Below are 57671 nucleotides of genomic sequence, written 5' to 3'. Positions count from 1 at the left end.
GACTATTCGCGCCTGGGCGGGCGGCAGCCGCACGGGCTATACCTTCGACAGCCTGGCCTGGAAACCGCGACTTGGCCTGCAACTGGATATCGCCTCGGGCGACCGCAAAGCCGGTGACGGCACCGTCGGCACCTTCAATCCGCTGTTCCCCAACGGTTACTACTTCTCTCTGGCGGGGTACACGGGCTACAGCAACCTTATCCACGTAAAGCCGTCAATCACGGTCAAGCCCATCGACAAGCTAAGCGTGCAAACCGCCGTCGGCCTGCTCTGGCGCCAAACCACCAGCGACGCGGTGTACACCCAGCCGAATGTGCCCGTTGCCGGAACCGCCGGCCAGGGTGATCGCTGGACGGGCGCCTACACCCAACTGCGCACCGACTACAGCTTTACCCCCAACCTCACCGGCGCTGTCGAAGCGGTGCATTACGCGGTGGGCAAGACCCTGCGCGATGCCGGTGGCGATGACAGTAATTACTTGGGTGTGGAGCTGAAGTTCAGTTGGTAAGCCCAACCGAGCACACCCATACAAGCCCTTCGTCCGGTTTACCGCAATAGTGAGGCTGAGCTTTTTTGCCCACCCTCCAAGGAGTTTTCCATGAGCACATTCGTTGCCAAAGACGGTACACAGATCTATTTCAAGGACTGGGGCAGCGGCAAGCCCGTGCTGTTCAGCCATGGCTGGCCGCTGGATGCCGACATGTGGGAATACCAGATGGAATACCTGAGCAGCCGTGGCTTTCGCACCCTCGCGTTTGACCGCCGTGGCTTTGGCCGCTCGGACCAGCCGTGGACCGGCAACGACTACAACACCTTCGCCGACGATATCGCCCAGTTGATCGAACACCTGGACCTCAAAGACGTGACCCTGGTGGGCTTCTCCATGGGTGGCGGCGACGTGACACGCTATATCGCAAATCATGGCAGCGCGCGTGTCGCCGGCCTGGTGCTGCTGGGTGCCGTCACCCCGATCTTCGGCCAGAAACCGGATTACCCGCAGGGCGTGCCGACCGAAGTGTTCGACGGTATCAAGGCCGGGCTGCTGAAGGACCGCGCGCAGTTCATCGCCGACTTCAATGCCCCATTCTTCGGCCTCAACAAGGGCCAGACCGTCTCCGAAGGCGTGCTGACCCAGACCTTGCAAATCGCCCTGCAGGCCTCGCTCAAATCCACCGTGGATTGCGTTACCGCCTTCTCGCAAACCGACTTCCGCCCGGACATGGCCAAGATCGACGTGCCGACCCTGGTCATCCACGGTGATGGCGACCAGATCGTACCGTTCGAGACCACCGGCAAAGTGGCGGCACAGCTGATCAAGGGTGCAGAGCTGAAGGTCTACAAGGATGCACCGCACGGTTTTGCCGTCACACACGCTCAGGCGCTGAATGAAGACCTGCTGGCGTTCCTGAACCGCTGAAACACGCTCTCCTTATTTGGCCGGGCTTGCCCGGCCTTTTTTTGTCAGGAAAAACGCTGGCTGAGGGCCAAACGACCCGGCCCACTGATCAGCAGGCTGGTGAAAATGATCAACAACAACCAGCCGAACTGCCCCTCAAACAAGCTCCACTCTGGATGCACCACCAGCAATGCCACCAGCAATACACACAGGATCGGCAAGCACGCCAGGCGCACCATCACCCCGGCGATGATCAGCAGCGGACACAACACTTCGGCGAAAATCGCCAGCAACAATGTGATGTGGGCACCGAGGTGGAACGGGTCTTCGATCAACGCCAACTGTTCGCTGTAATGCAGCAGTTTGGGTAAGCCGTGCACCCACAGCAAAAACAGCCCTGCGCTGCCCCGTAGAAACAGCAGCCCGAGGTCCTGACTTTTTGATGCGTTCATAAACGACGTCCTAAAAAAATGAGCGACATCGATTGTGTCCGTTGAGGTGTCCTCGGGCTTGCAAGCCTGTGCTGACCTTAATCCCCTGTACCGGCAAACGCCGCGACGATTTCATCGATCACCACCCGAACCCTCGCGGTGTGGCGCAAGTCGGCGTGGGTCACCAGCCATACGTCGTAGGGCAGTGGCCGGGTGCGCTCTGGCCACAGGCGCACCAACCCATCCCGCTCGCCGATATGCAGTGGAATCTCGCCGATACCCAGGCCGGCGGCAATGGAGCGGCGCACCAACAGGCTGGAACTCAGCGCCGCAACAATGCGCCCACGCCCCAAGGGTTCGCAGACCAGGGTCATGTCCTTTTGGCTTTGCAGGTGCGGTTGATAGACCACCAGATCATGGCCTTCAAACAGGCTGCCGGGCTGCGGCACGCCATGACGATCAATATAGGTTTGGGATGCAAACAGGCCCACTGGCCAGCGGGCGATACGGCGGGCGATCAGGTCGGGGTTGTCTGGGCGAGTGTTGCGCACGGCAATATCGGCTTCGCGCTTGGCCAGGCTGAGAATCTGGGTGGAGGCATCCAGTTGCACGCGTACATCTGGGTGTTTGTCGTGCAGGCAGGCAATGGCCGGGATCAGGAAGTCGATGGCCATTGAGTCGGTGGTGCTGACCCGTACAGTACCGGTCAGGCGATCATCCAAGCCTTGAATCTGGCGCTCCAGGTCCAAGGCTGAGCGCTCCATTTTTTCCACCGAGAGCAAGGCGGCTTCACCGACAGCGGTCAGCACATAGCCCTCGGAGGTGCGCAAAAACAATGTCGCACTCAGGGATTTTTCCAGGGCGTTGATACGCCGACCAACGGTGGCCTGGTCCACCCCCAGCACACGCGCAGCGCCACGTAGCGTCGACTCACGACACACCGCCAGGAACACCCGTGCATCATCCCAATTCATCTTCGCCCCTCTTGATGCACATTTGCATCGCAATGCAGTGTAATCGCAGCATTATTGCATCAGCGGTTCTCGGTATGCTGGGCGCCATAGAGAAATACTCAGCACCGCCGACTGCTGGCCACGGTCCCACCCCATACGTTCATCGCTACAGGAATGTTCAAATGCCTCTTCCTCAAGAAATGACCCTGATTGAAATCACCACCCCTGGCGGCCCAGAGGTGTTGAAGCCACGACAGGTACCGCTGCCCTCCCCGTCTACCGGCGAGATCCTGATTCAGGTGCACGCCGCCGGGGTTAACCGCCCCGACGCGTTGCAACGCGCAGGCAAGTACCCGATGAAGCCGGGTATGAGCCTGATTCCAGGGCTGGAAGTGGCCGGTGAGGTGATTGCGCTGGGCGATGGCGTGACGCAATACCGCGTGGGCGACAGGGTCTGCGCCCTGACCAACGGCGGCGGCTACGCGCAATATTGCGTGGTGCCCGCCAGTCAGGCGCTGCCGCTCCCTGATGGAATGGAGTGGATTCAAGCTGCGGCGATTCCGGAAACTTTCTTCACCGTGTGGGCCAACCTGTTCGGCATGGGTGGCGCACACAAAGGCCAGCGCGTGCTGATCCATGGCGGCACCAGCGGTATCGGCACTACCGCTTTGATGCTGTGCCGTGAGTTCGGTATCGAAGCGTTTGCCACCGCCGGCAGCGAAGACAAATGCGCCGCCATCCGCGCCTTGGGCGCTGAAGCGATCAACTACCGCGAGCAGGATTTCGCCGAGGTCATCGCCGAGAAAACCGGCGGCCAGGGTGTGAATGTGATTCTCGACATCATGGGTGGCTCGTACCTCAACAACAATCTCAAGGCCCTGGGCATGGACGGGCGCCTGGTGATGCTGGGCTTCCTCGGCGGCGCCAAGGCCAATGAGGTTGACCTGCTGACCATCATGGCCAAACGCGCGGTCATCACCGGCTCGCTGCTGCGTGCGCGCACCCGGGATGAGAAAGCGGCCATCGCCGACCAACTGCGTGAACATGTGTGGCCGGTGCTGTCGGCGGGGCGTTGCCTGCCGATGATCGACCAGGTGTTTGGCTACACCGAGGCTGATCAGGCTCATGCCCGGATGGAAGGCGGGGATCATATTGGCAAGATTGTGTTGCGGGTGGTGTGATTAGCTGGCGTACACCGGGTAATCGATACGAATCCGGTTTCGTACCGGTAAGCATCGGTCTCTACACATCTTTCTTATGCTTTGGGTTCTAGAGGGTGTGCTGGTTTGCTGAGTACATATCCGTTGTTTGGGTCATGGCGGCTATTGGTTCCGCTCTTACAACGGGTCACTTTTGGAAAAGAGCCCCAAAAGTAAGCAAAGGGCTCTTGCCCCACCACTCGGCACCGAGCCACAGCGAGGTGCCGAGTGGTGGGGCAAGAGCCCTTTGCTTACTTTGGGGCTTTTCCAAAGTGAGTCGCCGTAAGGGCGAAACCAATAGCCGCCGTTACCCAAACAACGGATATGTACTCACAAGCCATAAAAACCAGGTGTAAATACCTATGCCCCCTCAGGCAATGAGCAGGCTGTTAATGCAACGCCGCCCGCGTAATCAAGTAACTCACCAACTGCGGATCATCCTCCAGCTCGATCGTCTGCACCGGGCGCGGCAGGTTATCCAGCACCGAACGCCAGAACGCCTGGGACACTTCATCCTGGTCATAGAAACGCACCAACCAATTGGCCTCACCACTGCACAGCACTTGGGTAGCAATGGCACGGCCTATACCCTTGCGGCGATAACGCTTGAGAATAAACAGGTCAGCCAACTCCAGGGCGTCCATACCCGGTAACTCGCTGCCTTCGATCAACAGGAACCCGGCGATAAAGCCATCGACCAGCAGCAGGTTGGCGCTCCATTGCGGGTCTTGCCAGTAGCGGGCCAAATGTTCGTCATGAATATAGAAACGGCCATCCGCGTCTACATCTTCTTGCTCCCAGTCCGAGGACTCGTAGGCGTAATACTGGTAAAGGTTGCGAATCAGCTCAGCCTCTTCAGGGCCAGTCTGGATCAGTTCGACGGTGGTTTCAGGCATGGGGCTCTCGGTCAAAAAACGCAGGGCGCCATTGTTCACAAAACCCTGGCGCAGGCCAATACATTGCATAACCTTTCTATTTGCTGAACCGGTTGCGGATTTGTCGTGTCCCGCCCAAAATCCTGAAACATTTAGAATAAACTTCGTTAGCTTCCACCTTTTTCTCAAGGACACCTATTTTGACCAACGTCTGTTCCGCCGGCTTGGATGTGGGCTTTGCCTCCCTGGATTACCTGCAGATATTCATCCTGGGCGTGATCCAGGGCATCACCGAGCTACTGCCGGTGTCCTCCACGGCCCACATGCGTGTGGTACCGGCGCTGCTCGGCTGGCAAGACCCTGGCTCGGCGTTTTCAGCAGCCATGCAATTGGCGGCGCTGGCGGCGGTGGTCAGTTACTTCTGGCGCGATGTACGCCAGGTGACCACCGGCAGCATCAGCGCGGTGCGCCGAGGTGACTACAACGACCGCTGGTTCAAGTTGGCGGTGGCAATTGTGTTGGCGACCATCCCGATTGGCATCGCAGGCCTGGCCTTGTCCTCGACCCTGAATACCTGCAACTCGCCGTTGCGCGGCCTGATGGTGATCGGCATTTCCTGTGTGGTCATGGCGGTGTTGCTGGCAGTCGCCGAGCTGCGTGCGCGCCACACCCGTGAAGTGAGTGAAATGCGCCTGCGCGATGCGTTGATTGTGGGCGTTGCGCAGATTGGTGCGTTGATTCCAGGTGTATCGCGTTCGGGCTCCACGCTGACCGCTGCGCTGTTCCTCAACTTCAAGCGTGAAGAAGCTGCGCGTTTTTCCTTCCTGCTGGGCCTGCCCGCCATCGCCCTCGCCGGTTTGAAAGAGCTGTCAGCGCTGCTGCACGCCGACATGCCCGCCCACGCCTGGCCGCACTTGATCTTCGGTCTGGTGGTCGCCAGCGTCTCGGCGTTCTTTGCGATCTGGGGCCTGATGAAGTTCCTGGAGCGGTTCTCCACCTGGCCTTTCGTGATCTACCGCGCGCTGCTCGGAGTCTTTCTGATTGTGGCGGTCAGCACCGGGCTGTTGAGTTAAGCCGTAGCTTCGCGGTCGGCCAGGGCTTCGAGCAGGTCGGCCGAAGGCACGAAAAACAGGCCGCCGGTGACCGCCGTGCTGAAGTCCAGCAAGCGGTCGTAGTTACCGACGGGGCGGCCGACGAACATGTTTTCCAGCATCTGCTCCAGCGGCTCCGGTGAACGCGCGTAGCCGATGAAGTAGGTGCCGAATTCCCCGGCACCTGGGCGGCCAAAGGGCATGTTATCGCGCAAGATCTTCACTTCTTCACCGTCCTGGGTGAGGGTGGTCAGCGCGCTGTGGGAGTTGCTCGGCTTGGTCTCGTCGTCCAATTCGATGTCCGACAGTTTGGTACGCCCGATTACCTTCTCCTGGGCTTCCACGGTCAGGCCGTTCCAGGCAGTCATGTTGTGCAAGTACTTCTGCACCAGCACGTAGCTGCCGCCGCTGAACTCAGGGTCTTCATCGCCGACGATGGTGAAGCCCACCGCCTTGCGCCCCACCGGGTTCTCGGTGCCGTCGACAAAACCGATGATGCTGCGCATATCGAAGTAGCGGAAACCCTGGACTTCATCCACCACCTTCACGCTGTCGCCCAAGGCGGCCATCAATTGGGTCGCCAGTTCAAAGCACAGGTCCATCTGGTCGGCGCGGATATGCAGCAGGATGTCACCCGGGGTCGACGGAGCCTTGCGCCCTTCTACGCCGAACTCCCGAAACGGGTGCAGCGCTGCCGGACGCGGTGCGCCGAATAGGCGGTCCCATGCATCCGAACCAAACCCGCAAACGCAGGTGAGGTTACCCGCCGGCACTCGCTTACCCACCGAACGCACCAGCCCGGCGATGTCGGCGCACCAGGCGCGAACGGCGTCGAGATTGTCGGGGGCTAAGGTCGCAACCATGAAAATCGCGCTGCTGGTGATCGGATTACAAACGGACTGCGGTTCAAGGGACGACTGAACAGGGCATGTCTTCATGATGAAAGTCCACAGGCTAAGGGCGAGATTGAACCCGCGCAGATTAGCAGATCATCTCTGACAGCTCTGCCACACCCCGCGAATCAGCGCCTGCATTTTAAGCGCCTCGGCCCAGCGATCGCTGATTTCACGGCCGTCCGCGCCGGTGATCGCATAGGGTGGCGGGCCCAATTCGCAGGTGAAGGACAGGCTCTGCGGCGTGTCGGGGCGGGCCAACCAGTCTTCGATTCCGTAGCGCCACCAATCGGTAAAGCGGTCGACCCAAGGTTGATGCTGGGGGAAATCCAGGGACACCTGCACCTGTTCGCTGCTCGCCACTCGACCATGAAAACCCCAGCTGTGGCGCAGGATCGTGCGTATCTGCTCGTCGTCCTCGGCCGCGCCAGGTTCGGGCAACTCGCGACCGACGACGTAGTGGGACAAATCCGCCAGTAGTTTCAAATCGGGCATTTGCGCCAGCAGGTCGAGGGTGAACAGCAGGTCGTTGGTGAGACGGTAACGGTGGGTTTCCAGCAGGACCGGAAAGTCGACCTGCTCGGCCAAGCGCTGCCAACCTTCGACCAGCTTGGCTGCTTCAGACTGAGTGCGCGGTCGCACATCGGCTTGCAGGGTCAGGTGGTGACACCCGTAGCGGCTGATCACATCCAGCGCGGCGGCCAGGTCATCCACGCTTTGCGGGAACAGCTGACCTTCGATCTGCAACCCCCTGGCCTTGGCGGCGGCGTGCAGTCGCGCAACATCGGCGGGCTTCCAGTAATGGTCGGTGATGCCGTCAAACCCGGCGGCGGCGATCCGGTCCAACTGCGCTTCGAGGGAGCCCGGCTCGGTTTGCATGGCCCACAGGGATTGGAATACCAGGAATTGGCGCATATCAGCCTCGCAGCAAGTGTTTAAGGGACAGGTCAGGGTCCGCCAAGTTGGCCTCGTTCAACGGGATAGAAGCGGTGATCAGGCGTTCACACAGCTTGATGTCCTTGGCCACGCTGTTGCCGGGTGCCCAGCCGCAGGCGCCTTGCAAACGGTGATCGGCATCAAGGTAGAACAGCAGCAAGCCACCGTTCGACAGTGGGCGGCTGACCATCAGAGGGGTGATCCCCCCAACCGTCTGCAAGCCCCAGTCGTACTGGTCGGACCAGAAACCGGGGATCGCCTCGAACGGCAATTCACGTCCCAACAGATTCAGGGCTGCATGCCGCCCCTGGGCCTCGGCGTTGCGCCAGGTTTCCTGGCGTTGGTACAGGCCATCCAGGCGAAATTCGCAAACGTCGCCTGCCGCGTAGATATTTGGCGCGCTGGTTCGCAACTGCGCGTCGACGCGAATGCCCTGCCCCACTTCCAGCCCCGCCGCGGCGGCCAGTTCGATATTGGGTTGCATGCCGATGCCGACCACCACCAGGTCGCACGCCAGAACCTGCCCGTCCATCAGTTGCACGGCGTCGGCATGGATGGACTCCAGTGCCACGTTCAAGCGTACATCCACACCCTGTTCTCGATGCAAATTCAACAACGCCTCGCAAATAACGGGCGGCAGCACTCTCCCCGCCAGTCGTGGCCCGGCTTCGAGCAGCGTGACCTCGCACCCCAGGCTGCGGGCGGTCGCCGCCACTTCCAGACCGATAAACCCACCGCCGACAATCACCAGCCGTGTGCCGGGGCGTAAGGCCGCGCGCAGGGCCAACGCTTCGTCGTGGGTGCGAAGATAAAGCACATTCGCCTGCTCCTGAGGTAAACGCCGTGCCCTGCCCCCGGTCGCCAACAGCAAACCGGCGTAGGGCAGCCACTGCCCATCGGCCAGTTGCAGGCGGTGTTGCTGCGGCTCCAACCGGCTGACGGGGTTACCTGCGATGTGTTCAACACCCAATTCGGCAAGCCGGGCGCTGTCGCACAGGCTGCAACCCGCCAGGTCCATCGTGCCCTGCAACAGGCCTTTGGACAGCGGCGGCCGCTCGTAGGGCAAATGCGCTTCATCGCCGATCAGGATCAGGCGCCCGGCGTAGCCTTCGTCACGCAAGGTCAGCGCCGCACGGCCACCGGCATGGCCGGCCCCGACGATTATCAGAGGTGCGTTCATCATCAAGCCGTGACGGCGAGCAACACCCGCCCCGCTTCGACCCGTACCGGGTAGGTCTTGAGGTTGACGCACACCGGCGCACCGAGGGCCTTGCCAGAGCGGTAATCAAAGCGCCCGTTGTGCTTGGGGCACTCGATCACGTGGTCCATGACCAGGCCGTCGGCCAGGTGGATTTTTTCGTGAGTGCACAGGCCTGCAGTGGCAAAAAACTCATTGTCGGCGGAGCGGAACACCGCGTAGGTGTGCGGCCCATGGTCGAAGCGCATCACGTCTTCTTCCTCTATTTCGCCCACGGCGCAGACATCGATCCATTGATCGTTCATGGCAGCTTCTCTTGTTGTTGGGTGGGGAATCAGCCAGCAGTGGCTTCGGCATGCACCGGGGTATTCGCGACGGGTTCAGCACGTTGGCCCACAGGGCGCTGCACAAAATAGGTCGCGTCGCTGCGCTGCTTCCAGATCGTCGGAATGATTTCCTTGTAGGCCTCAAACAGATTGGCGTACGGCGGCGGGCAGTCGCTGCGAATCTCTTCGTGGAGTTGCGCCAGGGCGTGGTACGGCACCATCGGATACATGTGGTGTTCGAGGTGGTAGTTCATGTTCATGTAGATAAAGCGCAGCACGCGGTTCATGTAGATGGTGCGGCAATTGCTGCGGTGGTCGAGCACATCTTCGGCCAAGCCCACATGCTGGGTAAGGCCGAACAGGTAGCCGAGCCAGGCACCGTAGACACTCGGCAGGCCCACCAGCATCAACGGCAACCAACTGTGCAGGTACAACGCGGTACCGATGACTAGCGCATAAATCCCGACCCAGATTCGCGCGGTACGGAACACCTTGGGCCACTCGGATTCGGGGATAAAGTCCTGCTCCTGGGCGCTCATCTGACCCATTGCGTGACGCGCCACGCCGCTGAAGGTCTTCCATGCCAGAGGCAGGTTGAACACGCTGAGGAACATCATCAGCAGGCTGGGCGGACGCGGCTCGACAATCTCCGGGTCACGGCCGACGACGATGGTATCGGTGTGGTGCCGGGCGTGGCTCCAACGCCATACATGGGGTTCGAAAATGCACATGAAACTGGCCACCTGGTACAGCACGTCATTCATCCAGCGGGTCTTGAACGCGGTGCCATGACCGGTTTCGTGCCAACGCGGATTGGACGCGGTGCCGTACAGCACGCCATAGGCCAGGAAGAACGGCACGCAGGCCCAGGAGCCCCAGAACCAGTAGCCGCCCAAGCCGGTGGCGAGTAACGCCAGTACCCAAATAGCCGTGTCGAGCAAGGCCGGGCCGTCGCGGCGCTGCATCAGTTCTTTCATGCGTTTGCGGGAAATGGGCGACTGGTACCAACTGGCCGAGACCAGGCCTTTTTCGGCCGCGCGGGCGGCTTCGGGACCCGTGAGGCTGTAGTCGCGCCGGGCGGGATGAGCGGTGTGTTCAGGCATTGTTATTGTTCTCCGCAAGCGTCAGATTCAGGTGCGTTGCGAGAGAAAATATAGAGAGCGGTTAAATCACCCTCAAGGCCTTGAATCCATTCCCTATCAAGCTATCATCCAGGCCCAGCGGGGCTTGATAGTTTTCTATCAAGACGCTTAGGGGCCAGCCATGAACAACAATAAACGCCCAACCATCTCCACCGTTGCCGCTTACGCCGGGCTCAGTGTGGCCACCGTCGACCGGGTCTTGAACGCGCGTGCACCGGTGAATCCGGACACGGCCGAGCAAGTGTTCCAGGCCGCCGAAGCGGTGGGTTACTTTGCCGCGCGACTGATCGGCCAGCGTATTCGCGAACGTCGCCCGACTTACCGTTTCGGCATCCTGTTGTTGGGCACCGCCCAAGCGTTCTACGCCAATCTGGCCCAGTCGATCAGCGATGCGGCGCAGCATCACGCCACCGCCAACCTGACGTGCCAGTTCGAATACATTGTCGATCGCACGCCCAGCGCCATCGTGACGCAGATCGAACAATTGGCGGTGCAGTGCGATGCACTCGCGGTGGTCAGCTTTGCCCATCCGCTGATCAACGCCACCCTCGCACAGATCCGCGAAGCCGGCGTGCCCGTGGTCGCCCTGCTCTCCGATATCCACGAACACGCCGCCGAGCCCTATGTGGGCCAGGACAACCATGTGGTCGGGCGCACCATGGGCTGGTTGCTGGCGCGGACCTGCGGTGCGCGTAAAGGCAGTGTGGGAATTTTGCTGGGTGGCCACCGCTTCCTCGGCCATCAGGCGCGGGTCGAAGGCTTGCACAGCTACCTGGCCGAGCACGCACCCGGGCTAAAACCCCTGGAGCCGCTAATCAATCTGGACAATTGCGACATCACCGAAGAGGCCACCCTTGACCTGATCAGCCGTCACAGCGACCTGCGCGGCCTGTGCGTGGTGGGCGGCGGCGGTGATGGGATCATCAGCGCCCTGGCGCAACTGCCCAAGCGGCCGGCGCTGTGTTGCATCCTGCAGGAATCGACGCCGCTGTCGCGCCAGGCCCTGAGCCAAGGCTTGATCGATGTGGCGATGGATTCACAGCCGCGCCAGACGGCGACGGCATTGGTGGAATTGCTGGTGGAATTACAGACCGCAGAAGCATTCGATCCTGCGCGACATCGTGTGTACATACCGCCGCGAATCGTGACGTCGGAAAACCTGCAAGACTGACAGCCTCACAGCCTCCTGAAGTCCCCGGCACTCAAGCCAAACCGGCTCATCTTGTTGTACAGCCCGCCGCGCGACACCTTCAGTTGCCGGGCGGCCAGGCGGATATTGCCGCCAGTGTCCTTGAGCGCGGCGACGATGGCGTTCATTTCATGACTGCTCAGGTCCTGCGCGGGCTGAGGTTCGTATAGGCGCTGCGCTGCTCGCGGCTTGGTTTCCAACGGCAAATCCGCAGGCTGGATCAGCTCACCCATCGCCAGATTGGTCGCCCGCTCGATACTGTTTTCTAATTCGCGCACATTGCCCGGCCAAGCGTAAGCCGACAGCAGCTCCAACGCTTCAGGCGAAAAACCCTGCACCGATTTACGCAGCGAACGCGCGCAGCGGCCAAGAAAATGCCGTGCCAGCAGCGGGATATCTTCACGGCGCATGCGCAGCGGTGGCACGGTCAGGTTCAGCACGTTAAGCCGGTAATAAAGGTCTTCACGAAACGCGCCCTCGGCCACCGCCTGGCTCAGGTTACGGTGGGTCGCCGCAATGATGCGCACATCCACCTGACGCGAGTTTTTCGCGCCCACACGGGTGACTTCACCTTCCTGCAAAACCCGAAGCAAGCTGACTTGGGCGTCGAACGACATGTCGCCAATCTCATCCAGAAAAATGGTCCCGCCATCAGCCAATTCAAACTTACCCGCCGAGCCGCCACGGGCCGACCCCGTGAAGGCGCCCTCGACATGGCCGAACAATTCACTTTGCACCAGATCCCGGGGAATCGCGCCGCAGTTGACCGCTACAAACGGGCCCTTATTGCGCTCGCTGCCGTTATGAATCGCCTGGGCGAACAACTCCTTACCGGTACCACTTTCCCCGAGGATCAAGGTGGTGGAATCACTGCGACTGGCGATGCGCCCCAAGTGCAGCGCGTCTTGGATCGCCCGCGAATGACCCTGGATGGTTTCGAAGGTGTAACTGGCTTGGGTGCCGATGATGCGTCGGGTGATTTCGCGAATACGCCGATTCTCCCGCAGCGACACGATCACCCCACCCTGATCCAGCGGGCACACCGAAACCAGGCAGGCGAGCTGGCTGCGATCCTGCAAATGAAAGGTGCAATCCAGGTCGCGCACCGCCTCCCCGCCGCGCAGCAGGATAGCGTCACTCAACTCGCTGCGGCCCAAGCGTTGGAACGGGCTGCCGAGCAACTCCAAACCGACCCCGAACAATTGCCGAGCGTAGCGGTTGAGCGCCTTGATGCAGCCACGCTCATCCAACACCACCAGGCCTTCGTTGAGCACTTCGAGCACGGCTTGCTGTTCTTCCAATAGTGCCTGAAGCGCCATCTGCCGCGATACCGCTTCGGCCGCCGCTTGTACGGTGCCCAGGGTATGAAAGTGAAACCAGCCGGGCTCGGCGGTAAGGGTCAGCATGGCCAAGGTCTGGCCCTGGGCATTTTTGATCGGCGCAGCGGCGCAATGCATGCGGCGTTGGCGCAAACCGCTGCCGAAATTTTCCTCGGCCAGCACATACACCAAGTGGTCTTCGGCCAGGGCCAGCCCGGTGCAGTTGGTGCCTTGGACCGACTCCAGCAAGCGGCTACCGACCGGCGTGATATCCAACCCGCAAAAGTACAGGGTGGTGCCGTCAGTATCGGTGAGGTTGATATGGCCCCGAGGGTTGTAGGCCAGCAAGCCCTGCATCACTTGCGCAGCGGCAGCGATCAGCACGCGGTGAGTCGCCAGGGCAGCAGCCAAGGCTTGGGGGGCGACAAAACGATATTGGTTGTCATTGGGATCGATACCGGCCTCGACACTGCGCCGCCACGAATCCCAGATCACCTGCCGGACATCGGCCGGGCGTTCGACCTGGCCGGCCAGGCAATCGCGCCACGCCCGTTCCAGCACGGCGACGGGACCGTCATTCAGCGCCGCAGGTCCCAGGGCCGTCAGGTAATCGAGGTCTTGTACGCTGAACGCCATGGGGGCCGGGGTCATCAGGAGTATCCATGTTCATATTTTCGACATGTCAGTATAGACATGTCATAAAAATGAACACATTTTGTTTATGATTTTTTATAACTTATTGAATATAAACAACTTATAAATTGGCATAGCGTTTGCTTTTTCCCCTCTGCCGATCAGGAACGTCCTGAGGCCAACAATAAGAAGGGGTCATTTCATGAGTACACAGAACATCCGCCTGGGTTTGATCGGTGCCGGTCGCATGGGCAGCTTCCACGGCCTCACCGCCGCCCGGCACATCCCCGGCGCCAGCCTGACCGCCATTGCCGACCCCACCCCCGGCCAGGCTGCACGCCTCGCGGCTGAATTGGGCGTGGACAAGGTCTACACCGAACCACAGCAGTTGTTAGACGACCTGGATATCGACGGCGTACTCATTGCCGCCCCCGCCCGCAGCCATGCCGAATTGGTAATCAGCGCCGCCCGCGCCGGCAAGGGGATCTTCTGCGAAAAACCCATGGCCATCACCCTGGACGAGGCCGACCGCGCCATCGCGGCCGCCGCCGATGCCCGCGTGCCGCTGCAAGTCGGTTTCAACCGGCGTTTCGCCAAAAGCTTCCGTACCGCCCACCTCGACGTGGCTGCCGGCCGCATCGGCACACCACAGCTGTTGCGCTCGCTGACCCGCGACCCGGCACTGAATAACCCCGCCGCCTCGCCGCAGTGGGTGATTTTCCTGGAAACCCTGATCCACGACTTCGACACCCTGCGCTACCTCAACCCCGGCGCCGAGGCGGTGCAGGTCTACGTGATGGCCGACGCGCTGATCGCACCCGCCTACAAAAGCAAAGGTTTCCTCGATACCGCCGTGGTCGCGATCCGTTTCGACAACGGTGCGATTGCCACCGCCGAGGCCAACTTCCAGGCGGTGTATGGCTACGATGTGCGCGGCGAAGTGTTCGGCAGCGAGGGCATGCTGACCATGGGCAGCCTCAACGACTCCGACCTGGTGCGTTACCTTGCCCACGGCATCCAGGCCGATACCCAGCGCATGGACACCGACCTGCTGCGCGACGCCTATATCGCCGAGCTCAACCACTTTGTCGACTGCCTGCGCACCGGTGCCAAGCCCCTGGCCAGCGGCGAAGATGCACGCGCCGCCCTGGCGATTGCCCGCGCCTGCATCGAGTCATTCGAGCAAGGCAAACCGGTGGCCGTGCAAGGAGCCCGCGCATGAGCTTTGTCCCCTTCAAGCTGGCGATCAGTGCCGAGATGGTGTTCCTCGACCTGCCCTTCGTCGAACGCGTCAAACGCATCCATGCGCTGGGTTTCAGTGCTGAAATCTGGAACTGGACCAACAAGGATATCGCCGCACTCGCGGCCACCGGCGCGGACTTCACCTCCATGACCGGCTATATCAGCGGCAATTTCATCGACTCCGACGGTATCCGGCAACTACTCGACAGCGCCCGCGAATCCCTGGGCGTGGCCGAGCGCCTGAACTGCCCCAGCCTCAACCTGCATGGCACCGGCCTGGGCGACCAAGGCTTACCGGTGCAGCCCGTCACTCAAACGACAGGCCGCATGTGGCTGAGTGCCTGCAAGACCCTGGAAAAAATCGCCCGCCTGGGCGAAGACGCGGGCCGCGTGTTCCTGCTGGAAAACCTCAATACCGAAGTCGACCACCCCGGCACCCCGTTCGCCCGCGCCGACGACACCCTAGCACTGATCGAAGCGGTGGGCAGTCCGCACTTGAAGATGAACCTGGACCTGTACCACGCGCAGATCGGCGAAGGAAACCTGATCGAACTGATCCAACGCGCGGGCTCTTCTATCGGTGAAATCCAGGTAGCCGACGTACCTGGACGCAAGGAGCCTGGCACCGGCGAGATTCACTATCCTGCCATTGCCAAGGCCTTGCATGCCATGGGCTACACCGGCGTGGTCGGCCTGGAAGGCTGGGCCAGTGGCGACAGCGAACTGGCATTGGAGCGTTTCCGCCAAGCGTTCACCCTATAACAATAAAAGGAACACCCTCATGCATCGCTATTCATTGATAGTTGCCACGTTGTTACTGCTGTTCAGCCAATGGACCTTCGCCGCTTATCGCATCGGCGTGAGCATTGCCCGGGTTGACGATAACTTCATGACCTACGTGCGCAACGGCCTGGAGACCGCCGCCAAGCAGCAGGACGTACAGATTCAGTTCGAAGACGCTCAAGGCGATGTGGTGCGCCAGCTCAACCAGGTCGAAGGCTTTCTCAACCAGAAGGTCGACGCGGTGATCGTACTGCCGGTGGACACCGCCGCCACCGCCAACATGACCCGCGCAGCCGTCGCCGCGAAGACGCCACTGGTGTACGTCAACCGCCACCCGGACGAACGCACCCTGCCTAAAGGCGTGATCACCGTAGCCTCCAACGACATCGAGGCCGGGCAATTGCAGATGCGCTACCTCGCCGAGAAACTCGGCGGCAAAGGCAATGTGGCGATCATCATGGGTGACCTCGCACAAAACGCCACCCATGACCGTACCGAAGGCGTCAAACAAGTGCTCAAGGACTTTCCCGGCATCAAGATCGTCGAACAGCAAAGCGCCGAATGGCAACGCAACAAAGGCATGGACCTGACCAGCAATTGGCTGTTGGCGGGTACGCAGTTCGACGCAATTGTCGCCAACAACGATGAAATGGCTATCGGCGCCGCGATGGCGTTGCAGCAAGCCGGCAAGGCCAAGGGCGATGTGGCGATTATCGGCATCGATGGCCTGCCCGACGGCCTGGCGGCGATCAAGCGTGGCCTGCTCACCGCATCGGTATTCCAGGACCCCAAGGCCCAGGCGACCCAAGCGGTGCAATCGGCGATCAGGATGATCAAGGGCCAGCCGATCGAATCCGAGGTTTGGGTGCCGTTTGAGCTGATCAAGCCCGAGCAAGTGGCGGTCTTCGAGCAACGCTATAAGTAACACTCCAAACCGCCGTGTCGGCCATCAGGCCGACGCGGTCAAAGTACCCGCGACATATGCTCGCCTATACGCGTTCTCAACCAACGCTCCGCCGGATCATTGTCGTGCACCCCGCTCCACACCATCGACAACTCCGCTGCATCGATGGCGAACGGCGGATCTTCAGCACGCAAGGTGGTGCCCTCGGTCAATGCGCACGCCGCATAATCCGGCACCGTCGCAATAATCTGCGTCCCGGCCAACAGCGCACGTAACCCACTGAACTGCGGCACCGCCAACACCACCCGCCGCGCCCGGCCAATGCGCGCCAGATCAAGGTCGATATTGCCGCTCAGATCCCCGGAAAACGACACCATCGCATGCGGCCGTTCGCAGTAGTCATCCAGGGTCAACGGCGCCACCCCATGATCCCCGCGCAGCACCTTGCAGGGAATATCCCGCAGTTTCTTGCGCTTGGCATTTGCCGGTAATTCGGTGGTGTAACTCACCCCCACCGAAATTTCGCCACTGGCGAGCAATGCCGACATCAACAAGTAATTGGCGCGGCGCACCACCACGATAATCCCCGGTGCCTCTTCGCGCAGTTGGCTGAGCAACGGCGGAAACAGGCCAAACTCGGCGTCATCGGACAGGCCGATACGAAACACCGCACAACTGCTGGAAGGGTCGAAATCCTTGGCGCGGCTGACGGCGCCTGAAATGGTGTCCATGGCCGGTTGCAGCTCCTTGAGTATCGCCACTGCGCGTGGCGTGGGTTCCATGCCCCTCCCGTTGCGCAACAGCAACGGGTCATCGAACAAATCCCGCAACCGCCCCAACGCTGCACTCACGGCAGGCTGGCCCATAAAGAGTTTTTCGGCGACCCGAGTCAGGTTTTTCTCGAACATCAACGCTTCGAAAATCACCAGCAAATTCATGTCGACGCGGCGCAGGTCGTTGCGGTTCATGGCGCTATCCAAACGGTTTTCAAGCCGCCAGATAAACATGCCAATCGACACGTTGATTGCACATCTGTGCTGTCTTTTCTGCGTCATAACCTGACGAAATTAACAACGATTAACTCGTCAGCCGGACGGTCCGGCGCCAAGAATGGAGCGATCTACACTGGTTCCATTCACCGGGAACGCTCCCATCGACTGCGGATATTTGTCATGGCCCGACTTGAGTCCTGTACTCCCCGATTACCCGCGACCGGCGGCCTATGCCCCCGGCGCGAACGTATTGCCAAACAACTGATCCTCGCCAACCTGGGCGAAAGCCTGGCGATCGCCGACCTGGCCCAGGCCTGTGCACTGTCGCGCAGCCATTTTTCTCGCGCCTTCAAGTGCACCACCGGGCTGTCGCCTCAGGAATGGATTCGTCAACAACGTATTCGACGGGCCAAGGAGCTGATTACCGGTTCCTCCTTAAGCCTGACGCAGATCAGCCTGGAGTGCGGTTTTTGCGACCAGGCGCACTTCTGCCATATGTTCACGCGCAGCGAAGGGGTTAACCCGATGACCTGGCGAAATCGCCAATCGCTTCACACGCTGCGTCACACACCACAAGTGATCGCGGCCTAGTGGTCTGCACACGCCTGGAATATGCTGGCCTGACACTTTTCCCAGAGCATGGGCATCCATGAGCGACCTCGGCGACCAGGCCGTGCATTTCGGCCCCTACCGCATCCACCCGCGCCAACGCCTGGTGCTGGAGGCCGGTCGTCCGTTGCGCCTGGGGCGACGAGCGGTGGAGATCCTGCTGATCCTGCTGGAACACGCCGGCAATGTGGTGAGCAAGCAAGAACTGATCGCGCGGGTGTGGCCCAAAAACGTGGTGGAAGACGGCAACCTGCGAGTGCATATGGCGGCCTTGCGCAAGGCGCTGGGCGACGGCCAGGCCGGGCAGCGCTATATCGTCACCGTGGCCCAGCGTGGTTACAGTTTTGTTGCGCCACTGAGCATCGAACCGATGACGCTACCCACCGACGGCATCCCCCAAAGCCAGGGCCATAACCTGCCACTGCGCCGTACGCGGATGATCGGCCGCCAGGCGCTGATCGATGCACTGGTGCAGCAACTGCCGCAGCAACGCTTTATCACCCTGACCGGCGCAGGTGGCATCGGCAAGACCACCGTGGCACTGCGGGTCGCGGAATTGCTGATCGGGCATTACCGCGACGGTATTCACCTGCTGGACCTGGCGCCGCTCAGCGCGCCGTCGATGATCCTGCCCAACCTCGCCGCCCTGCTCGACCTCAAGACCGCCGAGCAGGAACCGCTGGCCGTATTTGCACACAGCCTGCACGAGCGCCAGTTGCTGCTGGTGATCGACAACTGCGAACACCTGCTCGACGACATCGCCCTGATCAGCGAAACCCTGCTGCGCCATGTGCCTGAGTTGCACATCCTGGCCACCAGCCGCGAGGCATTGCGGGCCGAGGGTGAGTCAGTGCAGCGCCTCGAACCCCTGGCCTGCCCGCCCACCACCGGCAACCGCGCCCAGGCGATGGGCTACCCGGCACTGCAATTGCTGATTGAGCGGGCGATGTCCCATCAGGAAAGCTTTGAACTCAGCGAAGCCGAACTGCCGTTGGCGATTGATATCTGCCAACGCCTGGACGGTATTCCTCTGGCGATCGAACTGGTGGCAGCGCAAATTGAACGCTTCGGCCTGCCGGGCTTGCTGGCGCAGATGGAAGACAATTTTCGCCTGCTCACCCGTGGCCGGCGCAGCGCCCTGCCCCGTCAGCAAACCCTGCGTGCGACGCTGGATTGGAGTTTTGATTTGCTCACACCGTGCGAGCAAATTTGTCTGCGGCGCCTGGCGGTGTTTCGTGGCGGGTTCAGCCTGGCCAGCGCTGCGGCGGTGATTGCCGGGGAGCACATCGCGCCGACCGAGGTGCTGGGGTCGATCACTCAGTTGGTGGCCAAGTCACTGCTGAATGTGGAGGCCGGCGATGATGAGATGGTCTATCGCCTGCTGGATATCACCCGCACGTATGCCTTGGAAAAACTCAGCGTTGCCAAAGAACTGGAAAACACCCGTGAGCGTCACGCGGCACGCTGCCTGGCACTGATGGACCAAGCGCGGGACGACTGGGAACTGATCGCGACCCAGCCCTGGATCGACCGCTATGCGCCGCTGCGCGAAGACATCCGCGCCGCCCTCGACTGGTGCCTGAGTGACCAGGGTGTGCACCTGCTGGGGATTCGCCTGACCGTCAGCGCGATGCCGCTGTGGCAGGAATTGTCGTTGCTGCGCGAGCACGGTCTGTATGTGAGCAAGGCCTTGGCGCGGCTCATGCAGTCCACCGAGCCGAACCGGCGCTTGCACATGGCGCTGCAATTGGCGTTGGGCAGTTTTTCCTATCACACCCAGGGCGGTACGCCGCAGACCGTCGAGGCGTTTGACTGCGCGCGACGCCTGGCGGAGGCAGAAAAGGACCTCGCCGGTCAGCTACGCGCAGTATCGGGCCATATGGCGGTCAACCTGTGCAGTGGCAACTATCGCGAGGCGTTGGCGCAGAGCCTGTACTTCGATCAATTAGGGCCACAAACCGCCCCCCTATTGGCGTTCAGCGCCCAGCGCCTGCGGGTACTGGCGCAACATTTTGCCGGTAACCAGACACTGGCGCTGCAAAACGCTGAGCATGTGATCCAACGCATGGCCCAGAGCGGCCATCTCAATCGGTTTACCCATGGTTTTGGCGTGCAGTACGACCAGAGCGTGGCCTCGCTGACGATCCTCGCGCGCATTCTGTGGCTACGGGGTTTTCCCGAGCGTGCCTGGCGCACGGCGAGCCAGGCCCTGGAGCTGGCACTGCAGATCAACCACGGCACCTCGATCTGCTACACCCTGGCCCTGGCCGGTGTGGTGATCGCCCGCTACAACGGCAACACTGCCTGCGCGCGCTCGCTGCTGGACCTGTTGCGGCAACAGGCACAAAAACACTCGGTGCAGTTATTCCACACCTGGGCTCGGCATTACGAGGGCACGGCACCGCCGGAGGATCTGCATGGATTGGGGCTGGTCCAGGACATCCTGATGACCTTCAGTGACGCCCCGGCGGATGACGCTGTATTTGAACGCGCCAGAAGCGGCGTGGCCGGTTGGTGCACACCCGAGATTCTGCGGGTACGGGCCGAGGCACTGCATGACACGCGCGCAAGTGAAGCGCTGCTGCTGGAGGCCCTTGGCCTGGCGCATCAACAAGGCGCCCTCGCCTGGGAACTGCGCAGTGCAACTTCATTGGCGCGATTGTGGCAAAGCCAGGGGCGCCTGCAAGCGGCCCGTGAGCTATTGAACGGGGTCTACGGGCGATTTACCGAAGGCTTTGCTACCCACGATCTGATCCGCGCACGCAGCCTGCTCAACGAGTTGCAAGACAAACGGCCGGCCTGAAAACGGTCCCAGGTAATGCCCATAGCCCTGCTGCAAACGTGCCACCTGCGCCGGGTCGCGCAGTTGCGCCAGGGCATAGCTGCGCACGCTGTTGAGCAAGCGGTAGCGCTCGGGACCGGGGCCCGGCTCCACCACCAGCAACGAAGTACCGACCAGGCGTGCCAGCAGGTAGGCCAGGTCGGCGTGTTCCAGTTCGGTGCCTGCGACCAGTTCGCTCAACGTCGGCAAGGACACCGCCATTTTGAACAGCCCCAATTGCAGGAATAACCAACGCTGCGGCAGGCTCAAGCGCTCATAACTCCACCCCAGGGCAGCGGCCAGGGATTGGTGACGTTCCACCGCCGTGCGCCGGCCACGGGTCAGCACCTGCAAGCCCCTTTGCAATTGCGTCTGCAAGCCGTGTATTCCCAGGGCATCGACCTGAGCGGCTGCCAGTTCAAGGGCCAGGGGAATACCATCGAGGCGTCGGCAGATATCGCGCAGCGGCGCCAGGTCCTGGGGCCGCAAATCAAACCCCTGCTGACCGGCGCGCACCCGCGCGACAAACAACTGCACCGCCGGGTACGCCATCGCCTGCTCGACGCTCCCCCAGGCCGACGGCATTGGCAGCGCCAGCCTGGGCACGCGTTGTACCCATTCACCGGGGACCTGCAAGGCCTCACGACTGCTCAACAACACCGCCACCTGAGGCGCCCGCTCGCGCAGGGTGCGCACCCAGTGACGGCAGGCGCCGAGTAACAAGTCGGCGCCATCCAGCACCAGCAGGAGTTGACGCGCGGCCAACTGGTTGCACAGTTCAGCGGCGCTGCCACACGGCTCAAGGTCCATCGCCTTGGCCAGGTGTCGCAGCATCGCCACTGGTGCCTCTACCGTCGACAAGTCCACCCACCACACACCGTCGCGATAACGCGGCAACACACGTTCGGCCAGGGCCAGGGCCAAGGTGCTTTTGCCCACGCCGGCGCAACCGGTGAGGGTCATCAAAGGTTGTGCACTCAAGCGCCGTACCAGCACGCCCAATAGCTCGTCGCGGCCGATCACCGGGCTGAGTCTCGCGGCCAGGTTGTGCCTGGGCATCGCTGTCGGGAGCATCTGCGGCGCAACGCAGCAATAGCCGCGCTGCGGTTCATTGCGGATATAACGCGGCCCATCCAGCGCACGGCGCAATGCAGCGATATGCACGCGCAGGTTGTTCTCTTCCACCACACTGTTCGGCCAGACCCTGGCGATCAGGGTGTCCTTGCTGACAAATTGCCCTGGCGCCTCCAGCAGCACCGCCAGGATATCCAGCGCACGCCCACCCAATGGCACCGGCAGGCCTGACTTGCTGACCAAGCGTTGTTGTCGGTGAAAGGTGTAGGGGCCGAAGCTCACTGCGTGTGGGTTGTTCATGCCTGTAAAAACGCTGAAACACCCGGTCTTGGGCGTTCGCGCATCCTTTTCCATGGGCTTGACGTTATCTTGCCAGCTACCCGTGACAGGACAATGCCGACACGGGGAGCAATACGGACAATCGGGTGCGCGAGACGGACATCCTGTCGTTAACTGAACTGCTGTCGGTACTGAGTAGGGTTCAAGCCAAGCTTTTCACTGAACAAAAAGCGCATATGCCGCACGCTGCCGAAACCTGCGTGAAAAGCCACGGTCTTGAGCGGCAGGTCGGTGGTTTCCAGCAGGTGCCGGGCACGGTCGATGCGCGCGCCTTGCAGGAAGGCCATCGGTGTTATCTGCACCTCCTTGGCGAACAACCGCGCAAAGTGGCGTGGGCTCATGCCCGCAAGCTCAGCCATGGAATCAATGGTGAACGGCTGATCCAACTGGGCCAGCACTTGGTTCTGCACCCGGGTGATCGGCGTTTCCAGCGGGGCGACGGCAGCGGTCATCGGGCTGAACTGGGCTTGGCCACCCTGGCGTTTCATCACCACCAGCAGCACCTTGGCCACGTCCACTGCCACCTGCTTGCCGTGGTCCTGGGCGACGATCGACAGCGCCAGGTCGATACCGGCCGTAACCCCACCCGAGGTGATCAACCGTCCGTCTTGCAAATAAATACGATCGGTTTCGACGATGGCCTTGGGAAAACCCTTGATCAGGCGTTCGGTGTAGTGCCAGTGAGTGGTTACGCGGTGGCCGTCGAGCAGCCCGGCATGCCCCAGTACAAAGGCGCCGGTGCAGATCGAGCCGAACCGCCGCGCGCGAGGTGCTGCGGCCTTGAGCCACGGCAGCAGTGCGGGATGGCATTCGTTGTAGGCACCCGGCCCACCGGGCACCAACAACAGGTCATAGCCGTCGTGAGCCTGATCCAGCAGCAGGTCGGGCTGCACCACCACGCCATTGGAGGCACGCAAAGGGCCCGGCTCGGTGCCGATGGTCAGGATCTGGTAGTGGGCCGCCGCCGGCAGGTAGCGGTTGGCAATGGAAAACACTTCGAGTGGCCCGGCCATGTCGAGCAGGAGGAAGTCCGGGAACAGTGCCATGGCCACGGTTTTCATAAAGAGAAACGTCCATCTGGAAGGAATGCGGTGGACATTATGGCACGTCTCTAACTGTCAACCTTAAAGAGACAGTTATTCAAATTCTATCTTATTAATGAATTTATCAGTAACCATTAACCTTCTTCTCAACGCAAGAGCCCTGCATCTCGCAGCCCGCTCCGACTTGAGGACACCACCATGCTGACCCTTCGCAAAGCTTCCGAACGCGGCGCCGCCAATCACGGTTGGTTGAAGTCGTTCCACACCTTCTCGTTCGCCAATTACTGGAACCCCAACGAGCAGGGTTTCTCCGACCTGCTGGTGATCAATGATGACCGCGTCGCCGCCGGCAAAGGCTTCGGCCAGCACCCGCACCGCGACATGGAGATTTTCTCCTATGTGCTCGAAGGCGCCCTGGAACACAAGGACACCCTGGGCACCGGCTCGGTGATTCGCCCTGGTGATGTGCAACTGATGAGCGCCGGCAGTGGCGTGGCCCACAGCGAGTTCAACCACAGCCAGAACCGTGGCGTGCACTTCCTGCAAATCTGGATCGTGCCGAATGTGGCGGGTACCAAGCCGCGCTATCAGCAAGAGCACTTCAGCGAGGCGCAGAAACGTGGGCGCTTGCAGTTGATCATCTCGCCGGATGGCGCCGATGGCTCACTGCATGTTCGCCAGGATGCGCGGGTGTATGCCGGGTTGTTCAACGGCGACGAAGCCGCAAGCCTGGACTTGGCACCGGACCGTCACGTGTACCTCCATGTGGCCCGGGGCAGCGTTGAAATCAATGGCCAGCGCTTGCAGGAAGGCGACGGCGCCCGAGTGCGGGATGAACGGCAGATCCGCCTGAGCCATGGCGAAGATGCCGAGGTGCTGGTATTCGACCTGCGCCCTCAGGAACTGCCGCAGATGCCATGACCGCCTCCACGATGGCCCTTTGAGAGGGGCCATCGCTGGCGTCGATAGTCACCATCATCGCAATGAAGTTCTCTAAAAAAATCCAACGCGTAACATCAAACCCATACCCAGCGGCACCCAACTAAAACACTCGGAGCACACTCTCATGAAACGCCAAATCTTGCTTAGCCTCGCTTTCTCGGTACTCGCTGCAAACGCTTTTGCTCACCCTGTTGTCGCTGAAGGCGGCGCGGATCGCCTGATCGAAAGCCGTGTTGCCGAGGGTGGTGCTGACCGCCTGCAAGGTAACCGCGTCGCTGAAGGTGGTTCTGATCGCCTGCTGGAGCGTCGTGTTGCTGAAGGTGGCGCGGATCGCCTCCAAGAACGTGGCCTGGCTGAAGGCGGTGCTGATCGCCTGCAAGAACGCGGTCTGGCTGAAGGTGGTGCCGATCGTCTGCAAGCACGCGGTCTGGCTGAAGGCGGTGCCGATCGTCTGCAAGCACGCGGTCTGGCCGAAGGTGGTGCTGACCGTCTGCTGAGCAACCACGCATAATCCTCGCGGTTCGCGGGGCACCCCAAACCGGCCTGATCAGCCGGTTTTTTTTCGTCCACGATTAGTGCAAGTCGCGGTCAACCCACATCACCGCCTTGCCAATCTGCTGCCGTGCCTCGATGCGTTCGTGCACCTGCTGCACCGTCTCCAGCGTGTAATGCCCTTCGATATCCACCGTCAACGACCCTTCGAGCATTGCCGCGAACACTGCATTGGCACGCCGTTGCACGGTAGGGCCATCGGCCATATGGTCGGCCAGCCGAGGCCGCGTTAAAAATAATGAGCCGGCTTCCCCCAGTTCAATCGGGTCCAGGTCTGTCAGCGAACCCGAGACATTGCCGTAGTTGATGATCAGCCCGCGCGTGCGACACGCCCGGAAACTGTCACGCAGTGTGGTTTTGCCCAGCGAATCGAAGACCACGTCCACCCCTCGCCCGCCCGTGGCTTCCAATACGTGGTCGGCAAACCGCCCTTTGTCATACGTCCAGGCTTGATGGGCGCCGCGCTGCAGGGCAATCGCACATTTTTCAGGTGTGCTGCCGGTGGTAAAAACCGTCGCCCCCAACTGACGTGCCATCTGCACCAGCAACTGGCCGATGCTGCCGGACGCGGCTTGAATCAAGCAGGTGTCACCGGCCTGTAGTCGCGCCACATCATCAATCAGGTAGTGAGCGGTGCAGCCCTGAAACATCGCGGCGGCGGCCTGATCGAACGGGATGGCATTGGGAATCTGCGCCACCTTGTCCGCCGGTACATTGGCGTATTCGGCATACGCACCCCAGGCGATACACCAGGCCACTCGATCGCCCACGGCCAAATGGCTGACGCCTGCGCCCACTTCCACCACGACGCCCGCGCCCTCCATGCCCAACGTGCAAGGCAGGCGCACCGGGTAGGTCATCGATTGCGCGTATTTACCTTGGCGGGTGTGGATGTCCATAAAGTTGATACCGGCACAGGCAACCTTGACCAGCACATGCCCGACGCTGACGTGGGGCTTGGGCACGTCGTGGCGCAATTGCGCAACCTCAGGGCCGCCGTAAGTTTGCAGGGTGATGGCTTTCATCGGGGAACAACTCCGTTTGCACTGGGAAGCGGCCATGGTAAAAGGACTTATTCAGTAGGAAAATTCCCCAATCACTCACATCCTCCGTGCGGAAATAACCCGATGTTCGATTGGCAGGATCTGTATTACTTCACCGTATTGGCACGCACCCAGTCGCTGTCGGCGGCCGCCCGCGAGTTACAAGTGGAACACGCCACCGTTGGGCGCCGCGTCGATGCGCTGGAAAAAGCCCTCGGCGTGAAGCTGGTGGATCGCCTGCCGCGCAGTCGGCCGCTGACCGCCCAAGGTCTGGCGTTGGCTGAGCTGGCAGCGGGCATGGGCGAGATGGCCACCGACGTGATGCGTCTGTCCCGCGTCGCCTCCATCGAAATGGCCGGCACGGTACGAGTCAGTTGCCCACCGTCCATCGCCAACCACTGCATCGCACCCCATGTAGCGCGACTGCGTGCGCAGTACCCGCAACTGAATCTGGTGTTAATCCCCTCGACCCAACTGGCAGCACTGGACAAGGGCGAGGCCGACATCGCCTTGCGTACCGTGCGCCCTGATGAGGACGCGCTGGTACGCCGCAAGGTTGGCATCGTGCGCTTCGGGCTCTACGGCTCGCCCGAACTCAAGCAACTGCCCGCCGCCCAATGGGCGTTCATCGCCTACGACGGCAGTCGCGACCACTTGCCCCAGCAAGCGTGGATGCACCAGTTGCGCGGCCACCGCCCGATCGTGTTTGCCGCCAGTGAGTTGATCACCCAGCAAATGGCAGCCCGCGCTCAAGTCGGCGCGGTGGTGCTGCCGACGTTGGTGGGCGATCACGACCCGTTACTGGTCAGGCTGCCCGCCGCCACCGACGGTCCGGCACGTGATATCTGGCTCACGGTATACCCGGATATGCGCCGCTCACCGTCGGTGAAAGTGGTGATGGAGTTTCTGGTCGAGTGCATCGAAGGTGAGCCGCAACTGCGCCGCTGAGTCAGCCCAGGGCACTGAGGAATTTCTTGCGATACGCCGCAGGCAGCACCCCCACCCGCTGCTGGAACAATCGGCGAAACGAGTTGCTGTCTTCATAGCCCACCGCATAGGTGATGCTCTCCAGGGTCATGCGGGTAGACTCCAGCATCTGCTTGGCCCGCTCCAGACGCAGGGTTTGCACGTACGCAATCGGCGTGTAGCCGGTGGCGTCCTTGAAGCGTCGCTTAAAGTTGCGCACACCAAAACCAAAGCGCTGCGCCACCTCGTCGATCACCAGCGACTTGGCGAAGTGCTGCTCCAACCAGTGCTGCACCCGCAGGATCTCTGCATCGCCGTGGCTCTTGGGCAGCGACCACATGGCATACACCGACTGCTCGGTGCGCACCTTGTCGATCAACAGGTATTTGCCGCAGGTCTGGGCCAGTTCCGGCGAACCGAAGCGACGGATCAGGTGCAGCATCAAATCCATCGCCGCACTGGCGCCGCCAGAGGTGATCACGCGGTTTTCTTCGCAAAGGATCTGTGTGTCATCCAGCATCACGTCCGCATAGCGCCGCCGGAAAGATTCGGCAAGCGCCCAGTGGGTGGTGGCCCGCAAGCCTTGCAACAGACCGCCCTCGGCCAACAGAAATGCACCGGTGCACATCGAGGCCAGCACCGCCCCCTGGGCATGCTGTTCGCGCAGCCAAGGGCCGTACGCAGAAAACCTCGGCAAGGCTTCTTTCAAGGTGAAGAGAAAGCCTGGGATCAGTACCAGGTCGGTCTGCGGTATCTGTGCCAGTGCGCGATCCACCTGAAAACACTGCCCGCCCCAGACGCTCACTGGCTGCCCCTCCAACGAAGCCGTCACCACTTCAAAGGGTGGGCTGTCGGCAAACAGGTTGGCGGCGTTGAGCATCTCCAGGGCCATGGTGGCGCTGGCGGCGGAACAGTGATCAGCCAGAAGCAAAGTAATGTGCATAAAAGGAGCCTGCTTGCGCTTTTCGCATGGAATGAGTCATTTGCGCACCTACCTTAGCTGATTCGACGCCCCTACAGTGACGCCACTGATCAACTGCCTGGCGTACTTATGAATCTCTGGTTTCGATTGCTGTACATGCTGTGCCGTCGCCCATGGCGCAAACCTGCCCATGGCCTGGCCACGACCGTGGTGCGTATGCGGGTCTGGCCGCTGGACCTGGACATCAACCGGCATGTCACCAATGGCCGGTATTTCTCGTTGGCGGACGTCGCGCGGATGGATTTGGTATTGCGTACCGGCGCATTTCGCGTGGCCCTGCGCAACAAGGCATTACCGGTCGTGGGCGATACCTGGGGCAAGTTTCGCCGGGAATTGAAGCTGTTCGAGGTGTTCGAGGTGCACAGCCGCATGCTCGGCTGGGACCACAAATGGAGTTTTATGGAGCACCGTTTCATCAGCAAAGGCCGGGTGGTTGGTGTGGTGGTGATGCGCGGGCTGTTCCGCTCAGCCAAGGGCATCCTGCCCCCGGCGGATTTTGTACGGGAGCTGGGCCTGGCCGAAGCGTCGCCGCCGATGCCGCAGTGGCTGAGCGACTGGGCAAAGAGTTGCGATGACATGAGCCTGCAGTTGCGCGAAGAAGAGCAGGCCTGAAGTCATGGCGTTGGTGCTTACGCCTCCCGCGCCTTGACCTTCAAGTGCCGCGCATACCACGGCCGCTGCGGCACGCGTTTGAACAGTCCCTTGAGCAGGTCCTCATCGGAACCAAAGGTGATCCGCAGCGCCAGCTTCATGATTTCGGGGTCCATCTCCATCGACCGCCCCGCCTGCAAACCGGGTGTGGTGCTGCAGCCATGGGTGTCCGGCCCCAGCCAGGGGTCGCCGACTTCGACCCAACGCCCCGGCGCAAACCACTGCACTCCATTGACCTCCAGCCGGCTGACCTCTCCCGGGTTGAATCGCTCGTGGGCCCGAAACCAGTCCTCGACACGATCATCGATCCAGCCATGGAAGTGCCAGAACACCGGGTTGACGTGGGATGAAAACGGATCGCCGAGAAAGTCGTTTTCCGGCGCATACCAACGCGCGGCAAAATCCGCCGGGTCGCGGGCGAACGGCACCGGGCCGCCGTTGGACGGGTCACGCGGCACCGAGGCCCAGCGCATGTGCAGCCAGTCATGCAGGCCCAACTCCATCTCGGAACCCAGCTGCCCCAGGCTCAGTTTGGCCAAGTAGCGCGGGTCGCGGTATTGGGACTCCCAAACCTCAAAGTTGCTGTGGTAAGTCTCGGCCGCCTTGATATCGCTGACCCACTGGGTGTAGACGCTGTCGCCAGAGGCAGACCAGGTGGGCGGCAGCGCGAAACCGTCATGGTTGTCGAAGTAACGCACAAAGCCCAGGCGATCACGCTCCAGCGCCGGTTGTGGTTCCGGGAATGCCGGCCATGAAGGCAGGTCCTGCATTGAGCGGGCGGTGCCGAGCATATGCCGGTGCATGAAGAAGAAGTCGATACCCGAGCCGTTGCGGTCCTTACGGTTACCCCGCGCGTCGCGCTCCTGACCACGTGGCCCGGGTTGCCAACCGATACCGCGCAGGGCGTCGCGCTTTTCTTCGGACAACTTGTGCCACTGATCACGGGTGGCATGCCACAGCTGGTGGAACAGGCGGTGCTCGGGGGAAATCAGCCACGCCAGCAGGGTCGGGTTGAGGCCGATGCGCTGACGGGCTTCGGGAAACAGTTGCTTGTGGGCGATGAAACGGCTGTCACGCTCGGTCAATGCCAGGGGGCGGTCCAGGTTCAGGATCTGCCCACTGAGGGTGGCACTGCCGGCATTGCCGAAGTTGGCCCAGACTTCATCGAGGGTCATCTTGAACTCATAGGCTGGCGCCTGATCAACCGCGTCGCGGTCGATCAGGCGCCAATAGAGCAAGGCACCCTCGCCCGTCAGCAGATCACCCAACACCCGGTAACGAGGTTCGCCATCGGCTCGCAGGTGCTCGGCGGTGTCCAGGTAGCCACGCAAGCCTCGACCACGCGGTGCTATGTCCAGCAGCAGCTCCAGGCCTTGCAGCGGCAGGCCCTTGAGGCCGGCATCACGCCCTTCCAGCCGTAAGCTCCACACGCCGCGCAGGGTATTCGCCAGGTGTTGGCCGCGGGTGTCGGCCAGGTCCACCGTCGCTTCGCCGGGGGTGATCGGAAATTCTTCACGCGTCAGCTCGCGATGGGCATAAAAGGCCGCCGGCACGGCAGCACCCGTCAGCGCCAGGCCTGCGATGAACCCACGTCGAGAGATCGTCATTGTCTACCTTAGGAAACGGCTTAATCAGAGCTAGAACGTTTGCCCGTGCGCAAAATTTACCGCCTCACGGCCATCGCCTAAATTTCTCCTGCCATCACTCGTTCTTCCCAGATAGCAAAGGCCTCAACTGACTGAGATGGCAATGACAAAACCACGTTCGAAAAAGGCGCTGTATCTCGGCCTGCCACTGGCACTGGCCGTCAGCGCCGGGGCCGGTTTCCTGGCCTGGGATCACTGGTTCAAGGGCAATGCCGGCTACCCGCTGGAGGTGATCAAGCAGGCCAATGAAATGCAGGACCGCCTGCTGTCGTTCGACAGCCATATCACCGTGCCCCTGGATTTCGGCACCGCAGGCTTTGAGGCCGACAAGGATGGCAGCGGGCAGTTCGACCTGGCCAAGACCAGTCGAGGGCGCCTCTCGGGGGCGGCCCTGACGATTTTCGGCTGGCCGGAAATCTGGAACGGCGCCAATGCGCCGCACAATCCCACGGATGGTTTTGTCGAAGAAGCCCGCCATGAACAGGAGACCCGCTACAAGATCATCTCCGGCATGGTGCGCGACTATCCCAACCAGGTCGGCATTGCCTACACCCCGGATGATTTTCGGCGCCTGCATGGCGAGGGTAAGTTTGCGATTTTTATCAGCATGCTCAATGCCTACCCGCTGGGTAATGACCTGAACCAGTTGGACCTGTGGACGGCACGCGGCATGCGCATGTTCGGCTTCAGTTATGTCGGCAACAACGCCTGGTCCGACTCGTCGCGCCCACTGCCGTTTTTCAATGACACCACCGACGCCCTCGAAGGGCTCTCGCCCATCGGCCAGCAAGCGGTACATCGCCTCAATGACCTGGGGGTGATCATCGATGTGTCGCAGATGTCGACCAAGGCCCTGGAGCAGGTGGCGCAGTTGAGCCGCACGCCGATAGTCGCCTCCCACTCGGCGCCGCGCGCCTCGGTGGATATCCCGCGCAACCTCAGCGACAAAGAGCTGCAACTGATCAAGAACAGTGGCGGCGTGGTCCAGGTGGTGGGCTTCCCCGCCTATTTGCGCCCACTGAGCCAGCCGACCCAGGACAAGCTCAATGCCCTGCGCGCACGTTTTGATTTGCCACCGCTGCCTAATCTGGCCGTGGCCTTGATGCCGGGTGACGCGATTATTGCCGCCTGGTCCGAGCAAAAATTCGGCCAGTACGCCAGCGCGCTGTACGCCATCCTCGAAGAAGAACCCAAGGCCACGCTCAAGGACCTGGGGGATGCCATCGACTACACCGTGCGCAAGATCGGTATCGATCACGTCGGCATTGCGTCGGACTTCAACGACGGCGGCGGTATCAAAGGCTGGGAGAACGTGGGTGAAGTGCGCAACGTCACCGCCGAACTGATCCAGCGCGGCTACTCCGAAGCCGACATTGCCAAGCTGTGGGGAGGCAACTTCCTGCGCGTGTGGGACCAGGTACAAAAAGCCGCCAAGCCATTGGCCAACCGCTAATTACCCGCGAAGTAAGTCCATGACCGACCGCCGTACATTTCTCAAGCAAGCCGGTGTATTTGCCGCCAGCCTGCCGCTGGGCGCCGCCATCCTCCCCCAGGCCATGGCAGCCAACCCGACAGACAGCCCATGGACGGGGCTCAAGCAACTGTTCAATCAGGACCCGAACTACCTGCACTTCTCCAACTTTCTGGTGGCGTCGCACCCCAAGCCGGTGCGCGACGCCATCGAGCGCTACCGCCTGCAAATCGACCGCAACCCTGGGCTGGCGATGGACTGGGACCTGCAGGAAACCTGGAAGCGTGAAGGCCAGGTACGCGAATGGGCCGGTCGCTACCTGAACGCAAAACCTGCGCAGATCGCCCTCACCGGCAGCACTTCCGAAGGGTTGGCGATGATCTATGGCGGGATCAAGGTGCGGCCCGATCAAGAGATCCTCACCACCGTTCACGAGCACTACGCCACGCATAACTGCCTGGATTTTCGCGTGCTCAAGGAAGGCACCCAGGTGCGCCGGATCAGCCTGTTCGAGAACGCGGCCCGGGTGTCCGTCGACGAAGTCCTCGGCAACATCAAGCGCAATATCCGCCCCAACACCCGCGTACTGGGCATGACCTGGGTGCAGTCCGGCAGTGGCGTGAAGCTGCCGATCGGCGAAATCGGCAAGCTGGTGGACGAGCACAACCGCAACCGTGACGACAAGGACCGCATCCTGTACGTGGTCGACGGCGTGCACGGGTTTGGCGTGGAAAACCTCGACTTCCCGGATATGCATTGCGACTTCTTTATTGCCGGCACCCATAAATGGATGTTCGGCCCACGCGGCACCGGATTGGTGTGCGCCCGCGACGCCGAGAATAAATACGTCACGCCGATGGTGCCGACCTTCTCCGAAGACACCAATTTCGCCACCACCATGACCCCCGGCGGCTACCACGCCTTCGAACATCGCTGGGCGGCCGATGAAGCCTTCAAGCTGCATTTACAACTGGGCAAGGCGCAGGTGCAGACGCAAATTCATGCGCTCAACACCGAGCTGAAAAATCAGCTGCTGGCTCACCCGAAAATTGAACTGGTCACCCCACGCAGCCCTGACCTGTCAGCCGGTTTTACCTTCTTCCGGGTCAAGGGCCAGGACAGCCGCGAGGTCGCCGCCTACATGATGAAAAACCGCGTGGTGATCGATTCGGTGTATCGGGATGCCGGCCCGGTGGTGCGCACCTCGCCCGGCCTGCTCAATAGCACCGACGAAATCCAGCGCTTCATGGCGTTGCTGAGCCCGCGCGCGTGACACCCCTTTTTTCTTTGAACGAGATGCCCACATGAAACCATCCCGACTCAAACCCCTGGCGGCTCTGGCATTGACCACCCTGTGCGGCGCCCTGCTGCCCAACCTGGCGCAGGCCGCCACGCCACAACCCGGCAAGGTATTCAAGGACTGCAAGGACTGCCCGGAAATGGTGGTGCTGCCTGCCGGCACGTTCACCATGGGCACCCCGGAAGACGAGGTGGGCCGCGAACCGGACGAGGGCCCGATGCATGACGTGACGTTCGCCAAACCCTTCGCCATGAGCCGCTTTCAAGTGACTGCGGGCGAGTGGGACAGCTACGTGCGCCAGTCCGGGGTGAAGATTGCCAATGGCGATGAACGCCCCGGCCGTGAATGCGTCGCCAGCAAACCCCGCTATCCACAAGGGCCGCGCCAGCCGGCGGTATGCATGGACTTCCAGGACGCAGAACACTACGCGGCCTGGTTGTCGAAAAAAACCGGGCAGCGCTACCACCTGGTCAGCGAAGCCCAGCGCGAGTACGCCGCGCGCGCGGGCTCGACCGGTCCATTCCCCTTCCCGTTCGATGAAGGCAAGGGCTACAGCATCGCCAAGCATGCCAACACCTACGGCCCGGCGGACGGCTACAGCTACTCGTCGCCGGTGGGCAGTTACCCGCCGAACGCGTTTGGTATGTATGACATGCACGGCAACGTCTACGAGTGGACGGCCGACTGCTTCAACGACGATTACATCGGCGCGCCAACGGATGGCAGCGCCTGGCTGACCGGCAAGTGCGAATTCCGGCGCATCCGTGGCAACGACTGGGGCGAGGCCCCGGTGTTCTCCCGCTCCGGCAACCGCAACGCGCTGATTCCGGACAATCGCGGCGACTGGATCGGCTTTCGCGTGGTGCGGGACTTGTAAGGCCGCCCGTTAAATTAAACCTCCCCCCCATCGTTTTACAGGTGTGCACGATCCGCCCAGCGCGGCGTGCCACCGCCCTCTACGCCACCCAAGCCACACCGCGACCGACGCGGCGCAGGCCATTCTTCCAGCAGGGAACCTCCATGAGCAAACAGACACGCGGGGTGATCAATGAATTGTTCACCCTGCTCAAACCCTTTCGACTGATTGTTGTGACCTCCATTCTGCTCGGCATGGTCGGCGGCCTCAGCGTCACGGTGTTGCTGGCCACTATCAATAATGTGCTGCACAGCGACAGCGGCCTGAGCAACACCGTGGTCGGTGCCTTTGCCGGGCTTTGCCTGTTGGCACTGGTCAGCTCGATTTTTTCCGACATCGGCACCAACTATGTCGGCCAGAAAATCATCGCCAAGCTGCGTAAGGAACTGGGGGAGAAAGTACTGTCGGCGCCGATCGAGCAGATCGAGCGCTACCGCAGCCATCGGCTGATTCCGGTGCTCACCCATGACGTGGATACCATCAGCGACTTTGCCTTCGCGTTTGCGCCACTGGCGATTTCCCTGACCGTGACCCTGGGCTGCATGGGCTACCTGGCGATGCTGTCCTGGCCGATGTTTCTGATCATGGTCGTGGCGATCATCATCGGCACGGTGGTCCAGTACATTGCCCGCGGCCGAGGAATCAAAGGCTTCATGCAGGCGCGCGACGCCGAAGACGAATTGCAAAAGCACTACAACGCCATCGCCGAGGGCGCCAAGGAGTTGCGCATCCATCGTCCGCGCCGGCATCGCATGTTTGTCTCGGGGATCGAGCGCACCGCGGACAATATCTGCGATATGCAGATCCGCTCGGTGAATATTTTCGTGGTCGCCAAGACCCTGGGCTCGATGCTGTTTTTCGTGGTGATCGGCCTGGCCCTCGCCTTGCAATCGTTGTGGCCGAGCGCCGACAAATCGGTCATGAGCGGGTTTGTCCTGGTGCTGCTGTACATGAAAGGCCCGCTGGAACACTTGATTGGCACGCTGCCAATCGTCAGCCGGGCACAGATTGCGTTCCGCCGCATTGCCGCGCTGTCGGAACAGTTCTCTTCGCCGGAACCCCATCTGTTGCTGAGCGACCCGTCTCACCAGAAGACGCCCGTGCACAGTCTGGAACTGACCGACGTGTCCTACAGTTTCCCGCCCTCTGAAGGCAGCGCCCCCTTCCGCCTGGGCCCGGTGAACCTGAAGATCGAGACAGGCGACATTGTGTTTATCGTCGGCGAAAACGGTTGCGGCAAGACCACGCTGATCAAGCTGCTGCTGGGTCTCTATGCACCGCAGCAGGGTGAGATTCGTCTCAACGACCACGTGATCAGCGCGGTGAACCGCGATGACTATCGCCAATTGTTCACCACGATTTTCGCCGACTACTACCTGTTCGACGATGTGGTGCAGGGCGATACCCATATCCCCGAAGACGCCAACACCTACCTGCAGCGCCTGGAAATTGCCCACAAGGTCAGCGTGCTGGATGGCAAATTCACCACCACCGACCTCTCCACCGGCCAGCGTAAACGCCTGGCACTGGTCAATGCCTGGCTCGAAGAACGCCCGGTACTGGTGTTCGATGAATGGGCGGCGGACCAGGACCCCACCTTCCGACGGATTTTCTACACCGAGCTGCTGCCGGACCTCAAGCGCCTGGGCAAGACCATCATCGTGATCTCCCATGACGACCGTTACTTCAACGTCGCCGATCAATTGGTGCGCATGGAAGCCGGAAAAGTCCTCACCGAACTGCAACCGGCCTAAATAACTTTAATTCTCATCTGGTTTCATGAAGCTCGTGCGTCTAATTAAGAATCGCTAACAACTACACAACCCTTAAAACCAGTAAGAGTGAGCAACATGTCAGCAATTCCGGGGCTTCCACGTTTTACAAAGGCGCTGATCATGCGTCGCATGCTGGTACCGAGCTTCAGCGCAAGCGTATTCAGCATGGCGCTGGCGTTGCCGCTCAGTGCACAGGTACAGGCTCAGGAAACCGAGCTGAATATTCCAGCCCAGCCGCTGGCCGGTGCACTGCAGGCCCTGGGCAGCCAGTCCGGTATGCAGGTGCTATACAGCGTCGATGACGTGAAAGGTAAAAGCAGTCAGCCGGTGAACGGCCGACTAGCGCCTGCCCAGGCGTTGGCGCAGATGCTGGTGGGGACCGGCGTCACGTTTACCGTCCAAGGCAACACCGCCAATGTACGCGCCAGGGCGACGGGCGATTCTCTGGAACTGGACGCGACCAACATCAATGCCAGGGCGACGGAATCGGCCTACGGCCCGGTCGATGGCCTGGTTGCCACCCGCAGCGCCACCGGCACCAAGACGGATACACCGATCCTGGAAATTCCTCAGACGGTTAACGTGGTGACCGCCAAGCAAATCGAAACCCAGGGCGCCCGCAACCTGACCCAGGCCCTGCGTTATACCCCCGGCCTGAACACGGGCGGCTTCACCGATCGCAACGCGATTGCCGACGAAATCACCAGCCGAGGCTTCGCCCCTACCCAACTGTACCTGGACGGCGCCTACCTGCCTTACGCCGGCAGCCTCGGCGGCGCACCGCAAATCGACCCGTACACCCTGGAGCGCATCGAAGTGCTCAAAGGCCCGGCGTCGGTCTTGTTCGGACAAAACCAGCCGGGTGGCCTGATCAACATGGTGTCCAAACGGCCCACCACCGAGCAGCGCACCCAGGTCAAGATCGGTGCAGGCAGCTACAACCGCCTCAACGGCGCCATCGACACCAGCGGTCCGATCGATGACCAGAAAGAATTCAGCTACCGCGTGATCGCGGTGGGCAAAAAAGGCAACCAACAGGTCGACCACACCCACAGCGAACGCATGCTGCTGGCGCCAAGCCTGACCTGGGCACCGAACGACGACACCTCGCTGACCGTGTTGGCGCAGATCCAGCGTGACAATGGCCTGGAAGACTATCAGGCACTGCCGCGCATCGGTTCCCTGGAGCGTGGCCCCAACGGGCAGCGTATCGATCGCAACTTCTTCTCCGGCGACTCGAACTGGAACGACTACAAACGCGACCAGTTCGTGCTGGGCTACGACTTCACCCACAACTTCACCGAAAACCTCAAGTACCGCTCTACCGCGCGCTACACCGACGTGCGAGACGACTACAAAGGCTTTTACCTGCGCAGCTTCGTCACCACCGGTGGCGTCGTCGACCAGACCCAGGCCAATCGGGTAAAACTCGACTGGCGGCAGCACAACTCCGCCTACACCCTCGATAACAACCTGGAATACAAATTCAACACCGGCATCCTGGAACACACCACCCTGGTGGGCCTGGACTATCGCAACTTCAACCGCAAGTACACCGGCTACAACGCCTACAACGTGGCGCCCATCAACCTGTACGGCGCCAATAATAACTACGACACCAGCAGTGTGACCCCGGTGAGAGACACCAAGTGGGACAACACCGTGCGCCAGACCGGTGTGTACCTGCAAGACCAGATCAAACTGGACAAGTGGATCCTGACCATTGGCGGCCGCCACGACTGGGCCGAAGTGGAAAACAAGGACCTGCTGGCGAACACCATTACCGAGCAGCGTGACAAAAAGTTCACCGGCCGCGTGGGCCTGACCTATGTCACCGATTTCGGACTCGCACCTTACGTCAGCTACTCCGAATCCTTCCTGCCGACGGTGGGCACCACCGCACCCGAGCGTGGCGCCAAGGCTTTCTTGCCGGTCGAAGGCGAGCAATACGAAGTGGGCGTGAAGTACCAGCCGTTCGAGAAAACCCTGATCACCGCGTCGGTTTATCAGATCAAACAGAAAAACGTGCTGAGCAGCGACAACGACTACCCCCAGTACTCGACCCAACAGGGTCAGGTCCGCTCCCGCGGTGTTGAACTGGAAGTCAAATCCACCCTCGACAACGTTGACATCCTGGCCGCTGCGTCCTACCTCGATGCGTTCTACATCAAGAACAACTATGGCAACACCGGTAACCGCACCGAGCAGCAAGCACCGGTCTCCGGCTCGCTGTGGGTCGATTACCACTTCACCCAGGCCGTGCTCAATGGCCTGACCTTCGGCGCAGGCGCGCGCTACACCGGCCCGAAACCGGGTGATGCGGCCAACTCGTTTGAGGTTCCAGGCTTCGTCGTCTACGACACCACCATCAGCTACGACATGAGCAAAGTGTCGCCAAGCCTGCGTGGGGTACAAACTAGCCTGAACGTGCAGAACGTGTTTAACCGCGAATACGTCTCCCACTGCAACTACTCGTTCGGTTGCTACTACGGTCAGGAGCGTGTGGCGTCGGTGGACGTGACCTACGACTTCTAAACAACACCGCACACAAAAAAACCGGGCCATGCCCGGTTTTTTTGTATCTGCCACTCAGCCTGCCAGTGCCGTGCGTAACGCCAGGCTCAATTGGTCGTACACGCCATCGACATCCGGCACCACGCTCTGCAAGCGCAGGAAATCGTGAATCAGCCCTTCGTATTCGATCAGCTCCACCCTCACCCCCTCGGCCTGCAAACGCCGGGCATAGGCGCGGCCTTCATCCAGCAAAGGGTCATGCCCGGCCAATGCAATCAGGGCCGGGGCCATACCCTGGTAACGGGTGGCGAGCAACGGCGAGAAGCGCCAATCCAGCCGATCTGCCGGTTCGCGCGCGTAATGCCGGTAAAACCATTCCAGCGTGTCACTTTCCAGCAAATAGCCCTCGCCGAACAATTCGGTTGAAGGGCTGCGCGTGGACGCATCCGTCACCGGATAACACAGCAGTTGCCAACAGGGTTTGATCGCCAGTGCCGATGGCTCCAGGGCCGACTGCAACGCCAAGACTGTCGCCAGGGTCGCCCCGACGCTGTCACCACCGAACGCCACACGGGTAGCATCCAACCCTTCGCCACCGGCGTTGTGCGCCAGCCAGGCCAGGGCATCTGCGCCATCGTTCAGCGGCGTCGGGAACCGATGTTCCGGCGCCAAACGATACCCCACGGAAAGCACCGCACAGGGGGTTCTGGCACAGAATTCACGGCACACCCCGTCATGAGACTCCAGGCTGCCGACGACATAACCACCGCCATGGAAGTACACCAACACCGGCAACGTTTGCGTCACTGGCGTGGCGGGACGGTACAGACGCAGCTCCAGCGTGACTCCATCACGGGCAGTGAACGGGATCGACGCACACGAGACCTGCGCCGGCGCGCCCCAGCGCAACTGCAAGGTGGTGCGCTCGAATGCGTCCCGGGCCTGGGCCGGCGTTGACAGATGAAAGGGCCCAGGGCCATCTGCCTGGCTTTCTTGCGCCAGGTCGAGAAAGGCATTGAGTTCCGGATGCAGGGACATCGCAGGTTTCCTTATGAAAAAGCCACAGACGAAAGAGGAGCCGCAAGGGCCCCTCTTGGTATAACGATGGATCGACGGCAATACTTAAGCCGCTTGTGCAACGCAGTGTTCGATCAACGCCTCCAGCTCTGCCTGATACTCGCGCATCAATTGCTCGACCGTTTGCGCACGGTAGCGACGCGTGCTGAAAATGCAGCGCATCGACAGCCGTCCGTCATACACCTGCCCGACCACTTCCAGCCAGTTGCCAAGGGCGGCTTGCGGGCTATAACAACTGCCGTAGCTCTCTGCCGCCGGCACCAACATGGCCTTGTCATCGAAGCTCTGGTCGAACTGCCCCAGGTAGTTGAACGTGATACGCGCCTGCGGCGCCTGGCTCAGGGTGTCGGCGATAGTCCCGCCGCTCATGTGGCGCAATATCCCGTAGCCCAGGCCTTTGTTCGGCACTGCCGCCATCTGCCGTTGCACCGCCTTCACCGAGGTACCGAAAGCGCTGTCCAAACCTGGGGTCAGACGCACCGGGAACATACTGGTAAACCAACCCAGGCTACGGCTCAGGTCGATATCCTTGACCAGGTCTTCGCGGCCATGCCCCTCCAGCTGGACCATCACCGACGACTGCCCGCTCCAGCGACATAGCACGCGGCTCAGCGCTGCCAGCAACACATCGTTGATCTGCGTCTGGTAGACCGCCGGCACTTGCTTGAGCAACTGCTGGGTATGCGTTGGCGACAGGTTCAACAGCGCCACCGACTGGTGTTGCACCTGGTTCTTGCCACGCGGGTTATCGCACGGCAACTCAAGGCCCGGCTGGTCGATCTGCTCAAGCCACCAGGCTTGCTCCTGGGCCGGGAAGTTCTCGGCATAGGCTTGCAAACCCTCAGCCCAGGCCCGGTAGCTGCTGGTACGAATCGGCAGGTTCGGCACCTGTCCTTTGTCATAGGCCTCGTAAGCCGTCTGCAGATCCTGCAGCAGCAAGCGCCAGGACACCGTGTCGATCACTAGGTGATGAATGACCATCAACACCCGCACCTCACCATTGCCCAAGGTCACATGGGCGGTGCGCCACACCGGGCCGTTCTGCACATCCAGGCTGCGTTGCACCTGCTCGGCGTACAGCTCAAGCTCCGCTTCGTCCGCCACCTCGTGCTGCCACAACAGCGGTTCGCCAGCCCATTGCGCCTGCATGTCTGCCAGCGGTAAATAGTGCTGGTAGTGCTGGGCGCCGACCTGATTGAAGCGCAGGCGCAAGGCGTCGTGCTGCTGCAGCATGCTGCGCAGCGCCAACTCCAGCGCCGACAGGTTCAAGGCCTGACGGGCACGCAACATCAGCGCCTGATTGTAGTGATGCGGCTCGCTCATCTGCTGGTCGAACCACCACTGCTGGATCGGAATCAGGTTGAACTGCCCTTCGGCAGCCACCTGGGAGATGTCCTCGGTCCGAGCCGTAACGCTGCTTGAGCGCTGCTCGAAAATCGCCTCGATGGTCTGGCCACGCATCAGGTCGCGCAGCTTGAGGTCCATGTTCAATTCGGGATGGTTGCGGACCCGAGACACCACTTGCAGGCTCAAGATCGAGTCGCCGCCCAACTCAAAGAAGTTGTCGGTAATGCCCACCCGTTCCACTTGCAACACATCGGCCCAGACCTGCGCCAGCAATTGCTCGTCACGGGTACGACCGGGCACATACTCGGCGCCCTTGAACTCAGGTTCCGGCAAGGCCTGGCGGTCCAGTTTGCCATTGGGGGTAATGGGCATTGCCGCCAGGCAAATGATCTGTGCAGGCACCATGTAATCAGGCAACTGCGCACGCAGCTCAGTCTTGAGGCGATCACCCACGGCCACGCCCTGCGGCGTCACCACATAACCGATCAGTTGCTTACCCGATGCGCTGTCGCGGGCGATGACCAGCGCATCGCTGACATCGTCCAGCAGACGCAGGCTTGCCTCGATTTCTCCGAGCTCGATGCGGAAACCGCGCACCTTGATCTGGTGGTCGATACGCCCGACGTAGTCCAACACACCGTCGGCGCGTTGGCGCACCAGGTCGCCGCTGCGGTACAGGCGGTCGCCCGGCTGCCCGAACGGGTCCGGCACAAAGCGCTCGGCGCTCAGGTCCGGGCGACGATAGTAACCACGGGCGATACCCTGCCCACCGATGTACAACTCACCGGCCAGCCCAGGCGGCAACGGGTTGAGGTCTTCATCGAGAACGTACAAGGCGCGCTCGCCGACCGCCCGGCCAATCGGCGCATAGGCCGCTTCGCAACGGCTGCTCACCGGTACTTTCCACAGCATGGGCGTGACCACCGTTTCGGTCGGACCATAGCCGTTGGTAAAGAACTGTGGACGCAACGCCGCTTTTACCTGTTCGAACGTCTGGTCGGGTACCGCGTCGCCACCAAAGCAATACACCCGTACCGGCGGTGGCACCAATTGGCTGTGGGCAGCGTATTCGGCCAATTGCTTGAGGTAGGCCGGCGGGAAACAGGCAATGCTGATGCGCTGTTGATGCAAGGCCTCGAAGGTCTGCTCCGGTGTCCACAGGTTGGCGTCGCGGATCACCAGGGTACCGCCGCTCAACAAGGTGCTGAGCCAACGCTCATGGGCACCATCGAAAGCAAACGACATGAAATGCAGCTCACGGGTGTGCTCATCCATGTCATACAGCTCGGCAATGGCCTGGCAATGCATGCTCATCGGACCATGGGCCACGGCCACGCCTTTAGGCCGTCCGGTCGAACCCGAGGTGTAAATCAGGTAAGCCAGGTTAGCGCCGAGCAATCCGCTGACAGGCGGTTGGTCGCTATAGCCCCTGCCGTCGAATGCGTCGATAGCCAATTGCGCCAGGCCCGCGATCGCCGGCAAGCGCTGCTGGACGTGGCTGTGGGTCAGCAACAGCGCCATGGCCGAATCGTCCATCATGAACGCCAGGCGTTCCGGTGGATAATCAATGTCCAGCGGCACATAGGCCGACCCGCTCTTCATCACGGCCAAGAGCGCCACGACCATCTCCACGGAGCGCTCCAGGGCCACCCCGATCACCACTTCCGGCCCGGCGCCGAGTTCGATCAAGCGGTGGGCCAGGCGATTGGCGCGGCTTTCCAGCTCAGCGTAACTCAGCGACTGTTCGGCACACACCAACGCCGTGGCCTGCCCACGCGACTGCGCGTGGCGACCGATCAACGCCGGCAGCAACTGCGCGTGATAGCGTGCGTTCGGCGCCGCGCTCCACTGCTCGAAGGCTTGCCACTGTTCGGCACGCAGACGTTGAAGGTTGCCCAGCCGCTCCCGCGGCGCAACGATCATCGCTTCAAGGGTGTCTTCCATACTGCGGCGAATCAGTTCCACCGCTTCGACGCTGAACGCGTTGCGCAGGAACAGATACTCGATCGACAGTTGTTCGCCGAGGTTCACCGCCAGGTCCATCGGGAAGTTGGTGACGTCATGGTTACGCGACTCGCCGAAGCTCAGGCCGGTGCCCTGCTGCTCCCCCAGGCGCTCATCGATCGGGTAGTTTTCAAACACGATAATGCTGTCGAACAACCCCTGCCCGCCCAGGCCCGACCAGCGCTGGATATCCGCCAGCGGCGCATGGGCGTGCTCGCGGATGTCCATGTTGTAGGCCTGCAACTGGTGCAGCCATTGGTCCAGCGGCTGCTCGGGATCAAGCGTCTGGATCACCGGCAACGTATTGATGAACAGCCCCAGGATGTTGTCGGCGTTGGCCAATCCCGCCGGACGCCCTGCGACGGTGGCACCGAACACCACGGTGCTCTGCCCGGTAAAGCGCTGCAACAGCAACAGCCACGCCCCCTGGATCAACGTGTTAGGCGTGATTTGCAAGGTGCGGCAGGCCTGCTGCACGCGTGCGGTTTGCGCCGCGTCCCATCGCGAATACAGCGCTTGGTGCCCGGGTAAATCCTCGACATGCCGTGGGAACATCGCCTGATTGAGCGACGTCGCCTGCTCCAGTGGCGCCAGGCGGCCTCTCCAGAAATTTTCCAAAGCCCCCTGATCCTGGCGTTGCAGCCATTCAATGAATTCGCGATAACGGCCATTGCGCCCCTGGACCTGGCCATGGGCGTAAAACTGCATCACTTCACCGAACAACCGCGAACTGCTCCAGCCATCCATAAGGATGTGATGGCAGGTCCAGATCATCTGATAACGGTCGTCCTCAAGGCGCAACAGCAACACGCGTTGCAAGGGCGCACGGGTCAAGTCGAAACCTTGCAGGTAGTCCGCAGTCGCCCGTTCGCCGATGGCCTGCTCGCTGATGTCCTGGCCACGCCAGTCCTCGATCAACAGCGGCAAGCGAGCCTCACGGTGCACGATCTGTACCGGCGCGCTCAGGCCACCCTGCCAATGGAAGCTGGTGCGCAGGATGTCCTCGCGCTCGATCACCGATGCCCACGCCCGTGCAAAACGCTCGGTGTCCAACCCATGCACCGGCAGGCTGATCTGGTTGATGTACAGGCCGGAACTGTCGTCGGCCAGGGTGTGGAACAACATGCCGTCCTGCATCGGCGACAACGGGTAGATGTCTTGCACCTGGGCCACCGGCACCACAAGCGCGTCCAGTTGCGGCTGGTTCAGGCGGGCCAGTGGGAAGTCGGACGGTGTCAGGCCCTGATGCTCCTGGGCGCAGCAATGCTCGATCAAGTCCTGCAGGGCAACGGCGTAGGCATCGGCCAATTGCTGGACGGTGGCTTCGTCGAACACTTCGCGGCTGAAGGTCCAATCCAGGGACAATTGGCCGTTGAACACCCGACCGTCAATGCTCAGCCAGTTGCTCAATGCCACGTCGTCGCCATGCCCGTCACCGCTGCCTTCATCGCTGGGTACAAACAGCGCGTGCTCATCGAAGCTCTGGTCGAACTGCCCCAAATAGTTAAAGGTGATCCGAGCCTGGGCCAACGTTGCCAGGCGCGCCTGCACCTGTTGCGTACCGAGGTAACGCAACACCCCATAACCCAGCCCTTTGTTGGGTACCGCACGCAGTTGTTCCTTGATGCGTTTGAGCGAGTCACCGGGGTGCGCCGAGGGCGTGAGCACCACCGGGAACAGGCTGGTGAACCAGCCGACGGTACGGCTCAGGTCGACCCCGTCAAACAGGTCTTCGCGGCCATGGCCTTCCAGGTTTACCAGGCAAGCAGGTTGCGCCGTCCACTGGCAGATGACGCGCGCCAAGGCACTGAGCAACAGGTCATTGACCTGGGTGCGATAGGCCGCCGGTGCCTGTTTGAGCAAGCGCTGGGTCTGCTCGGCATCCAGCCGCGTGTTGACCCGCTGGCCATGCAACGCAGCCTGGCTGCCGTGCGGGCGTGCACGCGGCAACTCCGGCAGGCCCTGATCGAGTTGGCCGGTCCAATAAGTGAGTTCTGCGTCCAGCGCCTCGCTGTGGGCGTAGTCGTGCAACTGCTCGGCCCAGGCCTTGAAGGCCGTGGATTTTGCCGGCAGCGCCACCGGCTGGTGGGTGATCAACTGGCGGTAGGCAGTTTGCAGGTCTTCCAGCAGCACACGCCACGACACACCGTCGACAACCAAGTGGTGGATCGCCAGGTGCACGCGTGAAGTGCCGTCTTGCACGGCAATCAGGCTACAGCGCAACAACGGCCCCTGTTCCAGGTCCAGGCTGCGTTGCGCCTGGTTGGCGATGGCAATGATTTCGTCGGCGTTTTCAGCCTGGTGCTGCCAGATCAGCACGTCTGCAGTGTCGACGGACTGGTGACTGGCCTGCCAAGTGCCGTCACTGCCTTGCCGCCAGCGCAGGCGCAAAGCGTCGTGATGGGCCACCACACACGCAAGGGCCTGCTGTAAACGGTCGGCGTCCAGCGGCTCACGCGGGGTGAGCATCAGCGACTGGTTCCAGTGCTCGCGGTGCGCGATCTCATTGGCGAAAAACCAGTGCTGCATCGGCACCAGGTGACTGTCACCGGTGACCGGGCCCTGATCGATCGTTACCCCTTCATCAGCGCTGGCAACGCGGGCCAGGGCCTGGATGGTCTGGTTCAGGAACAAGTCCTTGGGGGTCAGGCCGATACCTTGCTGGCGCGCACGGCTGACCACTTGAATCGAATTGATCGAGTCGCCGCCCAGGGCAAAGAAGTTGTCGCCGGTACCGACGCGAGCCACCCCCAACACGCCTTGCCAGATCTGCACCAACGCCGCTTCGATGGCGTTGGCCGCTGCCACGAAGTCCTGCTGCACCTGCGCCACATCCGGCGTCGGCAAGGCCTTGCGGTCGAGCTTGCCGTTGGGGCTCAGGGGCATTTTTTCGAGCAGGGTCAGGTGCGACGGCACCATGTGCTCCGGCAGGGTCTGGCGCAAATGGGCAGCCAGCGCTTCGCGCAGCACCGGCCAGTCGCCGCCCATGCCGGTCGACGCGACGACGTAGCCGCTCAAGACTTTGCCACTGCGGCTGTCTTGCGCCACCACCACGGCCTCGCGCACCGCCGCATGTTCCACCAGGCGTGCCTCGATTTCCCCCAGTTCGATACGGAAACCACGGATTTTCACTTGGTGGTCAATTCGACCAATGTATTCGATCACCCCGTTGGCCCGGTAACGCGCCAAATCACCGGTGCGGTACAGCCGCTCGCCCGCCACGAATGGGCTGGCGACGAAGCGCTCGGCAGTCAGCTCCGGACGACGATGGTAACCCCGCGCCAGGCCCTGGCCACTCAGGTACAGCTCACCGTTGACGCCGCTCGGCACCGGGTTGAGCTCATCGTCGAGGATATAGGTCATCAGGTTGGCAATCGGCTCGCCGATCGGCACCGCATCACGCCCTTCGTCACGACAGGTCCAATGCGTCACGTCGATCGCCGCCTCGGTCGGGCCATACAGATTGAACAGCCCGGCACCCGGCAACTTGGCAAACACCTGTTGTTGAGCATCCACCGGCAACGCTTCGCCACTGCACACGATGCGTGTGAGCGAGGTGCAACGGCTGACCTGGCTATCCAGCAGGAAGGCTTGCAGCATCGACGGCACGAAATGCAGGGTGGTGATGTGTTCATGCTCAATCAGGCTGACCAGCTTCGCCGGATCGCGATGATCGCCGGGCGCGGCGACGACCAGGCGTACACCGGTCATCAGCGGCCAGAAAAACTCCCAGACCGACACATCAAAACTGAACGGGGTCTTTTGCAGCACGCTGTCGCCGGCACCGAGGCTGTAAGCCTGCTGCATCCAGCACAGACGGTTGGTCAGTGCGCCGTGGCTGTTGCCGGCCCCTTTGGGTTTACCGGTAGAGCCGGAGGTATAAATCACATACGCCAGGTTCTGCACGACCACCGTCGACACCGGGTTGCTCTGCGGTGCGTGCTGCAACCAAGCGTCGCCGTTGTCGAGGACCAGGGTGTGCACGCGCGCCGGGATCGGCAGGGTTGCCACCAGCGCCTGTTGGGTCAGCAACCAATCGATAGCGCTGTCGTCGATCATGTAGGCCAGGCGCTCGGCAGGATACTCCGGGTCCAGCGGCACATAGGCTCCGCCCGCCTTGAGGATCGCCAGCAACCCAATCACCATGTCCAGGCTGCGGTGTACCGAAATGCCCACCAGCACATCCGGGCCGACGCCACGTTCGATCAAGGCATGCGCCAGTCTGTTGGCACGGGCGTTAAGCTGGGCGTAGGTCAGTGACTGGCCCTCGAACACCAGCGCGACGGCATCGGGTTCACGTTCCACCTGCGCTTCGATCAAGCGATGCACCGGCTGGTGATTGGGGTAGTCGGCGAAGGTGTGATTCCAATCGTCCACGATAACCCGGCGTTGCACCGAATCGAGCATCGGCAATTGCGCGATGCGCTGGGTCGGGTTGGCGACGATGGCGCGCAGCAGGTTCAACCAGTGCTCGCCCAGGCGCACGATGGTGGCCGGTTCAAACAGGTCGGTGGCGTAGGACAGTGCGGCACTGAGGCCGTCGTCGTATTCGAAGGTGTCCAGGCTCAGGTCGAACTGGGCAGTGCCCGACTCCCAGGTCAGTTGCTCCAGGTTCAGCCCCGGCAGTGACTTGACCTCAGCACGGCCCTCGCTGGCATGGTTGAACATCACTTGGAACAGCGGTGTGTGGCTCAAGTCACGCACCGGCGCCAGCAACTCCACCAGTTGCTCGAACGGCAGGTCCTGATGCGCCTGTGCCTCCAGCGCGCGCTGCTTGACCTGACTGAGTAGCTGGTCAAAACGCACACCACCTTCAATGTCGGCCTTGAGGACCTGGGTGTTGACGAAGAACCCCAGCAGGCCTTCGGTTTCCGTACGGTTACGGTTGGCAACCGGCACACCGACACGGATGTCGTTCTGCCCGCTGTAGCGATGCAACAACGTCTGCAAGCTGGCCAGCAACAGCATGAACAGCGTGCTGTGTTGCTGCTGAGCCAGGCGCTTGAGGCCATCGACCAGCGAGGGCTCGAGGACGACCGGCAGGCGTGCCCCGCGGTAGCTTTGCTGGGCGGGTCGCGGATGATCGGTGGGCAGTTCGAGGATCGGTTGTTCGCCGCCCAGTTGCGCTGTCCAGTAGGCCAACTGACGTTGTTGCTCACCCGCCGCCAGCCATTGGCGCTGCCAGTGGCCGTAATCGGCGTACTGGATCGGCAACACCGGCAATGCCACGGATTGGCCCCCGCTGAAACCACGGTACAGCTGCATCAGGTCATCGACCATGACACGCATCGACCAGGCATCGGACACGATATGGTGCTGGGTCAGGATCAGCACGTGATCATCCGCCGCCAGTTGCAGCAACTTGACCCGCAGCAACGGCCCGCGCTGCAAATCGAAAAGCTGGCGGGTCTCGGCTTCGATCAAGCCACGCAGGTGGCCTTCATCCTGCGCGGACACTGCGGTTTCGTAGCGGATAGCAACCGGGGTCGGCGCATCAATCAATTGCACGGGCCGCTCAGCGTCCAGCACAAACCGGGTGCGAAGGGATTCGTGACGCTCCACCAGCGCGTCGAAGCTCTGTTGCAACGCGGCGCGGTCCAGGTCGCCACGCAGGCGCAGGGCCGCAGGGATATGGTAGGCGCTGCTGGTGGGTTCCAATTGCCACAGGAACCATTGGCGTTGCTGAGCGAATGACAGCTCCAGCGTTTGTTCGCGGGAAATGCGCGGAATCACCGCTGCATCGCCCGTTGCTGCCGCGCTCATCGCCTCGACGAACGCCTGCAACGTGTTGTGGGCAAACAACAGGCGCAACGGCACCTGAAGCTGCAAGCGCTGACGAATCCGCGACACCACTTGGGTCGCCAGCAATGAGTGGCCGCCCAGTTCGAAGAAGTTGTCACTGAGGCCAACCTGCGGCACGTTCAGCACCTCGGCCCAGATCGCCGCGACCGCCTGCTGTTCAGGCGTCTGTGGGGCAACATAGGTTTTCTGCCACTGGCTGGCATCCGGCGCCGGCAGTTGCTTGCGGTCCAGCTTGCCATTGGGCGTCAGCGGGAAACGCGCGAGCAGCACCATGTGCCCCGGCACCATGTAGTCCGGCAGGTTGACCTTCAACTGCGCATTGAGACGCTCGCGCAGTTGCCCCTGCCCTTCGGCGTCGAGGCTGTCCAGGTCGACGCTCGGCACCACATACGCCACCAGCGCCTGACCTCCCGGGGCGTCCTGAGCCAATACTGCCGCCTCGCGCACCGCATCCTGTTCCAGCAGACGCGCTTCGATTTCACCCAACTCAATGCGGAAACCACGGATTTTGACCTGATGGTCGATCCGGCCCAGGTATTCGATGATGCCGTCGGCGCGCCGACGCACCAAGTCACCGGTGCGATACAGCCGCTCGCCGGCCGTGGAAAACGGATGGGCAACGAAGCGCTCGGCGGTCAACGCCGGACGCTGGAAATAACCCCGCGCCAGGCCTTCACCGCCGATCAACAACTCACCGGCCACACCGTAGGGCACCGGCATCAGATCGGCGCCGACGATATACAGCGAAGTGTTTGCGATCGGGCCACCCAACCACGGCTGCGCGGACTGCCCATGCAGTTGGTGCAACGCCGACCAAATGGTGGTTTCCGTCGGACCATAGAGGTTCCAGACCTCACCGCCCAGGGCCAGCATGCGCACCGCCAGCTCCTGAGGCAAGGCTTCGCCGCCACACAGACACTTGCAGCCGCGCAGGGCCTGGGCATTTTCGTTATCGAGCAGCATGCGCCAAGTGGAAGGCGTCGCCTGGACCACATTGACCTGTTCGGCCTCGATCAACGCCAGTACCGCGTAAGGGTCCTGCGCTACTTCCTGGCCCGTCAAGACGATGCAAGCCCCGACCATCAGCGGTACATAGACTTCCAGGCCGAAAATATCGAACGAAAATGTCGTCAACGACAGCGCCCGATCCTGGCGGCTCATCCCTGGCGCCTCGGCCATGCTCGCGACAAAATTGGTCAGCGCAGCATGCCGCACCATGACCCCTTTGGGCTGGCCGGTGGAGCCGGAGGTGTAAATCGCGTAGGCCAGGTGTTCAGGGTCCAGCGCCTGCGACTGGTCATCACTGGCAAAACCGGCCAGCCAGTCACCCGGCTGATCCAGCACCAGCGCCTGGACACCGTCCGGCACCGGCAATTGATTGAGCAGCACCGCCTGGGTCAGCAGCAGCTCGATGCCGCTGTCTTCGATCATGTAGGCCAGGCGGTCCTGGGGGAACGCCGGGTCCAGGGGCAGATACGCACCGCCTGCCTTGAGAATTGCCAACAGCCCGATCAGCATCTGCGGGCTGCGCTCTACGGCGATGCCCACCAGCACATCAGCGCCCACACCCAGGCTGCGCAGTTTTGCCGCCAACTGATTGGCCTGGGCATTGAGTTGGCCGTAGCTCAAACGCTGGCCGTCGATGACCAATGCCGCTGCATCCGGGGTCCGCGCCGCCTGGGCTTCGAACAGTTGATGGACAAACCCGGCCTCAGGCATCGGCGCCGCAGTGTGGTTCCAGTCGTTGAGTTGCGCCTGGCGCTCGGTTGCGTCGAACAGCGGCAGCTCACCAATGCGTTGCGTCGGGTCGGCAACAATCCCTCGCAGCAGGTTTTGCCAGTGCCCGGCCATCCGCGTGACGCTGTCCACACCGAACAAGTCGGTGGCGTAAATCAGCGCTGCCGACAAACCGCCCGGATGCTCCACGGTCTCCAGGGTCAAATCAAACTGGGCGCTGTGGGTGTCCCAGCGCAACCCCTCGACCTTCAAGGCACCCACCGGCCCGTCACCGGCCTCGCCTTGGGTGCGGTGGTTGAACATCACTTGAAACAGCGGGCTGTGGCTCAGGTTGCGTTCCGGTTGCAGGGCTTCGACCAATTGCTCGAACGGCAGATCCTGGTGGGCCTGGGCGTCCAATGCGGTCTGCTTGACCTGTTGCAACAGGGTTCTGAATGCATCCTGGGCCTGTACGTCGCCCTTGAGCACCTGGGTATTGACGAAAAAGCCGATCAGTCGCTCGGTTTCAACCCGATTGCGGTTGGCCGTCGGCACACCGACCCGAATATCCGTCTGCCCGCTGTAGCGATGCAGCAAGGCCTGATACGACGCCAGCAGGATCATGAACAGGCTGACCCCTTCGCGCTGGGCCATGTGCTTGAGTTGCCCTGCCAGCTCGGCATCGAGGTTCAGCGCCAGCCGCGCGCCGCGATAACTCATCACGGCAGGCCGCGCAAAGTCGGTGGGCAGCTCAAGTACCGGCTGCCGGCCGGCCAGTTGCACGGTCCAATACGCCAACTGACGCTCGCGTTCGCCCGCCTCCATCCAATGCCGCTGCCAGATGGCATAGTCGCTGTACTGGATCGGCAGCGCCGGCAGTTCCAGCTCAAGGCCCTGGCTGAAGGCCGCGTAGCCCTTGACCAACTCTTCGACCATCACCTGCATCGACCAGCCATCGGAAACGATGTGGTGCAAGGTCACGATCAGCACATGGTCATCCGCGGCCAACTGCAACAGCCGCGTGCGCAATAAAGGCCCCTGTTGCAGGTCGAACAGCTGGCGAGTCTCGTCTTCAATCAGATGCCGCAGTTGTGTTTCATCCGGCATCTGCGCAAGTGGTTGCGCCTGCAACGGCACGGGTGCCGCTGCGTGCACCTGCTGCTGCGTCTGCTCCCCACGCGTCACAAAAGTGGTGCGCAGGCTCTCATGACGCGCCACCAGCGCATCGAAACTGCGTTGCAAGGCGCCGATGTCCAGCGGCCCGCGCAAGCGCAAGGCCGTAGGCATGTGATACGCCGCACTCTCAGGGTCCAGCTGCCACAGGAACCACTGGCGTTCCTGGGCGAAAGACAGCGACAACGTGTCGAACTCGGCACTGACAGGCGGAATCGGCAGGTTCGCCGGGGAAACGTCCTCTTCGAGCATTTTCTGCAGGTACAGACGACGTTTTTCCAGCGGCAGCGTTATGAAGCGCCTGGCAATACGTTGTGCGACAGCGGTGTCCATCAAACCTCCTCAAATTCATCGAGCAGCGCTTCAAGCTTGCTCAATTTCGACGTACTCATGTGTTCGCTGGTCGGTGCCAGTTGCGCGACAAACGCGCCCAGCACCGGGAATTGGAATAGCAGTTGGGGCGTCAATTTCAGGCCCAGTTCGAGTTGCAGGCGCGAGACCACATTCACCACCAGCAGCGAATGCCCGCCCAGTTCGAAGAAGTCGTCACCCAGCCCGACCTGCTCAAGCTTGAGCACGTCCTGCCAGATCGCCGCGACCTTGCACTCCAGGTCGCTGACGGGAGCCTGGTAGGCCGAATGCAATGGGCGACTGTCGGGTGCGGGCAAGGCCTTGCGATCGAGTTTGCCGTTGGGCGTAAGCGGCAGTTGATCGATAAATACCAGGTGCGTCGGCACCATAAAGTCCGGCACCTGCTCGGCCAGTCGGCGCTTGAGCTGTTCACCGAGGAAGGCCTGGGCCGAGGCGTCGAGCGTGCGGTCCTGGCTGACCAGCCAGGCCACCAGGCTCGCACCGCTCGCGGCTTCCTGGGCGAGTACCACCACCTCACGCACCTCAGTGTCGGCCAGCAAGCGCGCCTCTATTTCGCCCAACTCGATACGCAAGCCGCGAATCTTCACTTGGTGGTCGATACGGCCGATGTACTCGATCACGCCGTGCTCGGCATAGCGCACCAGATCGCCAGTGCGGTACAGGCGACCGGCGCCAGCGGCGTCGAACGGATCAGGAATGAAGCGCTCGGCGGTCAGCGCCGGACGCTGGTGGTAGCCGCGCGCCAAGGAGTCGCCTGCGATGTACAACTCGCCGATCACACCCATCGCGCAAGGTTGCAACCCACCGTCCAGCACATAGGTGCGCACATTGTTGATCGGGCGGCCGATGGCGATGATCCGCGCATCGTCATCCACGGCACGATCCACCCCGTGGCTGCTGGTATCAATCGTGGCCTCGGTGGGGCCGTAAAGGTTATGCAACTTACCGTCGAAAACCGCCATCACTTGACGTGACAGGTGCGCGCTGAGCGCCTCGCCGCCACACAGCAACAGACGCAAGGAAGCCAGTTGCTCGCGAGTGGCCAGGGGCAGCAGCGCTTGCAACAGCGAAGGCGCCATTTGCAGCACGCTGATACGCCAGCGCGCCACTTGCGCCCACAGCGTGGTCAGGTCGAGGTTGAGTTGCGGCGCCGCCAGCACCAACTGCGCGCCGCTCATCAACGGCAGCCAGAACTCCCAGACCGAGGCGTCGAAACTGATGGCGGTCTTTTGCAGGACCCGGTCACCGGCGTGCAGTTGCAGCGTGTCTTGCATCCACTGCATGTGATTGCTCAGCGCGCCATGACGAATCGTTACGCCTTTGGGTTTGCCGGTGGAGCCGGAGGTGTAGATCACATACGCAAGGTTGTTGGCGTCGAGTCTCGGTGCAGGTTCAAGCGCGCTGTGGTCGTCGAAACGGTTATGCGGCTGATCCAACAACAGGCTGGTCACGTTGACAGTGCCAAAGCGTGGCAGCACCGCGCTTTCAGTCAACAACAAGGCAATGCCGCTGTCTTGCACCATGTACATCAGGCGGTCCTGGGGATACGCCGGGTCCAACGGTACATACGCGCCGCCGGCCTTGAGGATCGCCAACAAGCCAACGACCATCTGCGCGCTGCGAGACATGGATAGCCCCACCAGCACATCCGGGCCAACACCCCGCTCGATCAACGCATGGGCCAGGCGATTGGCGCGGGCGTTGAGCTGGGCGTAGGTCAGGGATTCTTCATCCGTGCACACGGCCAGCGCATCCGGCGTGCGGCGTGCCTGGGACTCGATCCACTGGTGGACGTGGCGCGGATCTGCGGCCTGCACGGCTGTGGCATTCCACTCGCGCAACAGTGCACGCGGGGCATCGCCCAACAGATCGATATCACCCAGGCAGCCGTCGACAGCAAGCGTCACCATTTGCGCAAGCACGTACGCCAGCTGTTCAGCCAGGCGCTCGATGGTGTGTGTAGGGAAGGCAGCATGGGCATAAGTGAAGTGCAGGCTCAGGGTGTCATTGAGATTAACGGCCAGGGTCAACGGGAAATTAGTCTGTTCCTGATTACCGACGGTGCCGAAACTCAAACCTGACGGTGCTTGGGCCTGCAAGGCCTCGGACAGCGGGTAGTTTTCGAACACCAGCAAGGTGTCGAACAACCCTTCGCCGCCCTGCCCGGCCCAGCGCTGGATCTCGAACAGCGGCGTGTGTTCGTGCTCGCGCAACGCAACGTTCTGGGCCTGGATCTGATGCAATAAGCCGCTGACCGATTGCTCCGGACGTGGGCTGGCAATGACCGGCAAGGTATTGATGAAGAGCCCGATCTGCTGCTCGACATCCTTGAGTTCGCTCGGCCGTCCCGACACGGTGGCACCGAAGGCCACGGTGTCATGCCCGGTGTGGTGCTGCAGCAGCATCAGCCATGCGGCCTGGACCACCGTGTTGAATGTCACTTTCTGCCGCCGGGCGAACTCGCCCAGGTCCTGGGTCTGCTGCGCGGTGAGCCAGTGATAATGGTTGGCGTGGCTGTCGGCAAACGCTTCCTGTGGGCCGGTGAAACGGGGGTCGGCCAATCGGGTCGGCGTTTCGAGTGCTTGCAGTTGTTCGCGCCAGAAGGTCTCGCTGGCCTCGGCATCGCGCCCTTGGAGCCAGGCGATATAGTCACGATAGCGCCCAGCGTGGCGCGGTAGCACCTGACCGTCGTAGCGTTGCAGCACTTCGCCGAGCAACTGCGAATTGCTCCAGCCATCCATCAGAATGTGGTGGTGGGTGTAGATCCAGTGGTAACGCTGTGCACCGGTTTTGACCAATACCAGACGCAGCAACGGCGCGCGCGTCAGGTCGAAACCCTGTTCGCGTTCGCTGCTCGCCAGGTCTACCAATGCCTGGGCCACATCACCGCGCGTGCTCCAATCGAGTGTGCGAAATGGCACACGTGCTTGTTTGTGCACAACCTGCACCGGACGCTCGCAACCCTCCCAGACAAAACTGCTGCGCAGAATGTCATGGGCATCGACCGCCGCCTGCCAGGCTGCCTCGAAACGTTGTGGATCAAGGCCATCGATATCCAGGCCCATCTGATTGATGTAGTGGCCGCTGCCCTGCTCGTACAAACTGTGGAACAACATGCCCTGCTGCATCGGCGCCAGTGGGTAGATGTCATCCACCGCGCGCGCCACCAGCGGCAACCCATCGAGTTGCGCCTGGGTGAAGCCGGCCAGGGCGAAGTCAGAAGGCGTCAGCCCCTGGCTGAGCGGGTCGCAGCAATGGGCGATCAGCAAGCCCAGCTCGGTCGCATAGTCGTCAGCCAAGTGCTGGATGGTCGCCGGTTCGAACTGTTCATCACTGAAGGTCCACCCCAGGCTCAATGCACCGTCAAACACCCGCCCGTTCAGGGTCAGCCAATTGCCCAGGGTGGTCAGCGGACTTTGCTCGTCACCGGCACTTTCGCTGGCCGGGTTGAACAACGCGCCCTGCGCCTTATCGAAACTGGCGTCGAACTGCCCCAGGTAGTTGAAGGTAATACGTGGCACCGGCAGCGCCTGTAAGGCGGCTCGGCTGGCGTCGTCGCCGAGAAAGCGCAACGCGCCAAAACCAACGCCTTTATCGGGTATCGCGCGCAGCCCTTGCTTGATCGACTTGATCGAATCCCCAAGCGCTGCGCCAGGCGACAACTTCACCGGGAACAGGCTGGTGAACCAGCCCACAGTGCGGGTCAGGTCGATGTTCGCCAACAGCTCTTCACGGCCATGACCTTCCAGTTGGATCAGCGTGCTGGCATGCCCGGTCCAGCGGCAGATCACACGCGCCAGTGCGGTCAGCAACAGGTCATTGACCTGAGTGCGGTAGGCGGCCGGTGCCTCTTGGAGCAGTTGCCGGGTCAGGTGTTTATCCAGGCGCGTGTGCACGGTGAGCGCCTGTCGGTTCTGCGCAGTGGCCTCAGGGTTCAGGCACGGCAGATCCGCCGGAACGTCGTGCAGTTGCGCTTGCCAATAAGCCAACTGCTGCTGCAACTCGGTGCTGCGCGCATGCGCTTGCAGCTGTTGTGCATAGGCCTTGACCGAGCTGGTCTTGGCGGGCAATTGCACGGTTTTCCCGGCGAGCGACTGGTGATAAGCGGTTTGAAGGTCGTCGAACAAAATCCGCCAGGACACACCATCCACCGCCAGGTGATGGATCACCAGCAACAAGCGTTGGCTACCGTCACTCAAGGTGGCCAGGACCCCGCGCAACAATGGACCGTCGCGCAAATCAAGGCTGCGTTGCGCCTGGTTGGCCAATGTTTCCAGAGCCGCGGCGTCGGCGACTTCACGCACCCACAGCAATCCTTCCGCAGGCTGAACCGCCACTTCGCGGTGGCTGGCGCGCCATCCTTCAGCGGTCTCGCTGAACGACAGCCGCAAGCTGTCGTGGTGCACCACCAGCGCCTGTAATGCTTGCTCCACCCTTGCGCCTTGCAATGGCGCAGACGGGGTCAGCAGCACCGACTGGTTGTAATGATGACGCTCAGGAATGGCGTCGGCGAAGAACGCCTGGTGGATCGGCAGCAGCAACGCCTCGCCTTGCACCGGCGCCTGGTCGATCACGCGTTGCTCGGCACCGGTTTGTGCAACGGTTGCCAGCGCTTGGACGGTCTGGTGTTGGAACAGGTCCTTGGGTGTAAAGCGGATACCGGCCTGACGGGCACGACTGACCACTTGAATCGAGACGATCGAGTCGCCACCCAATTCGAAGAAGTTATCGGTAAGGCCTACGCGCTCCAGCTTCAAGACGTCCTGCCAGACATTGGCAATCTGCTGTTCCAGCTCGCTGTGGGGCGCCACATAAGCCTGCTGCACCTGACTTGCATCTGGCTGCGGCAACGCCTTGCGGTCGAGTTTGCCGTTGGCGGTCAACGGCCATTCGGTGAGGAACAACAGGTGCGTCGGCACCATGTAGTCCGGCAAGTCGGCCTTGAGTTGCGCCTTGATGTGTTCTCTCAAGTCGTCTTCGTGACCTGGAGCCGCGATGACATAGCCGACCAATTGCTGGCCACTTGGGCCATCCTGAGCTAATACCAAAGCTTCGCGCACGACAGCCAGGGCATTCAGGCGCGCTTCGATTTCACCCAGTTCAATTCGGAAACCACGGATTTTCACCTGATGGTCAATACGGCCGACATACTCGATCACCCCGTCGCTGCGGTACTGCGCCAGGTCACCGGTGCGGTACAGGCGTGCGCCGCTTTCGCCGAACGGATCGGGAATAAAGCGCAGCGCAGTCAGGTCGCCACGATTCAAATAGCCCCGCGCCAGACCCGCACGACCGACGTACAACTCGCCGATGCAGCCTTTGGCGACCGGGTTCAGTTCGCCGTCGAGCACATACCAGGACAAGTCGGGAATCGGTTCGCCGATGGGGCTGTTGGCGTCCTGTTCCAGGTCCGCAATCGACAACGGACGGTAGGTCACGTGCACCGTGGTCTCGGTGATGCCGTACATGTTGATCAGTTGCGGCGCACTGTCGCCAAAGCGTTCGAACCACGGGCGCAGGCTCTTCACGTCCAGCGCTTCGCCGCCGAACACCACATGGCGCAAGGCGTTGCTGCGGCTATCGGTACACGCGACGTGCATCAATTGCTTGAACGCCGACGGGGTCTGGTTGAGCACCGTGACCCCGCTGTCGCACAGTAATTCCAGGAAGTCCTGGGGCGAGCGGCTGACGTCGTACGGCACGATCAGCAGTTCACCGCCGTGCAGCAGCGCGCCGAAAACTTCCCAGACCGAGAAGTCGAACGCGTAGGAATGGAACAGGCTCCAGACGTCCCGCTCGCCAAAACCGAACCAGGCGTCGGTGGCGGCGAACAGGCGCAGGATATTGCTGTGGGGCAGCAATGTGCCCTTGGGTTTGCCGGTGGAACCGGAGGTGTAAATCACGTAGGCCAGGTTCGACGGCTGCATCGACACTTGCGGGTCGCTGTCGGCAAACGCACTCATATCCGCGTCCAGCAGCAGGGTTTGCACGCCCGGCGGCACCGGCAATTTTCCGGCCAATGAGGCCTGGCTCA

General features: G+C 61.7%; 37 protein-coding genes (1 of these 37 running past the window's edge). 19 read left to right on the top strand and 18 right to left on the bottom strand.

Annotation, left to right across the window (positions count from 1 at the left end; genetic code table 11):
* On the top strand, positions 1 to 508 hold the 3' portion of the coding sequence (locus tag BFL40_RS14005) for an alginate export family protein (protein ID WP_071484553.1). 884 nt of this gene lie to the left of the window's left edge; 508 of the gene's 1392 nt are visible here — the last part of the coding sequence; its start codon lies beyond the left edge, outside the window; its stop codon occupies positions 506 to 508.
* Between the two features lie 90 nt (positions 509 to 598).
* Positions 599 to 1417, top strand: a complete 819-nt coding sequence (locus tag BFL40_RS14000) for an alpha/beta fold hydrolase (RefSeq protein ID WP_071484552.1) — start codon at positions 599 to 601, stop codon at positions 1415 to 1417.
* A 44-nt stretch (positions 1418 to 1461) separates the two neighbouring features.
* Here BFL40_RS14000 and BFL40_RS13995 read toward each other — a convergent pair whose 3' ends face one another.
* Both BFL40_RS13995 and BFL40_RS13990 read right to left on the bottom strand, forming a co-directional pair.
* Positions 1462 to 1848, bottom strand: coding sequence for a DoxX family protein (locus BFL40_RS13995; protein WP_071484551.1), 387 nt, complete (start codon positions 1846 to 1848; stop codon positions 1462 to 1464).
* A 77-nt stretch (positions 1849 to 1925) separates the two neighbouring features.
* Complete coding sequence (locus BFL40_RS13990) at positions 1926 to 2801, bottom strand: LysR family transcriptional regulator (protein WP_071484550.1); 876 nt, start codon at positions 2799 to 2801, stop codon at positions 1926 to 1928.
* Between the two features lie 161 nt (positions 2802 to 2962).
* Between BFL40_RS13990 and BFL40_RS13985 the strand changes: the two genes are divergently transcribed.
* Positions 2963 to 3961, top strand: coding sequence for an NAD(P)H-quinone oxidoreductase (locus tag BFL40_RS13985; RefSeq protein WP_071484549.1), 999 nt, complete (start codon positions 2963 to 2965; stop codon positions 3959 to 3961).
* Between the two features lie 407 nt (positions 3962 to 4368).
* Here BFL40_RS13985 and BFL40_RS13980 read toward each other — a convergent pair whose 3' ends face one another.
* On the bottom strand, positions 4369 to 4875 hold the full coding sequence (locus BFL40_RS13980; protein ID WP_071484627.1) for a GNAT family N-acetyltransferase: 507 nt from the start codon (positions 4873 to 4875) through the stop codon (positions 4369 to 4371).
* 179 nt (positions 4876 to 5054) lie between these two features.
* On the opposite strand from BFL40_RS13980, the gene BFL40_RS13975 reads away from it, so the two are divergent.
* A complete protein-coding gene (locus BFL40_RS13975) occupies positions 5055 to 5927 on the top strand; it encodes an undecaprenyl-diphosphate phosphatase (RefSeq protein WP_071484548.1) in 873 nt (290 codons plus the stop codon).
* Here BFL40_RS13975 and BFL40_RS13970 read toward each other — a convergent pair.
* From BFL40_RS13970 to BFL40_RS13950, 5 genes are read right to left on the bottom strand one after another with little or no spacing between them, the layout of a single operon-like run.
* Complete coding sequence (locus BFL40_RS13970) at positions 5924 to 6883, bottom strand: Dyp-type peroxidase (protein ID WP_071484547.1); 960 nt, start codon at positions 6881 to 6883, stop codon at positions 5924 to 5926. The two genes, BFL40_RS13975 and BFL40_RS13970, sit on opposite strands and share 4 nt — an antisense overlap.
* 51 nt (positions 6884 to 6934) lie before the next feature.
* Positions 6935 to 7753, bottom strand: coding sequence for a sugar phosphate isomerase/epimerase family protein (locus BFL40_RS13965; RefSeq protein ID WP_071484546.1), 819 nt, complete (start codon positions 7751 to 7753; stop codon positions 6935 to 6937).
* A gap of 1 nt (position 7754) precedes the next feature.
* Positions 7755 to 8954, bottom strand: a complete 1200-nt coding sequence (locus BFL40_RS13960) for an NAD(P)/FAD-dependent oxidoreductase (RefSeq protein WP_071484545.1) — start codon at positions 8952 to 8954, stop codon at positions 7755 to 7757.
* A gap of 2 nt (positions 8955 to 8956) precedes the next feature.
* The gene (locus BFL40_RS13955; protein ID WP_071484544.1) at positions 8957 to 9277 is read right to left on the bottom strand and encodes a MocE family 2Fe-2S type ferredoxin; all 321 of its coding nucleotides are present in this window, start codon (positions 9275 to 9277) and stop codon (positions 8957 to 8959) included.
* 29 nt (positions 9278 to 9306) lie between these two features.
* Positions 9307 to 10401, bottom strand: a complete 1095-nt coding sequence (locus BFL40_RS13950) for a fatty acid desaturase family protein (RefSeq protein ID WP_071484543.1) — start codon at positions 10399 to 10401, stop codon at positions 9307 to 9309.
* Between the two features lie 160 nt (positions 10402 to 10561).
* Here BFL40_RS13950 and BFL40_RS13945 point away from each other — a divergent pair, with 160 nt between their 5' ends.
* Positions 10562 to 11611, top strand: coding sequence for a LacI family DNA-binding transcriptional regulator (locus tag BFL40_RS13945; protein WP_071484542.1), 1050 nt, complete (start codon positions 10562 to 10564; stop codon positions 11609 to 11611).
* A gap of 5 nt (positions 11612 to 11616) precedes the next feature.
* On the opposite strand, the gene BFL40_RS13940 is transcribed toward BFL40_RS13945, so the two are convergent.
* Positions 11617 to 13599, bottom strand: coding sequence for a sigma-54 interaction domain-containing protein (locus tag BFL40_RS13940; RefSeq protein WP_071484541.1), 1983 nt, complete (start codon positions 13597 to 13599; stop codon positions 11617 to 11619).
* A gap of 184 nt (positions 13600 to 13783) precedes the next feature.
* Here BFL40_RS13940 and BFL40_RS13935 point away from each other — a divergent pair, with 184 nt between their 5' ends.
* Genes BFL40_RS13935 through BFL40_RS13925 form a run of 3 tightly spaced genes read left to right on the top strand, consistent with a single transcriptional unit; the run spans position 13784 to position 16531 of the window.
* Entirely contained in the window at positions 13784 to 14803 is a 1020-nt protein-coding gene (locus tag BFL40_RS13935) for a Gfo/Idh/MocA family oxidoreductase (protein WP_071484540.1), read from the top strand.
* Complete coding sequence (locus BFL40_RS13930) at positions 14800 to 15585, top strand: TIM barrel protein (RefSeq protein WP_071484539.1); 786 nt, start codon at positions 14800 to 14802, stop codon at positions 15583 to 15585. Before BFL40_RS13935 ends, BFL40_RS13930 begins: the two co-directional genes overlap by 4 nt.
* 19 nt (positions 15586 to 15604) lie before the next feature.
* The gene (locus BFL40_RS13925; RefSeq protein ID WP_071484538.1) at positions 15605 to 16531 is read left to right on the top strand and encodes a sugar ABC transporter substrate-binding protein; all 927 of its coding nucleotides are present in this window, start codon (positions 15605 to 15607) and stop codon (positions 16529 to 16531) included.
* 38 nt (positions 16532 to 16569) lie between these two features.
* Here BFL40_RS13925 and BFL40_RS13920 read toward each other — a convergent pair whose 3' ends face one another.
* Complete coding sequence (locus BFL40_RS13920) at positions 16570 to 17478, bottom strand: LysR family transcriptional regulator (RefSeq protein ID WP_071484537.1); 909 nt, start codon at positions 17476 to 17478, stop codon at positions 16570 to 16572.
* A gap of 204 nt (positions 17479 to 17682) precedes the next feature.
* Here BFL40_RS13920 and BFL40_RS13915 point away from each other — a divergent pair, with 204 nt between their 5' ends.
* A complete protein-coding gene (locus tag BFL40_RS13915; RefSeq protein WP_071484536.1) occupies positions 17683 to 18093 on the top strand; it encodes a helix-turn-helix domain-containing protein in 411 nt (136 codons plus the stop codon).
* Between the two features lie 58 nt (positions 18094 to 18151).
* Entirely contained in the window at positions 18152 to 20914 is a 2763-nt protein-coding gene (locus BFL40_RS13910; protein WP_071484535.1) for an ATP-binding protein, read from the top strand.
* Here BFL40_RS13910 and BFL40_RS13905 read toward each other — a convergent pair.
* Both BFL40_RS13905 and BFL40_RS13900 read right to left on the bottom strand, forming a co-directional pair.
* On the bottom strand, positions 20810 to 22360 hold the full coding sequence (locus BFL40_RS13905) for an ATP-binding protein (RefSeq protein WP_074851536.1): 1551 nt from the start codon (positions 22358 to 22360) through the stop codon (positions 20810 to 20812). The genes BFL40_RS13910 and BFL40_RS13905 overlap by 105 nt on opposite strands.
* A gap of 95 nt (positions 22361 to 22455) precedes the next feature.
* The gene (locus tag BFL40_RS13900; RefSeq protein WP_071484533.1) at positions 22456 to 23406 is read right to left on the bottom strand and encodes a GlxA family transcriptional regulator; all 951 of its coding nucleotides are present in this window, start codon (positions 23404 to 23406) and stop codon (positions 22456 to 22458) included.
* A gap of 180 nt (positions 23407 to 23586) precedes the next feature.
* Between BFL40_RS13900 and BFL40_RS13895 the strand changes: the two genes are divergently transcribed.
* Together BFL40_RS13895 and BFL40_RS32970 are read left to right on the top strand one after the other, a co-directional pair.
* Positions 23587 to 24309, top strand: a complete 723-nt coding sequence (locus BFL40_RS13895; RefSeq protein ID WP_071484532.1) for a pirin family protein — start codon at positions 23587 to 23589, stop codon at positions 24307 to 24309.
* Positions 24310 to 24454: 145 nt separating this feature from the next.
* Positions 24455 to 24841 (top strand): hypothetical protein, encoded by a 387-nt coding sequence (locus BFL40_RS32970; protein ID WP_074851538.1) that lies wholly within the window; start codon positions 24455 to 24457, stop codon positions 24839 to 24841.
* 61 nt (positions 24842 to 24902) lie between these two features.
* On the opposite strand, the gene BFL40_RS13885 is transcribed toward BFL40_RS32970, so the two are convergent.
* Positions 24903 to 25907: a quinone oxidoreductase family protein gene (locus BFL40_RS13885; RefSeq protein ID WP_071484531.1), complete on the bottom strand. Its 1005-nt coding sequence runs from the start codon at positions 25905 to 25907 to the stop codon at positions 24903 to 24905.
* Positions 25908 to 26009: 102 nt separating this feature from the next.
* Between BFL40_RS13885 and BFL40_RS13880 the strand changes: the two genes are divergently transcribed.
* Positions 26010 to 26873, top strand: a complete 864-nt coding sequence (locus tag BFL40_RS13880; protein ID WP_071484530.1) for a LysR family transcriptional regulator — start codon at positions 26010 to 26012, stop codon at positions 26871 to 26873.
* A gap of 1 nt (position 26874) precedes the next feature.
* Here the strand turns inward: BFL40_RS13880 and BFL40_RS13875 are convergent, their stop codons facing one another.
* Positions 26875 to 27834: a GlxA family transcriptional regulator gene (locus BFL40_RS13875; RefSeq protein WP_071484529.1), complete on the bottom strand. Its 960-nt coding sequence runs from the start codon at positions 27832 to 27834 to the stop codon at positions 26875 to 26877.
* Positions 27835 to 27942: 108 nt separating this feature from the next.
* On the opposite strand from BFL40_RS13875, the gene BFL40_RS13870 reads away from it, so the two are divergent.
* A complete protein-coding gene (locus BFL40_RS13870) occupies positions 27943 to 28485 on the top strand; it encodes an acyl-CoA thioesterase (RefSeq protein ID WP_071484528.1) in 543 nt (180 codons plus the stop codon).
* A gap of 17 nt (positions 28486 to 28502) precedes the next feature.
* Here BFL40_RS13870 and pvdP read toward each other — a convergent pair whose 3' ends face one another.
* A complete protein-coding gene (gene pvdP, locus BFL40_RS13865; protein WP_071484527.1) occupies positions 28503 to 30131 on the bottom strand; it encodes a pyoverdine maturation tyrosinase PvdP in 1629 nt (542 codons plus the stop codon).
* Positions 30132 to 30273: 142 nt separating this feature from the next.
* Between pvdP and pvdM the strand changes: the two genes are divergently transcribed.
* The 5 genes from pvdM (at position 30274) to BFL40_RS13840 (ending at position 38167) form a co-directional block, all read left to right on the top strand.
* On the top strand, positions 30274 to 31623 hold the full coding sequence (pvdM, locus tag BFL40_RS13860; protein WP_071484526.1) for a pyoverdine-tailoring dipeptidase-like protein PvdM: 1350 nt from the start codon (positions 30274 to 30276) through the stop codon (positions 31621 to 31623).
* 19 nt (positions 31624 to 31642) lie between these two features.
* Positions 31643 to 32914 (top strand): pyoverdine-tailoring periplasmic protein PvdN, encoded by a 1272-nt coding sequence (gene pvdN, locus BFL40_RS13855; protein WP_071484525.1) that lies wholly within the window; start codon positions 31643 to 31645, stop codon positions 32912 to 32914.
* A 31-nt stretch (positions 32915 to 32945) separates the two neighbouring features.
* Entirely contained in the window at positions 32946 to 33818 is an 873-nt protein-coding gene (gene pvdO, locus BFL40_RS13850; RefSeq protein WP_071484524.1) for a dihydropyoverdine dehydrogenase, read from the top strand.
* A gap of 143 nt (positions 33819 to 33961) precedes the next feature.
* On the top strand, positions 33962 to 35611 hold the full coding sequence (locus BFL40_RS13845) for a cyclic peptide export ABC transporter (RefSeq protein WP_071484523.1): 1650 nt from the start codon (positions 33962 to 33964) through the stop codon (positions 35609 to 35611).
* 141 nt (positions 35612 to 35752) lie between these two features.
* Positions 35753 to 38167: a TonB-dependent siderophore receptor gene (locus BFL40_RS13840; protein ID WP_408003956.1), complete on the top strand. Its 2415-nt coding sequence runs from the start codon at positions 35753 to 35755 to the stop codon at positions 38165 to 38167.
* Positions 38168 to 38221: 54 nt separating this feature from the next.
* On the opposite strand, the gene BFL40_RS13835 is transcribed toward BFL40_RS13840, so the two are convergent.
* From BFL40_RS13835 to BFL40_RS13825, 3 genes are all read right to left on the bottom strand, one after another.
* Entirely contained in the window at positions 38222 to 39184 is a 963-nt protein-coding gene (locus BFL40_RS13835) for an alpha/beta hydrolase (RefSeq protein WP_071484522.1), read from the bottom strand.
* Between the two features lie 84 nt (positions 39185 to 39268).
* Positions 39269 to 51598 (bottom strand): non-ribosomal peptide synthase/polyketide synthase, encoded by a 12330-nt coding sequence (locus tag BFL40_RS13830; protein ID WP_071484521.1) that lies wholly within the window; start codon positions 51596 to 51598, stop codon positions 39269 to 39271.
* A partial coding sequence (locus BFL40_RS13825) for a non-ribosomal peptide synthetase (RefSeq protein WP_071484520.1) occupies positions 51598 to 57671 on the bottom strand: 6074 nt, incomplete at its 5' end. The genes BFL40_RS13830 and BFL40_RS13825, both read right to left, overlap by 1 nt.

Origin of the sequence: Pseudomonas costantinii (assembly GCF_001870435.1) — a bacterium.
In the GTDB taxonomy this organism is placed as follows: domain Bacteria; phylum Pseudomonadota; class Gammaproteobacteria; order Pseudomonadales; family Pseudomonadaceae; genus Aquipseudomonas; species Aquipseudomonas costantinii.
This window is presented reverse-complemented; position numbering and strand designations above follow the sequence as displayed.

Bases quoted from the DNA above. Each gene is read 5' to 3' on its own strand.
- BFL40_RS14000 (WP_071484552.1), top strand. From the start codon at position 599: ATGAGCACATTCGTTGCCAAAGACGGTACACAGATCTATTTCAAGGAC.
- BFL40_RS13995 (WP_071484551.1), bottom strand. From the start codon at position 1,848: ATGAACGCATCAAAAAGTCAGGACCTCGGGCTGCTGTTTCTACGGGGC.
- BFL40_RS13990 (WP_071484550.1), bottom strand. From the start codon at position 2,801: ATGAATTGGGATGATGCACGGGTGTTCCTGGCGGTGTGTCGTGAGTCG.
- BFL40_RS13985 (WP_071484549.1), top strand. From the start codon at position 2,963: ATGCCTCTTCCTCAAGAAATGACCCTGATTGAAATCACCACCCCTGGC.
- BFL40_RS13980 (WP_071484627.1), bottom strand. From the start codon at position 4,875: ATGCCTGAAACCACCGTCGAACTGATCCAGACTGGCCCTGAAGAGGCT.
- BFL40_RS13970 (WP_071484547.1), bottom strand. From the start codon at position 6,883: ATGAAGACATGCCCTGTTCAGTCGTCCCTTGAACCGCAGTCCGTTTGT.
- BFL40_RS13965 (WP_071484546.1), bottom strand. From the start codon at position 7,753: ATGCGCCAATTCCTGGTATTCCAATCCCTGTGGGCCATGCAAACCGAG.
- BFL40_RS13960 (WP_071484545.1), bottom strand. From the start codon at position 8,954: ATGAACGCACCTCTGATAATCGTCGGGGCCGGCCATGCCGGTGGCCGT.
- BFL40_RS13955 (WP_071484544.1), bottom strand. From the start codon at position 9,277: ATGAACGATCAATGGATCGATGTCTGCGCCGTGGGCGAAATAGAGGAA.
- BFL40_RS13950 (WP_071484543.1), bottom strand. From the start codon at position 10,401: ATGCCTGAACACACCGCTCATCCCGCCCGGCGCGACTACAGCCTCACG.
- BFL40_RS13945 (WP_071484542.1), top strand. From the start codon at position 10,562: ATGAACAACAATAAACGCCCAACCATCTCCACCGTTGCCGCTTACGCC.
- BFL40_RS13940 (WP_071484541.1), bottom strand. From the start codon at position 13,599: ATGACCCCGGCCCCCATGGCGTTCAGCGTACAAGACCTCGATTACCTG.
- BFL40_RS13935 (WP_071484540.1), top strand. From the start codon at position 13,784: ATGAGTACACAGAACATCCGCCTGGGTTTGATCGGTGCCGGTCGCATG.
- BFL40_RS13930 (WP_071484539.1), top strand. From the start codon at position 14,800: ATGAGCTTTGTCCCCTTCAAGCTGGCGATCAGTGCCGAGATGGTGTTC.
- BFL40_RS13925 (WP_071484538.1), top strand. From the start codon at position 15,605: ATGCATCGCTATTCATTGATAGTTGCCACGTTGTTACTGCTGTTCAGC.
- BFL40_RS13920 (WP_071484537.1), bottom strand. From the start codon at position 17,478: ATGAACCGCAACGACCTGCGCCGCGTCGACATGAATTTGCTGGTGATT.
- BFL40_RS13915 (WP_071484536.1), top strand. From the start codon at position 17,683: ATGGCCCGACTTGAGTCCTGTACTCCCCGATTACCCGCGACCGGCGGC.
- BFL40_RS13910 (WP_071484535.1), top strand. From the start codon at position 18,152: ATGAGCGACCTCGGCGACCAGGCCGTGCATTTCGGCCCCTACCGCATC.
- BFL40_RS13905 (WP_074851536.1), bottom strand. From the start codon at position 22,360: ATGGAAAAGGATGCGCGAACGCCCAAGACCGGGTGTTTCAGCGTTTTT.
- BFL40_RS13900 (WP_071484533.1), bottom strand. From the start codon at position 23,406: ATGAAAACCGTGGCCATGGCACTGTTCCCGGACTTCCTCCTGCTCGAC.
- BFL40_RS13895 (WP_071484532.1), top strand. From the start codon at position 23,587: ATGCTGACCCTTCGCAAAGCTTCCGAACGCGGCGCCGCCAATCACGGT.
- BFL40_RS32970 (WP_074851538.1), top strand. From the start codon at position 24,455: ATGAAACGCCAAATCTTGCTTAGCCTCGCTTTCTCGGTACTCGCTGCA.
- BFL40_RS13885 (WP_071484531.1), bottom strand. From the start codon at position 25,907: ATGAAAGCCATCACCCTGCAAACTTACGGCGGCCCTGAGGTTGCGCAA.
- BFL40_RS13880 (WP_071484530.1), top strand. From the start codon at position 26,010: ATGTTCGATTGGCAGGATCTGTATTACTTCACCGTATTGGCACGCACC.
- BFL40_RS13875 (WP_071484529.1), bottom strand. From the start codon at position 27,834: ATGCACATTACTTTGCTTCTGGCTGATCACTGTTCCGCCGCCAGCGCC.
- BFL40_RS13870 (WP_071484528.1), top strand. From the start codon at position 27,943: ATGAATCTCTGGTTTCGATTGCTGTACATGCTGTGCCGTCGCCCATGG.
- pvdP (WP_071484527.1), bottom strand. From the start codon at position 30,131: ATGACGATCTCTCGACGTGGGTTCATCGCAGGCCTGGCGCTGACGGGT.
- pvdM (WP_071484526.1), top strand. From the start codon at position 30,274: ATGACAAAACCACGTTCGAAAAAGGCGCTGTATCTCGGCCTGCCACTG.
- pvdN (WP_071484525.1), top strand. From the start codon at position 31,643: ATGACCGACCGCCGTACATTTCTCAAGCAAGCCGGTGTATTTGCCGCC.
- pvdO (WP_071484524.1), top strand. From the start codon at position 32,946: ATGAAACCATCCCGACTCAAACCCCTGGCGGCTCTGGCATTGACCACC.
- BFL40_RS13845 (WP_071484523.1), top strand. From the start codon at position 33,962: ATGAGCAAACAGACACGCGGGGTGATCAATGAATTGTTCACCCTGCTC.
- BFL40_RS13840 (WP_408003956.1), top strand. From the start codon at position 35,753: ATGCGTCGCATGCTGGTACCGAGCTTCAGCGCAAGCGTATTCAGCATG.
- BFL40_RS13835 (WP_071484522.1), bottom strand. From the start codon at position 39,184: ATGTCCCTGCATCCGGAACTCAATGCCTTTCTCGACCTGGCGCAAGAA.
- BFL40_RS13830 (WP_071484521.1), bottom strand. From the start codon at position 51,598: ATGGACACCGCTGTCGCACAACGTATTGCCAGGCGCTTCATAACGCTG.